The organism is Curtobacterium sp. PhB191 (assembly GCF_004346515.1).
Taxonomy (GTDB): domain Bacteria; phylum Actinomycetota; class Actinomycetes; order Actinomycetales; family Microbacteriaceae; genus Curtobacterium.
This window is the reverse complement of the sequence record NZ_SMBV01000009.1, coordinates 1-54,678: the sequence shown is the minus strand read 5'-3', so window position 1 is coordinate 54,678 and position 54,678 is coordinate 1. Positions and strand designations below refer to the sequence as shown.

The 54,678-nt window shown below is 71.2% G+C and carries 60 protein-coding genes and 3 tRNA genes (1 of these 63 only partly in view); 33 read left to right on the top strand and 30 right to left on the bottom strand.

Annotated elements, in window-relative coordinates; genetic code table 11:
* On the bottom strand, positions 1–278 hold the 5' portion of the coding sequence (locus EDF48_RS14865; RefSeq protein WP_131880909.1) for a M23 family metallopeptidase. The gene continues 1,000 nt to the left of window position 1, outside the view; only the first 278 of its 1,278 coding nucleotides appear in the window; the start codon lies at positions 276–278; its stop codon lies beyond the left edge, outside the window.
* Positions 279–536: 258 nt separating this feature from the next.
* Here EDF48_RS14865 and EDF48_RS14860 point away from each other — a divergent pair.
* The 3 genes from EDF48_RS14860 (at position 537) to EDF48_RS14850 (ending at position 813) form a co-directional block, all read left to right on the top strand.
* Positions 537–609, top strand: a tRNA-Glu gene (locus tag EDF48_RS14860).
* Positions 610–662: 53 nt separating this feature from the next.
* Positions 663–739: transfer RNA gene (locus EDF48_RS14855), tRNA-Asp, on the top strand.
* A 1-nt stretch (position 740) separates the two neighbouring features.
* Positions 741–813 (top strand) — tRNA-Phe (locus EDF48_RS14850).
* A gap of 68 nt (positions 814–881) precedes the next feature.
* Here EDF48_RS14850 and EDF48_RS14845 read toward each other — a convergent pair.
* Complete coding sequence (locus EDF48_RS14845) at positions 882–1,892, bottom strand: aldo/keto reductase family protein (RefSeq protein ID WP_123294537.1); 1,011 nt, start codon at positions 1,890–1,892, stop codon at positions 882–884.
* Between the two features lie 403 nt (positions 1,893–2,295).
* On the opposite strand from EDF48_RS14845, the gene EDF48_RS14840 reads away from it, so the two are divergent.
* Complete coding sequence (locus EDF48_RS14840; RefSeq protein ID WP_131880907.1) at positions 2,296–3,288, top strand: NAD-dependent epimerase/dehydratase family protein; 993 nt, start codon at positions 2,296–2,298, stop codon at positions 3,286–3,288.
* Between the two features lie 105 nt (positions 3,289–3,393).
* Here the strand turns inward: EDF48_RS14840 and rocD are convergent, their stop codons facing one another.
* Both rocD and ddaH read right to left on the bottom strand, forming a co-directional pair.
* Positions 3,394–4,623 (bottom strand): ornithine--oxo-acid transaminase, encoded by a 1,230-nt coding sequence (gene rocD / locus EDF48_RS14835; RefSeq protein ID WP_131880904.1) that lies wholly within the window; start codon positions 4,621–4,623, stop codon positions 3,394–3,396.
* The gene (gene ddaH / locus EDF48_RS14830) at positions 4,623–5,525 is read right to left on the bottom strand and encodes a dimethylargininase (RefSeq protein ID WP_123294534.1); all 903 of its coding nucleotides are present in this window, start codon (positions 5,523–5,525) and stop codon (positions 4,623–4,625) included. Before ddaH ends, rocD begins: the two co-directional genes overlap by 1 nt.
* A 246-nt stretch (positions 5,526–5,771) precedes the next feature.
* On the opposite strand from ddaH, the gene EDF48_RS14825 reads away from it, so the two are divergent.
* Genes EDF48_RS14825 through EDF48_RS14810 form a run of 4 tightly spaced genes read left to right on the top strand, consistent with a single transcriptional unit; the run spans position 5,772 to position 8,220 of the window.
* Positions 5,772–6,209 carry an Lrp/AsnC family transcriptional regulator gene (locus EDF48_RS14825; RefSeq protein ID WP_111083794.1) on the top strand — a complete coding sequence of 146 codons (438 nt, stop codon included), beginning with the start codon at positions 5,772–5,774 and terminating at the stop codon, positions 6,207–6,209.
* Positions 6,210–6,219: 10 nt separating this feature from the next.
* Positions 6,220–6,594 (top strand): hypothetical protein, encoded by a 375-nt coding sequence (locus EDF48_RS14820; protein WP_131880902.1) that lies wholly within the window; start codon positions 6,220–6,222, stop codon positions 6,592–6,594.
* 22 nt (positions 6,595–6,616) lie between these two features.
* On the top strand, positions 6,617–7,450 hold the full coding sequence (locus tag EDF48_RS14815) for a nitroreductase family protein (protein WP_131880900.1): 834 nt from the start codon (positions 6,617–6,619) through the stop codon (positions 7,448–7,450).
* Positions 7,447–8,220 carry a DUF2071 domain-containing protein gene (locus EDF48_RS14810; RefSeq protein WP_207895503.1) on the top strand — a complete coding sequence of 258 codons (774 nt, stop codon included), beginning with the start codon at positions 7,447–7,449 and terminating at the stop codon, positions 8,218–8,220. Before EDF48_RS14815 ends, EDF48_RS14810 begins: the two co-directional genes overlap by 4 nt.
* Here the strand turns inward: EDF48_RS14810 and EDF48_RS14805 are convergent.
* On the bottom strand, positions 8,192–8,929 hold the full coding sequence (locus EDF48_RS14805; RefSeq protein ID WP_131880898.1) for a hypothetical protein: 738 nt from the start codon (positions 8,927–8,929) through the stop codon (positions 8,192–8,194). The genes EDF48_RS14810 and EDF48_RS14805 overlap by 29 nt on opposite strands.
* Positions 8,930–9,020: 91 nt before the next feature.
* Between EDF48_RS14805 and EDF48_RS14800 the strand changes: the two genes are divergently transcribed.
* Genes EDF48_RS14800 through EDF48_RS14785 form a run of 4 tightly spaced genes read left to right on the top strand, consistent with a single transcriptional unit; the run spans position 9,021 to position 11,138 of the window.
* Positions 9,021–10,016 (top strand): SDR family oxidoreductase, encoded by a 996-nt coding sequence (locus EDF48_RS14800; RefSeq protein ID WP_123937214.1) that lies wholly within the window; start codon positions 9,021–9,023, stop codon positions 10,014–10,016.
* Positions 10,013–10,354, top strand: coding sequence for a hypothetical protein (locus tag EDF48_RS14795; protein WP_131880896.1), 342 nt, complete (start codon positions 10,013–10,015; stop codon positions 10,352–10,354). The genes EDF48_RS14800 and EDF48_RS14795 overlap by 4 nt, the downstream gene beginning before the upstream one ends.
* A gap of 33 nt (positions 10,355–10,387) precedes the next feature.
* The gene (locus EDF48_RS14790) at positions 10,388–10,930 is read left to right on the top strand and encodes a dihydrofolate reductase family protein (protein ID WP_123294528.1); all 543 of its coding nucleotides are present in this window, start codon (positions 10,388–10,390) and stop codon (positions 10,928–10,930) included.
* A 10-nt stretch (positions 10,931–10,940) separates the two neighbouring features.
* On the top strand, positions 10,941–11,138 hold the full coding sequence (locus tag EDF48_RS14785) for a hypothetical protein (protein ID WP_123339214.1): 198 nt from the start codon (positions 10,941–10,943) through the stop codon (positions 11,136–11,138).
* A gap of 15 nt (positions 11,139–11,153) precedes the next feature.
* On the opposite strand, the gene EDF48_RS14780 is transcribed toward EDF48_RS14785, so the two are convergent.
* On the bottom strand, positions 11,154–14,726 hold the full coding sequence (locus tag EDF48_RS14780; protein WP_131880894.1) for a bifunctional proline dehydrogenase/L-glutamate gamma-semialdehyde dehydrogenase: 3,573 nt from the start codon (positions 14,724–14,726) through the stop codon (positions 11,154–11,156).
* Between the two features lie 79 nt (positions 14,727–14,805).
* Complete coding sequence (locus EDF48_RS14775) at positions 14,806–15,066, bottom strand: DUF4190 domain-containing protein (protein WP_165918699.1); 261 nt, start codon at positions 15,064–15,066, stop codon at positions 14,806–14,808.
* A gap of 153 nt (positions 15,067–15,219) precedes the next feature.
* Between EDF48_RS14775 and EDF48_RS14770 the strand changes: the two genes are divergently transcribed.
* A complete protein-coding gene (locus tag EDF48_RS14770) occupies positions 15,220–15,696 on the top strand; it encodes a MarR family winged helix-turn-helix transcriptional regulator (protein ID WP_111083786.1) in 477 nt (158 codons plus the stop codon).
* 140 nt (positions 15,697–15,836) lie between these two features.
* On the opposite strand, the gene EDF48_RS14765 is transcribed toward EDF48_RS14770, so the two are convergent.
* From EDF48_RS14765 to EDF48_RS14755, 3 genes are read right to left on the bottom strand one after another with little or no spacing between them, the layout of a single operon-like run.
* The gene (locus EDF48_RS14765; protein ID WP_123937209.1) at positions 15,837–16,544 is read right to left on the bottom strand and encodes a zf-HC2 domain-containing protein; all 708 of its coding nucleotides are present in this window, start codon (positions 16,542–16,544) and stop codon (positions 15,837–15,839) included.
* The gene (locus EDF48_RS14760; RefSeq protein ID WP_123294523.1) at positions 16,541–17,056 is read right to left on the bottom strand and encodes a sigma-70 family RNA polymerase sigma factor; all 516 of its coding nucleotides are present in this window, start codon (positions 17,054–17,056) and stop codon (positions 16,541–16,543) included. Before EDF48_RS14760 ends, EDF48_RS14765 begins: the two co-directional genes overlap by 4 nt.
* Entirely contained in the window at positions 17,053–17,742 is a 690-nt protein-coding gene (locus tag EDF48_RS14755; RefSeq protein ID WP_131880889.1) for a YceI family protein, read from the bottom strand. The genes EDF48_RS14760 and EDF48_RS14755 overlap by 4 nt, the downstream gene beginning before the upstream one ends.
* A 138-nt stretch (positions 17,743–17,880) precedes the next feature.
* Between EDF48_RS14755 and EDF48_RS14750 the strand changes: the two genes are divergently transcribed.
* Together EDF48_RS14750 and EDF48_RS14745 are read left to right on the top strand one after the other, a co-directional pair.
* Positions 17,881–18,891, top strand: a complete 1,011-nt coding sequence (locus EDF48_RS14750; protein WP_123294520.1) for a TerC family protein — start codon at positions 17,881–17,883, stop codon at positions 18,889–18,891.
* Between the two features lie 71 nt (positions 18,892–18,962).
* The gene (locus EDF48_RS14745; protein WP_131880887.1) at positions 18,963–19,820 is read left to right on the top strand and encodes an NAD-dependent epimerase/dehydratase family protein; all 858 of its coding nucleotides are present in this window, start codon (positions 18,963–18,965) and stop codon (positions 19,818–19,820) included.
* A 96-nt stretch (positions 19,821–19,916) separates the two neighbouring features.
* Here the strand turns inward: EDF48_RS14745 and EDF48_RS14740 are convergent, their stop codons facing one another.
* Positions 19,917–20,930: a DNA-3-methyladenine glycosylase 2 family protein gene (locus EDF48_RS14740; protein ID WP_243698117.1), complete on the bottom strand. Its 1,014-nt coding sequence runs from the start codon at positions 20,928–20,930 to the stop codon at positions 19,917–19,919.
* A gap of 88 nt (positions 20,931–21,018) precedes the next feature.
* Here EDF48_RS14740 and EDF48_RS14735 point away from each other — a divergent pair, with 88 nt between their 5' ends.
* The 5 genes from EDF48_RS14735 (at position 21,019) to EDF48_RS14715 (ending at position 25,570) form a co-directional block, all read left to right on the top strand.
* Positions 21,019–22,047: a 6-phosphofructokinase gene (locus tag EDF48_RS14735; protein ID WP_111083779.1), complete on the top strand. Its 1,029-nt coding sequence runs from the start codon at positions 21,019–21,021 to the stop codon at positions 22,045–22,047.
* A gap of 142 nt (positions 22,048–22,189) precedes the next feature.
* Positions 22,190–23,167, top strand: coding sequence for an MDR family oxidoreductase (locus EDF48_RS14730; RefSeq protein ID WP_131880885.1), 978 nt, complete (start codon positions 22,190–22,192; stop codon positions 23,165–23,167).
* Positions 23,168–23,255: 88 nt separating this feature from the next.
* Entirely contained in the window at positions 23,256–23,963 is a 708-nt protein-coding gene (locus EDF48_RS14725) for a GntR family transcriptional regulator (protein WP_131880883.1), read from the top strand.
* 19 nt (positions 23,964–23,982) lie between these two features.
* Positions 23,983–24,834 (top strand): ATP-binding cassette domain-containing protein, encoded by an 852-nt coding sequence (locus tag EDF48_RS14720; RefSeq protein ID WP_347812852.1) that lies wholly within the window; start codon positions 23,983–23,985, stop codon positions 24,832–24,834.
* Between the two features lie 142 nt (positions 24,835–24,976).
* Positions 24,977–25,570, top strand: a complete 594-nt coding sequence (locus EDF48_RS14715; protein WP_111083775.1) for a hypothetical protein — start codon at positions 24,977–24,979, stop codon at positions 25,568–25,570.
* Between the two features lie 226 nt (positions 25,571–25,796).
* Here the strand turns inward: EDF48_RS14715 and EDF48_RS14710 are convergent, their stop codons facing one another.
* The 12 genes from EDF48_RS14710 to hemE form a co-directional block, all read right to left on the bottom strand.
* Positions 25,797–26,261, bottom strand: coding sequence for a DIP1984 family protein (locus tag EDF48_RS14710; protein WP_123339224.1), 465 nt, complete (start codon positions 26,259–26,261; stop codon positions 25,797–25,799).
* 68 nt (positions 26,262–26,329) lie between these two features.
* Complete coding sequence (hemL, locus tag EDF48_RS14705) at positions 26,330–27,661, bottom strand: glutamate-1-semialdehyde 2,1-aminomutase (protein ID WP_131880881.1); 1,332 nt, start codon at positions 27,659–27,661, stop codon at positions 26,330–26,332.
* Positions 27,658–28,713 (bottom strand): porphobilinogen synthase, encoded by a 1,056-nt coding sequence (hemB, locus tag EDF48_RS14700; protein WP_279388036.1) that lies wholly within the window; start codon positions 28,711–28,713, stop codon positions 27,658–27,660. Before hemB ends, hemL begins: the two co-directional genes overlap by 4 nt.
* Positions 28,710–29,426 carry a uroporphyrinogen-III synthase gene (locus EDF48_RS14695; protein ID WP_279388047.1) on the bottom strand — a complete coding sequence of 239 codons (717 nt, stop codon included), beginning with the start codon at positions 29,424–29,426 and terminating at the stop codon, positions 28,710–28,712. The genes hemB and EDF48_RS14695 overlap by 4 nt, the downstream gene beginning before the upstream one ends.
* Before the next feature lie 35 nt (positions 29,427–29,461).
* Entirely contained in the window at positions 29,462–30,421 is a 960-nt protein-coding gene (gene hemC, locus EDF48_RS14690) for a hydroxymethylbilane synthase (RefSeq protein WP_131880877.1), read from the bottom strand.
* Entirely contained in the window at positions 30,418–31,653 is a 1,236-nt protein-coding gene (locus EDF48_RS14685) for a ferrochelatase (RefSeq protein ID WP_123294509.1), read from the bottom strand. The genes hemC and EDF48_RS14685 overlap by 4 nt, the downstream gene beginning before the upstream one ends.
* Positions 31,650–32,393 (bottom strand): hydrogen peroxide-dependent heme synthase, encoded by a 744-nt coding sequence (gene hemQ, locus EDF48_RS14680; protein WP_207906622.1) that lies wholly within the window; start codon positions 32,391–32,393, stop codon positions 31,650–31,652. Before hemQ ends, EDF48_RS14685 begins: the two co-directional genes overlap by 4 nt.
* Positions 32,394–32,460: 67 nt before the next feature.
* Positions 32,461–32,691 (bottom strand): DUF3618 domain-containing protein, encoded by a 231-nt coding sequence (locus EDF48_RS14675; RefSeq protein ID WP_111083767.1) that lies wholly within the window; start codon positions 32,689–32,691, stop codon positions 32,461–32,463.
* A 32-nt stretch (positions 32,692–32,723) separates the two neighbouring features.
* The gene (locus EDF48_RS14670; RefSeq protein ID WP_111083766.1) at positions 32,724–33,182 is read right to left on the bottom strand and encodes a phage holin family protein; all 459 of its coding nucleotides are present in this window, start codon (positions 33,180–33,182) and stop codon (positions 32,724–32,726) included.
* The gene (locus tag EDF48_RS14665; RefSeq protein ID WP_017887727.1) at positions 33,179–33,433 is read right to left on the bottom strand and encodes a hypothetical protein; all 255 of its coding nucleotides are present in this window, start codon (positions 33,431–33,433) and stop codon (positions 33,179–33,181) included. The genes EDF48_RS14670 and EDF48_RS14665 overlap by 4 nt, the downstream gene beginning before the upstream one ends.
* Positions 33,434–33,533: 100 nt before the next feature.
* Complete coding sequence (locus tag EDF48_RS14660; protein ID WP_131880874.1) at positions 33,534–34,874, bottom strand: FAD-dependent oxidoreductase; 1,341 nt, start codon at positions 34,872–34,874, stop codon at positions 33,534–33,536.
* The gene (gene hemE, locus EDF48_RS14655; RefSeq protein ID WP_131880872.1) at positions 34,871–35,986 is read right to left on the bottom strand and encodes a uroporphyrinogen decarboxylase; all 1,116 of its coding nucleotides are present in this window, start codon (positions 35,984–35,986) and stop codon (positions 34,871–34,873) included. Before hemE ends, EDF48_RS14660 begins: the two co-directional genes overlap by 4 nt.
* 38 nt (positions 35,987–36,024) lie before the next feature.
* Between hemE and EDF48_RS14650 the strand changes: the two genes are divergently transcribed.
* Entirely contained in the window at positions 36,025–37,347 is a 1,323-nt protein-coding gene (locus EDF48_RS14650; RefSeq protein ID WP_123294506.1) for a glutamyl-tRNA reductase, read from the top strand.
* The gene (locus tag EDF48_RS14645; RefSeq protein WP_279432386.1) at positions 37,344–37,784 is read left to right on the top strand and encodes an NUDIX domain-containing protein; all 441 of its coding nucleotides are present in this window, start codon (positions 37,344–37,346) and stop codon (positions 37,782–37,784) included. Before EDF48_RS14650 ends, EDF48_RS14645 begins: the two co-directional genes overlap by 4 nt.
* Positions 37,785–37,787: 3 nt before the next feature.
* On the opposite strand, the gene EDF48_RS14640 is transcribed toward EDF48_RS14645, so the two are convergent.
* Positions 37,788–38,063: a hypothetical protein gene (locus EDF48_RS14640; protein ID WP_123294504.1), complete on the bottom strand. Its 276-nt coding sequence runs from the start codon at positions 38,061–38,063 to the stop codon at positions 37,788–37,790.
* A 99-nt stretch (positions 38,064–38,162) separates the two neighbouring features.
* On the opposite strand from EDF48_RS14640, the gene EDF48_RS14635 reads away from it, so the two are divergent.
* Positions 38,163–38,876 (top strand): DUF4232 domain-containing protein, encoded by a 714-nt coding sequence (locus EDF48_RS14635; protein ID WP_123294503.1) that lies wholly within the window; start codon positions 38,163–38,165, stop codon positions 38,874–38,876.
* Positions 38,877–38,883: 7 nt separating this feature from the next.
* Here the strand turns inward: EDF48_RS14635 and EDF48_RS14630 are convergent, their stop codons facing one another.
* Positions 38,884–39,867, bottom strand: coding sequence for a zinc-binding alcohol dehydrogenase family protein (locus tag EDF48_RS14630; RefSeq protein WP_131880869.1), 984 nt, complete (start codon positions 39,865–39,867; stop codon positions 38,884–38,886).
* Positions 39,864–40,346: a MarR family transcriptional regulator gene (locus EDF48_RS14625; protein ID WP_131880867.1), complete on the bottom strand. Its 483-nt coding sequence runs from the start codon at positions 40,344–40,346 to the stop codon at positions 39,864–39,866. Before EDF48_RS14625 ends, EDF48_RS14630 begins: the two co-directional genes overlap by 4 nt.
* A gap of 76 nt (positions 40,347–40,422) precedes the next feature.
* Between EDF48_RS14625 and EDF48_RS14620 the strand changes: the two genes are divergently transcribed.
* Positions 40,423–40,833 carry an ester cyclase gene (locus EDF48_RS14620; protein WP_131880865.1) on the top strand — a complete coding sequence of 137 codons (411 nt, stop codon included), beginning with the start codon at positions 40,423–40,425 and terminating at the stop codon, positions 40,831–40,833.
* Between the two features lie 13 nt (positions 40,834–40,846).
* Here the strand turns inward: EDF48_RS14620 and EDF48_RS14615 are convergent, their stop codons facing one another.
* The 3 genes from EDF48_RS14615 to EDF48_RS14605 are packed head-to-tail and all read right to left on the bottom strand — an operon-like array spanning position 40,847 to position 44,111.
* Complete coding sequence (locus EDF48_RS14615; RefSeq protein WP_131880863.1) at positions 40,847–41,191, bottom strand: YciI family protein; 345 nt, start codon at positions 41,189–41,191, stop codon at positions 40,847–40,849.
* A gap of 17 nt (positions 41,192–41,208) precedes the next feature.
* Entirely contained in the window at positions 41,209–42,147 is a 939-nt protein-coding gene (locus tag EDF48_RS14610) for a serine hydrolase (protein ID WP_131880861.1), read from the bottom strand.
* The gene (locus EDF48_RS14605; protein ID WP_131880858.1) at positions 42,147–44,111 is read right to left on the bottom strand and encodes a M13-type metalloendopeptidase; all 1,965 of its coding nucleotides are present in this window, start codon (positions 44,109–44,111) and stop codon (positions 42,147–42,149) included. Before EDF48_RS14605 ends, EDF48_RS14610 begins: the two co-directional genes overlap by 1 nt.
* Positions 44,112–44,192: 81 nt before the next feature.
* On the opposite strand from EDF48_RS14605, the gene EDF48_RS14600 reads away from it, so the two are divergent.
* From EDF48_RS14600 to EDF48_RS14570, 7 genes are all read left to right on the top strand, one after another.
* Complete coding sequence (locus tag EDF48_RS14600; protein WP_131880856.1) at positions 44,193–45,530, top strand: solute carrier family 23 protein; 1,338 nt, start codon at positions 44,193–44,195, stop codon at positions 45,528–45,530.
* A gap of 179 nt (positions 45,531–45,709) precedes the next feature.
* Positions 45,710–46,111, top strand: coding sequence for a hypothetical protein (locus EDF48_RS14595; RefSeq protein ID WP_131880854.1), 402 nt, complete (start codon positions 45,710–45,712; stop codon positions 46,109–46,111).
* A 22-nt stretch (positions 46,112–46,133) separates the two neighbouring features.
* Positions 46,134–46,946: an isocitrate lyase/phosphoenolpyruvate mutase family protein gene (locus tag EDF48_RS14590; protein ID WP_131880852.1), complete on the top strand. Its 813-nt coding sequence runs from the start codon at positions 46,134–46,136 to the stop codon at positions 46,944–46,946.
* 170 nt (positions 46,947–47,116) lie between these two features.
* Positions 47,117–47,926, top strand: coding sequence for a hypothetical protein (locus EDF48_RS14585; RefSeq protein WP_131880850.1), 810 nt, complete (start codon positions 47,117–47,119; stop codon positions 47,924–47,926).
* Between the two features lie 23 nt (positions 47,927–47,949).
* Positions 47,950–49,104 (top strand): sensor histidine kinase, encoded by a 1,155-nt coding sequence (locus EDF48_RS14580; RefSeq protein WP_131880848.1) that lies wholly within the window; start codon positions 47,950–47,952, stop codon positions 49,102–49,104.
* Complete coding sequence (locus EDF48_RS14575) at positions 49,101–49,757, top strand: response regulator transcription factor (protein WP_131880846.1); 657 nt, start codon at positions 49,101–49,103, stop codon at positions 49,755–49,757. The genes EDF48_RS14580 and EDF48_RS14575 overlap by 4 nt, the downstream gene beginning before the upstream one ends.
* Before the next feature lie 39 nt (positions 49,758–49,796).
* Positions 49,797–50,723, top strand: coding sequence for an arginase family protein (locus EDF48_RS14570; RefSeq protein WP_131880844.1), 927 nt, complete (start codon positions 49,797–49,799; stop codon positions 50,721–50,723).
* 13 nt (positions 50,724–50,736) lie between these two features.
* On the opposite strand, the gene EDF48_RS14565 is transcribed toward EDF48_RS14570, so the two are convergent.
* The gene (locus EDF48_RS14565; RefSeq protein WP_131880841.1) at positions 50,737–51,558 is read right to left on the bottom strand and encodes an ornithine carbamoyltransferase; all 822 of its coding nucleotides are present in this window, start codon (positions 51,556–51,558) and stop codon (positions 50,737–50,739) included.
* Positions 51,559–51,688: 130 nt separating this feature from the next.
* Here EDF48_RS14565 and EDF48_RS14560 point away from each other — a divergent pair, with 130 nt between their 5' ends.
* Both EDF48_RS14560 and EDF48_RS14555 read left to right on the top strand, forming a co-directional pair.
* A complete protein-coding gene (locus EDF48_RS14560) occupies positions 51,689–53,011 on the top strand; it encodes an MATE family efflux transporter (RefSeq protein WP_165932419.1) in 1,323 nt (440 codons plus the stop codon).
* Positions 53,008–54,225 carry a hypothetical protein gene (locus tag EDF48_RS14555; RefSeq protein WP_131880839.1) on the top strand — a complete coding sequence of 406 codons (1,218 nt, stop codon included), beginning with the start codon at positions 53,008–53,010 and terminating at the stop codon, positions 54,223–54,225. The genes EDF48_RS14560 and EDF48_RS14555 overlap by 4 nt, the downstream gene beginning before the upstream one ends.
* Positions 54,226–54,678: the final 453 nt, after the last annotated feature.

Below are 54,678 nucleotides of genomic sequence, written 5' to 3'. Positions count from 1 at the left end.
GCCTGGTAGGCCTCGCCGGCAGCCTGTGCGGCCTTCTGCTTCGCAGCGGCCTCGGACTTCAGGGTCGAGATGAGCGACTTGATCTCGGTGACCTTCGCCTGCTGGGCACTCGTCGAGGACTTGGCCTTCTGCACCTCGGACCAGCTCGGGTAACTCGCGGCACTGGCCGACGTCGCCGGGGCGAGGACCGCGAGGGTGCTGCCGGCGAGCGCGACGGCGACCGCGGCGGCGACGAGGCGGCTGCGGTTGCGGAGGGAGAGCGAAGGTGAGGTCGACATGTATCTCGATTTCGTAACAGCGCGGCAAGGCTCACGCACGTAACACTGTTAACAGACGCAACAGTAACAACAGGTGTCGCAGCCCCACAGCCCCTCGGTCGAGGGGCGTGGAGCCGGTGACGATGCTCGCACCGCAACCTCGACACCCGGTGCCGGGCGGGCGCGACACGCCGGGGATTCCGCGGGAACGCGGCCCGATTTGCGAACCCCCGGGGGCATCCGTATGCTTGTCCATCGGTAGCGCGAAGCACCACTTGCGGCCCTATCGTTTAGTGGCCTAGGACACCGCCCTTTCACGGCGGCAGCACGGGTTCGAATCCCGTTGGGGTCACTCTCCGAGTGAGCGAGCAAGTAGTACTGAGCAACACCACAGCAATTCAACATGGCCCTGTAGCGCAGCTGGTTAGCGTGCCGCCCTGTCACGGCGGAGGTCGCGGGTTCAAGTCCCGTCAGGGTCGCCACGGCTGGATAGCTCAGTTGGTAGAGCGTTCGACTGAAAATCGAAAGGTCCACGGATCGATGCCGTGTCCAGCCACCGGTGAAGGCCCCCTGCTTCGGCAGGGGGCCTTTTCCGTTGTCTGAGCCGTCTGGCCCGGGTCGGCGCTAGGCCTCGCGGGTCTTCGGGCTGCTGTCGTTCGTCTTCGCCGGGTCACGCTCGACCACGGCACCGAGGGCGTCGTCGATCCGGGTGAGCAGCTCCGCCGGGATCGTGACACCGGCAGCGCCGGCGTTGTCGTGCACCTGCTCCGGACGCGACGCCCCGATGATGGCGCTCGCGACGTTCTCGTTCTGCAGTACCCAGGCGACGGCGAGCTGTGCCATCGACAGGTCGAGCTCCTTCGCGATCGGCTCGAGCTCCTGCACCGAGGACAGCACCTCGTCGCGCATGAACCGCTTGATCATGTCCGCGCCGCCCTTGTCGTCGGTGGCGCGTGAGCCCTCGGGCAGCGGCTGACCCGGCTTGTACTTGCCGGTCAGGACGCCCTGGGCGATCGGGGACCAGACGATCTGCGAGATGCCGAGCTCCTTCGAGGTCGGCACGACCTCTTCTTCGATGACCCGCCACAGCGCCGAGTACTGCGGCTGGTTCGAGATGAGCTGGAACCCGAGGTCCTTGGCCAGCGCGGCGCCGGCACGGAGCTGCTCCGCGGTCCACTCGCTCACGCCGACGTACAGGACCTTGCCCTGGCGCACGATGTCGGCGAAGGCCTGCATCGTCTCCTCGAGCGGGGTCTCGTGGTCGAAGCGGTGTGCCTGGTAGAGGTCGACGTAGTCGGTCTGCAGGCGGCCGAGCGAGCCGTCGATCGACTCGAGGATGTGCTTGCGAGACAGCCCGGTGTCGTTGTGCCCCTTCGGCCCGGTCGGCCCGAACACCTTCGTGGCGATCTCGAGCGACTGGCGACGCTCCCCCTTGAGGGCTTCGCCGAGGACGGTCTCCGCGCCGGTGTTGGCGTAGACGTCGGCGGTGTCGAACGTCGAGATGCCCACCTCGAGGGCGGCCTTGACGCAGGCGATGGCCGCGTCGTTCTCGACCTGGGATGCGTGGGTGAGCCAGTTGCCGTAGGTGATCTCGGAGACCTTGAGGCCCGAGTTGCCGAGGTAGCGGTACTCCATGTGCGTGTCACTCCTGTCGTGGCCGCGTCGGTGCGGCTCGACCCGTGACGGTAGTCCGCGGGTCGATGCCGGGACACAGCGGCAGCCCCTGACGACAGGACGAAACCCCGGCGATGTGGCCTTGGCCAGTGATCGTTCCGGGGTCTACAGCACTACGTTCCCACAACGCCGAGCGCGGTGCATAGGCAAGGTCATGACACCGTTTCAATTGCCCGACGATCTCGACGGCACCCTCCGACTCCTCTTCCAAGCGTTTCGCGTCGGCGAGTTCGTCCTCCGCACCGTCGAACGCCTTGCCGTCACCAGGAGACGGCGGCCGTGCTCGACGCCCGACCCAGCGCCTGAGGTGCAGGATCGGAGGGGTTCGGCGCAGGGCTGCGCCGCGGAGAGCGAGGGAGCATCCATGACCGGAGCGAGCGTGTTGTTCATCGGCGGGAGCGGCGTGATCAGCGCCTCCTGTGTGCGGGAGGCGACCGAACAGGGCCACGACGTCACGGTCCTGAACCGGGGGACCACCGGGGGCAGGCCGATCCCGGAGGGTGTGACGCGCCTCCAGGCCGATGTGTCGGACCGCAGCACCCTGGCGGACGCACTCGGCGATCGCCACTTCGACGTGGTCGTGAACTGGGTCGCCTTCACGGCAGACCAGGTGCAGGCCGACATCGACTTCTTCGCGGGACGGACGCGGCAGTACGTCTTCATCAGCTCGGCGTCGGCCTACCAGACGCCGGCGACGCACCTGCCGATCACGGAGTCGACGCCGCTGAAGAACCCGTACTGGCAGTACTCGCGCGACAAGATCGCGTGCGAGGAACTGCTGATGGAGGCGTACCGGGAGCAGGACTTCCCGGTGACGATCGTGCGGCCGTCGCACACCTACGACGAGACGAAGCTGCCGCTCACCGGTGGCTGGACTGCGGTGGCGCGGATGCGCGCCGGCAAGCCGATCATCATCACCGGTGACGGCACGTCGTTGTGGACCTTGACGCACAGCCGTGACTTCGCGGTCGGGTTCACCGGGCTGCTCGACAACGCGTCGGCGATCGGTGAGGCCTTCACGATCACGAGCGACGAGGCGCCGACGTGGAACGCCATCGCGCACGAGATCGCGGCGGCGGCGGGGGTGTCCGACCTGCAGGTCGTGCACGTGCCGGCGGACGCCATCAACGCCGTGGACCCGGAGTGGGGTGCGGCGCTGCTCGGCGACAAGGCGAACAGCTCGGTGTTCGACAACAGCAAGGTCCGGTCGCTCGTGCCGTGGTACCGGCCGCGGACGCCCTACCGGCAGGGTGTGCGCGAGGTCATCGCCTGGTTCGAGGCCAACCCCGACGCGCAGGTCGTCGACGAGCGGCTCGATGCGCTCATGGACGAGTTGGCGGCGCGCTGGGCGGTGTGAGCCGCACTTGGTGAGCAGAAATGGTCGGGTGCCGTGTGGCGACCCGACCATTTCTGCTCACGAAGCGAGCGCGCGGCGCCGAGCGCGCGGCGCCGAGCGCGCGGCTCAGGCGCGCGCGGCCAGGACCGACGCGAGCGTGCCGATCGCCGTGCGCAGCTCGTCGTCGGTGACGACGAGCGGCGGGGCGAAGCGGATCGTCGAACCGTGGGTGTCCTTCACGAGCAGCCCGCGGTCGGCCAGGTCCTTCGAGATCTCCTTGCCGGTACCGAGCGCGGGGTCGATGTCGATCCCCGCCCAGAGTCCGGCGACGCGGTGCGACACGACCCCCTTGCCGAGCAGGTCGTCGAGCAGCCCGCGCAGCAACGGTTCGCCGTCGAGGGCGCGCTGCTGGAACGTGCCCTCGCCGAGCATCGCCACGACCTCGGCGCCGACGGCCGCAGCGAGCGGGTTGCCACCGAAGGTCGAACCGTGCTCACCGGGACGCAGCACACCGAGGACAGCGCGCGAGCCGACGACCGCGGACACCGGCACGATGCCACCGCCGAGCGCCTTGCCGAGCGTGATGAGGTCGGGGCGGACCCCGACGCGCTGCACCGCGAGCGTGTGCCCCGTGCGGCCGAGGCCGGACTGGATCTCGTCGGCGACGAACAGCGCACCGAACTCGTCGCAGACCGCCCGGACTTCCGGGAGGTACGACGCCGGCGGGATGACCACGCCGCCCTCGCCCTGGATGGGTTCGAGCAGCACGGCGACGACGGTCTCGTCCATCGCCGCGCGCAGGGCAGCGGCGTCGCCGTACGGCACCGTGCGGAACCCCGGGGTGTACGGACCGAAGTCATCGCGGGCCGAGGGGTCGTCCGAGAACGAGATGATCGTGGTGGTGCGGCCGTGGAAGTTCCCGGACGCCACGATGATCGTCGCGCGGTCCGCGGGGACCCCCTTGACGCGGTAGCCCCAGGCGCGGGACACCTTGATCGCGGACTCGACGGCCTCGGCACCGGTGTTCATCGGCAGGACCATCTCGGTCTCCGTCAACGCCGCCAGCGCCGTGGCGAACGGCCCGAGCTGGTCGTTCACGAACGCGCGACTCGTGAGCGTCACCCGGTCCAGCTGCGCCCGAGCAGCGTCGAGCAGCCGCGGGTTGCCGTGGCCGAAGTTCACCGCGGAGTACGCGGCGAGGCCGTCCAGGTACTGCTTGCCGTCGACGTCGGTGACGGTCGCTCCGGCACCCGACGCGATGACGACGGGCAGGGGGCTGTAGTTGTGCGCGAGGGCGCGGTCCTCGACGGCGAGCGCCGCCGCGGTGTTGACCCCGAGCGACGCTGCCGCCGACATCAGCTGACCCCGAGCGAACGGGCGACCGAGTTGCCGGTGCCGACCGGGTGCAGGTCGAGCGTGCAGCACTTCACGCCGCCACCGCCGAGCAGCAGCTCGGACAGGTCAACGCCGATCGGGTTGTAGCCCTTCTCGCGCAGCTGCTCCGCGAACCGAACAGCCCGGGCGGCGATCACGACGTTGTACCCGTCGGAGTACGAGTTCAGGCCGAGGATCGCAGCGTCCTCCTCCGTCGCGATGATCGCGTCCGGGAACCGCTCGCGCAGGATCGCCAGCGACGGTTCGTCGAAGGCGCTCTCCAGGTACGCGATGTTCGACCGGCCGGAAGCGTCGGGCTCCGGGTCGAGCACCGCGATGGCGGTGTCGAGGTGGTAGAAGCTCGGGTTGATGAGCTTCAGGGTGACGACCTCACGGCCGTAGATCGTCGCGAGCTCGTCGTGCGAGGTGCTGTCCGACCGGAAGCCGGTGCCGGCGAAGATCGTGTTGCCGATGAGCAGGAAGTCGCCCTCGCCCTCGTTGGTCTGCTCGGGCTCGGCGACGGTCAGGCCGGCCTGACGGAACCAGTCCATGTACGCCGGGCCCTCGGGCTGGCGCTCGGGGTACTGGAACTTCGCGCCGTAGGCGATGCCGTCGAGGACGAACCCGCCGTTGGCCGCGTAGACCATGTCCGGCAGGCCGTCGATGGGGTCGATGTACGAGATGTCGAAGCCGAGCTGCTCGTACACGTCGACGAGCGTCTGCCACTGGGCGACGGCCTTCGACGTGTCGGTCGGCTCCTCCGGGTGCATCCACGGGTTGATCCGGTAGCTCACCGTGTAGAAGTCCGGCTTGCACATCAGGATCGTCCGCTTGGTGGCGGTACGGGCCGGTGCATCGGTGGTCGAGGGTGCGGTGTTCGACATCAGTCCTCCTGAGAAGGGACCGGGGCCCGAGCCTGCCAGGAACCGAAACGGAACGAAGGAGAGGTGCTCCGGCGAGATGCAGGCTCACTCGCCGTAGCGGACCAGGTCGACGCCACGTCGATCCTGACACAGACCGTCCGGCAAGTGCAGTACCGGGAGCGAAGCGCCGTGGCACCCGTTCGGGTGACGCACGTTTCGTGCGTCCGAACCGCCGACCTCGCAAGAAGTCCGCGTACGATGGGTGCAATGGATTCGCTCGACCACCGCATCCTGGATCAACTCCGGGACAACGCCCGCGCCGGCTACGGCGACATCGGGTCGGTGGTCGGACTCTCGGCATCGGCCGTCAAGCGCCGCGTCGACCGACTCGTCGGCGATGGTGTCATCCAGGGCTTCACGATCAAGGTCGACCCCGCCGTCGAGGACCGCGGCACCGAGGCCTGGGTCGAGCTGTACTGCCGCGGCACCGTCTCCCCCGACGAGCTCCGTGCGCTGCTCGACACCGTGCCCGAGGTCATCGACGCCGGCACGGTCACGGGGAGCGCCGACGCCGTCGTGCACATGCGCTCGAAGGACCTGTCCGCGCTCGAGGAGGCGCTCGACAAGGTCCGCCTCGCACCGCAGGTGGACCACACGCGGTCCGCGATCGTGCTCTCCAAGCTGGTCAGTCGCGACACCGCGTAACGTCCGGCAGATGGCACGGAACACGACCGGGAGGCGCGGATCACCGCCCACGGGATCGCGTCCCGCCCGTCGGCTGGTCACCGCTGCGGGCCTCGCCTACGTCGCGAACTGCCTCTGGGGCACGGCCGTCGCCGTCCGATTGATCCGGACGAGGAAGCTCCGCGTCGTGCACCACGGCCTGTTCGTCGTGACGGCGACGCTCACCGGGGCCGCCGCGACGACGCCCTTGTGGACCCGGGACCGTTCGGCGCTGTTCCTGCTGCCCGCAGTCGTCCCGCTCGCGCTCGCGCCCCGCACGAACCCGCGCTCCGGAGCACACTGGAAGATCGCGGTGGCCGCTGCGCCGTCCTACCTGGGGGCGCTGTTGGTGCGGCGTCGACCGTGACGACGAGACACGAGGGGAAGCAGTGGAGCTCTTCGAGGCCATCCGACGCCGCCGGACCACGAACGGGGCGTTCCTGCCCGAACCGGTGTCCGAGGAGCACCAACGGCTGCTCATGGAGCTCGCCGGCCGGGCCCCGTCCCAGCTGAACAGCCAACCGTGGCGGTTCGTGCTGGTCGAGGAGCGCGACACGATCGACCGGGTCGCCGCGATCAGCGGCAGCTCGATGACCCGCACCATGGCCGAGGGGACGTTCTTCGAGCGGTACAAGCCGTACTTCCGGTTCTCGAAGGCCGAGATGGACGAGCGGCGCGACGGCATGCTGTTCGACAAGCTGCCCGGGCCGCTCCGGCCGTTCACGAAGCAGGTGTTCACGAAGCGCGGGCAGCTGCTCATGAACACCCTCCGCGTGCCGCAGAGCCTGGGTGAGGAGAACCGGAAGCTCGTCGCCGGGTCGCCGCTGCTGCTCGGCGTGATGCTCGACCGCCACGAGTACCGGGAGCAGGAGCTGTCCGGCTTCTACTCGGTGTTCAGCATGGGCGCGGCGATGGAGAACATCTGGCTCGCGACGACCGAGCTCGGGCTGGGGATCCAGTTCGTGTCCTTCCCGATGGAGACGCCAGGCGCCTGGGCGGAGATCGAGGGGCTGCTCCGGGTGCCCGAGTCGCTCGAGCTCATGGCCGTCTACCGGATCGGGTACCTACCGCCCGAACGGCGCCGCCCCGCGATCGACTGGACGTCGAGCGAGCGGAAGCGGCCATCGCAGTACGTGTTCCGCGGCACCTGCGACACCCCGCAGCAGGGGTGGGACGACGCGCCCGTCGCGGGCCACATCGAACCGGAGGCGACCACATCGTGACCGACACCCGACCCACCCAGAGTGCCCCGGGCCTCCCGGGAACCGCCCCCGGCCTGCCGGGCCGCCCCTGGATCTCGCAGGACTGGCTCGACGTCGTCTTCGTGCACTGGCGCGTCGACGTGTCGGCGGTGGCCCCGCTGCTGCCAGCCGGAACGCGACCCGACACGATGGCGCTCGACGGGACGGACGACGGGGTGACCACCTGGGTGGGCCTCATCGGGTTCCGGTTCGAGGACACCCGGTTCCCGCCCCTCGGGGCGCTGGGGCGGACCGGCTCGATCGGCGACTTCGTCGAGGTGAACGTCCGCGTCTACACGGTCGACGAGCAGGGCCAGCACGGTGTCGTGTTCCTGTCGCTCGACGCCGGCAAGCTGCTGCCGACCCTCGGCGCACGCGTGGCCACCGGACTGCCCTACTGGTGGGCGGACGCCGAGTCGCGGAGCGGCGACGGCCGCGTCGGGTACGCGATGCGGCGGCACGGGACGCACCTGCGGTCGATGCTCGACGTCCGCGTGGGCGAGGTACTGGACGAGCCAGGGCTGCTCGAGACGTTCCTGACCGCGCGGTGGGGCATGCACGTGCACCGGGCCGGGCGGACCCGGTTCTGGCCGAACGAGCACGACGCGTGGCCGTTGCACCGGGCCTCGGTGGTGTCGTTGCGGGACGACCTGGTCGGCGCTGCGGGGCTGCCGTTCGGGTTGACGGAGCTCGAGCCGGACTCGGTGCTCTACTCGGCGGGGGTCACGACGCGGTTCGGTCGGGGGCGCTGAGCGGGTCGTCGGCCGGCGGCTCCGGTCCCGGTCGCTGTTCTGGTCCCGGTTCCGGTTCGCCGGCGTCCGCCGCCGCTCCGTTCTGGTCGGGGTCGGCCGTCCCAGAGGCGGCTCGCCACTGCAGGACCGCAGTGACGACAGCGACCGGGACGATGACGATGCTCCACCCGATCCACCGCGATGAGTGCGCTTCGTCGACGCTCGGGACCGTCAACGCCACGACCGCGTACACAGCCGACACGACCGCGACGGCAGCCGACGCCGCCGAACGCCCCCACAGCTCGAACCGCGTCGGCTCGTCCCGCCGCACCGTGTACGGGCCCGTCGCGGCAGCCAGGTAGCCGATCAGGAGCGTCTGCGCGCCCACCGCGAGGGCGAACACCGCCAACGCGACTCCGGCGGCGCTCCAGACGACGACACGCGTGCGGTGCAAGCGCCAAGCCGTCGTGCAACTCGGGTACCAGTACGCCCGTCGTCCGGCGAACGCGAGCACGACCGCGCCGACCAGCCCGACGACACCGACGAGGACCGCGACGGGCAGGGCGGGACGCTGCAGCCAGATGCCGATCGCCACGACCGCCAGCGCCCCGACTGCCTGGGCCATCGGAGGACCCCACCACTGCTCGGGGAGGATCGGCGCCCGGCGGATCCAGCGCGGCTGCGGCTCCGCGTCCGGCGCGGGTTCCACCGGGTCGTCTCGCGTGTCCACGCGACCATCATGCTCGCCACCGTCCGCAGGCACGGGCCGTCGGGGGACACCGGCTGAGTGGTGCATGGTCGGCCGCAGGTACAAGTGAGCCATGACTCGAGTGGCAGTGGTGACCGGTGGATCCGCAGGACTGGGGCGTGCGACCGTCCGGGAGCTCGCCGCGCGGGGGTGGGACGTCGCCGTCCTCGCCCGTGGACGGGACGGCGTCGACGCCGCGGTCGCCGAGGTCGAGGCCGCGGGGCGTCGCGGGCTGGCCCTGGTCGCCGACGTGTCCGACCGCGAGGCCGTCGAGGCCGCGGCCGACCGCGTCGAGCAGGAACTCGGGCCGATCGACCTGTGGGTGAACGGCGTGATGGTCGGGGTGTTCGGAAAGTTCCTGGACACCGCGCCCGAGGACTTCGAGCGAGCGCTGCACGTCACCTACCTCGGCTTCGTCAACGGGACCCGTGCCGCACTCTCCCGGATGGTGCCCCGCGGCCAGGGGCACGTCGTCCAGGTCGGTTCAGCACTCGGCTTCCGGGGCATCCCGCTGCAGGCCGCGTACTGCGGCGCGAAGCACGCGATCGTCGGGTTCACCGAGTCCGTCGTCTCCGAGCTGCTCGAACAGGGCAGCAAGGTGAAGGTGTCGCGGGTCGACATGCCCGCCCTGAACACGATCCAGTTCGGGTGGGTGAAGTCGAAGCTGCCGCACCACCCGCAGCCGGTCGCCCCGATCTTCCAGCCCGAGGTCGGCGCCCGCGCGATCGCTGCCGTGGCCGAGCGGCCGCGCCGTCGCACCTGGGTCGGCGAGTCGACCGTCTACACGATCCTCGGCAACCGGATCAGCGGGCGTTTCGCCGACTGGTACGCCGCCAAGACGCTCGTCTCCGGGCAGCAGGCGCCCGACAAGGACGGGCAGGAGCTGCAGGAAAACCTGTACGAGCCGGTGCCGGGCGACCACGGCGCGCACGGTGTGTTCGACGAGTCCGCACACGCCTGGTCGCCGCAGACCTGGTGGGTGGAACACCGACGGATCGGCAACGGCATCATCGGGGCGGCACTCGGCGCGGCCGGGGCCGTCGCACTCGTGGCCGGACGACGACGATGAGCCGCCACGGATCGTCGGTGCGGGGTGCAGCCGTCGTCGAGCTGTGCCGGGCCGGACTCGGCCTGTGGCACCTGGGCCGAGCGGCTCGTGGTCGCGACCAGGCCGTGCTGCACGGCGTGCTCGGCGTCCGGCAGCTCGTGCAGGCCGCCCTCGTCGCACGCACGGGCACCGGGAACGCACACACGCTGAGCGCAGCCGTCGACGCGGTGCACGGCGTGACGATGATGCCGCTCGCCCTCGACCCACGACGCCGCGGGTTCGCCCTGCAGCAGGTGTGGATCGCCACGGTGCTCACCGTCGCCGAGGTCGCCGTCGTCGGTCGGGGCAGCCGGCGCTGACGGCTGTCGGGGGTGCTCGGTAGCGTCCGGGGCATGGGTACCACCTACTCCGTCGCGTCCTCGCTGGACGGCTTCGTCGCCGCACCGGACGACGACCTCGACTGGCTGCTGCAGTTCGGCTTCGAGCCGTTCCAGGAGCACCACGACCGGTTCTTCGCGGGCATCGGCGCGATCGTCATGGGCTCGACCACGTACGAGTGGCTGCTCGAGCACGACGACACGTGGGCGTACCCGGACCTGGCGACGTGGGTGTTCACCACGCGTGACCTGCCGGTGCCGGACGGCGCCGACGTGCACTTCGTGTCGGGCGAGGTCGCGGACCACCAGGCCGACCTCGAACGGGCCGCCGGCGAGCGCGACGTCTGGGTCGTCGGCGGCGGACTGCTCGCGGCGCAGTACCAGCAGGCAGGGCTGCTCGACGAGCTCCGCGTCACCGTGATGCCGGTGGCGCTCGGTGCCGGTGCGCCGCTGCTGCCGGTCGCGGCACCGACCCCGGTGTTCGAGCTGGTCGGGACGACGCCGTTCACCGGCGGTGCCGTCGAGCTGCACTACCGGTCCGCAGCAACCCCGGCGTAGCGTCCGAGCCATGAGCGACAACGAGCAGACCGAGCCCGTCATGGACGGCGCCAACGAGGCCACGAACCACGAGAAGCTGCACGGCCTGATCGAACAGGTCGACCACGACCACCACGGCGAGGGCGCCGGAGCGATGGCCGACCACCTACGTGACCGGATGGACGAGACCGGCGTCGAGGACGAAGAGGCGGGCGACACCGAGGACTGACCCGAGCCGGGGACGTCAGACGCGCAGGTCAGCGAAGTCCGCGTCGACGTCCCCGAACCGGTGCGCGGTGATCGAGACCGACTGTTCACGGATGAACGGGAGCATCTCGATCAACCCGGCCTCGACCACCGGCGCGTCGTGGATCGCGACGTCGATGCTCGCCCCGAGGGCTTCCTCGAGCGCCAGGGCATCGCCACCGATGAGCCGGATCCGTGCCCCGGGGCCGCCGAACGCCGTGTGCACGGGTCGGTCCTGCCCCTGCGCGAGCATGTCCCCGAGTGCGTCGACGGGTTCGTCGTCCTCACCACTCGTCCAGTTCGCCTGGAACACGGCGCCGGACGACGCGCGGGCGTGGAAGTCCTGGTCGGACTCGACCAGGTGGTCGACGACGTCCAGCGGCGACCGACTCGAGGCCAGCAGCTGGCTGAGTGGACCGGGCAACGGGCGGGCGGTGCTGAGCAGGACGTGGGCGCGTGCAGCCGTGGCGGCGACGAGCGCGCGGACCAGGTCACCCGCCGAGGCGTCCTCGGCCTGCCGCACGATGACGGACTGCGGTCGGTGGCGCAGCACGTTCCGCTGCACCACGAGCCCCGACAGGTCGTGCGACCCGCCGTACAGCTCCTCGCGTGCACGGACGTCGCTCAGCGCACCGGCCCGCACCTGGTCGAACTCCTCGAACGACAAGCCGCTGCGTGCGGCCTCGATCACCGAGGTCACGCGCGGCGGGAGACCGTGCAGCTGGATGCTCTTGTGCACCGTGCGCGGGACCGGTTCCCACCGGCCGAGCGTCGCGACGTACATCGGTCCGCCCGCCTTCGTGCCCGTGCCCACGGACGACCGCTTCCAGCCGCCGAACGGCTGCCGGCCGACGACCGCACCGGTGATGCCGCGGTTCACGTACAGGTTGCCGGCGCGCACGCTCGCCAGCCAGTCCGCCACCTCGTCGGCGTCGAGCGAGTGGATCCCCGCCGTCAGGCCGTAGTCCGTGCCGTTCTGGATCGCGATCGCCTGCTCGAGCGTCTCGGCGCGCATGATGCCGAGCACCGGACCGAAGTACTCGATCTGGTGGAAGTCGCTGCCCGGCCGGACGCCGTCACGGATGCCGGGTGACCAGAGCCGCCCGGAGTCGTCGAGGGCCGTCGGCTGCACGAGCCAGGACTCCCCCGGCCCGAGCTCGGTGAGCCCTTGCCGCAGCTTGCCCTCGGGCTCGGCGATGACCGGGCCGACCTGGGCGGTGGGGTCGTCGGGCCAGGCGACCCGGAGCGTGCGCGTGGCGTCGACGAGCTGCCGACGGAAGCGTTCGCTCTCGCCGACCGTGCCGACCAGGACGACCAGGGACGCCGCCGAGCACTTCTGGCCGGCGTGGCCGAAGGCGGACTGCACGATGTCCTGCACCGCGAGGTCGATGTCGGCGCTCGGCGTGACGACGATCGCGTTCTTGCCGCTCGTCTCGGCGCTCAGTGGCAGACCGGCGCGCCACCAGCGGAACGATCGCGCGGTGTCGGCCGAACCGGTCAGGATGATGCGGTCGACTGCGGGGTGTCCGACGAGGTCACGGCCGAGTTCGTCCTCGGCCAGGTCGACGAGCTGCAGCAACGAGTGCGGCACGCCGGCGTCCCAGAGTACGTCGGCCAGCAGCGCACCACTGCGCTTCGCCTCGGGTGCCGGCTTGAGCACGACTCCGCTGCCCGCGGCGAGCGCCGCCAGCACCCCACCGGCGGGGATCGCGACGGGGAAGTTCCACGGCGGCACGACGACCGTCAGGCGTGGCGGGACGTAGCGGGCACCCTCGATGTCGCCGAGGCGGCGGGCGCGCTCGGCGTAGTAGTGGGCGGCGTCGACGGCTTCGGTGACCTCGGTGTCGGCCTCGGAGAACGTCTTCCCGGTCTCCGCCGCCATCACCTCGATCAGGTCGGCGCGGCGGGTCTCGAGCTCGTGCCCGATCAGGTCGAGGAGCTCGGCACGGTCGGAGGGGTCCTGCCGCCCCCAGTTGACGCCGGCCTGCGCGGTGCGGGCCATGATCCGTTCGAGCTTGGAGCGGTCGGCCACCTTGGCCCCGCGGATCGTCTGCGCGCCGAGCTGCGAGCGCGGTACCCGGCGCAGGACGTCGAGCGCCCACGCACGGTTGGCGGGGACGGCGGGGTCGGTGTCCGGGGCGTTCCGGAACGCGTCGCGCAGGACGGGCTCGCCGAGCGCCCGGTGGCGGTCCTGGGTGCGGTGCGTCGCGTGCACCGGCTGGTCGAGCGCCGCGACCGACGCCAGGTACCGGCCGTGCTCGCGGTCGAACACGCTGGCGTCGTGGTCGATGTCGGACGCCGCGGCGATGAAGTTCTCGGGGCTCGAGCTCTCCTGCAGGCGGCGGGCGAGGTACGCGATCGCGGAGTCGAACTCGTCCGGCTGGACGACGGGTGTGTAGAGCAGGATCTGTCCGACGTCGGCGCGGACGGCGTCGGCGTGCGTCGATGCCACGCCGAGCAGCATCTCGACGTCGACCGCGTCGGTCACCCCGCGGCGCTGGGCGAGGACCCACGCGGTCGCCAGGTCGAACAGGTTGTGCCCGGCGACCCCGATGCGCACGGCGTCGGTGCGCTCCGGGGTCAGCGCGGCGTCGAGCATCCGCAGGTAGGCGGAGTCGGTCTCGCGCTTGCTGCCCCAGGTCGCGAGCGGCCAGTCGTGCACGATCGCGTCGACGTGCTCCATCGCCAGGTTCGCGCCCTTGACGAGCCGCACCTTGATCGGCGCTCCACCACGGGCCCGGCGCTCCTGCGCCCACGTCGTCAGGGACTCGAGCGCCCCCGCGGCATCGGGCAGGTAGGCCTGCAGCACGATGCCGGCCTGCAGCCCCGCGAACTCGTCACGGTCGAGCAAGGTCCGGAACACCGCGAGGGTGACGTCGAGGTCGCGGTACTCCTCCATGTCCAGGTTGATGAACTTCGCCGGGCCGCCGGACGCCAGCGGAGCCGCCGCCAGCCGGTACAACGGCACGAGCCGGTCGACGATCCGCTCGACCGTCTGGTCGAACGCCCACATCAACATCTGCGGCACGACCGAGCTGACCTTGATCGACACGTAGTCGACGTCGTCGCGGGCGAGCAGGTCCATCGTCCCCTGCAGCCGGCGGTCGCTCTCGGCGCTGCCGAGCACGGCTTCGCCGAGCAGGTTCACGTTGAGCCGGGTGCCCGGCCCACCGACCTTGGCGAGCGCCGGACCGAGCTTCGCCGTGCTCGCGTCGATCACCAGGTGGCCGGTCATCCGACGCAGGATCCGCCGTGCGGTGGGGATGACCGCCCACGGCGCCATCGTCGCGAACCCGCCGCCGAGCGTCACCGCGCCGCGCAGGTACCAGGCGAGGAAGTCAGGGACGTCGCGGCTGACCTGCTCGAGGTTGCGGGCCGCGACCCGGGGGTCTTCGGGGCGGATGACCTTGTCGACGAAGCTGCGCGTGAAGTCGAGGCCACGCTCGTCGCGCAGGGCCTCGGCGAGACGGGCGGCACCGGCGTCCGGCTTCGCCCCGGCGGACGCCGCCAGCCACTTGCGGACCAGCGCAACGGCGTCGTCGGTGCAGTCCTGGAGGCGGGCGCTCGGCATGCTCCGATCGTATGCCGCACCTCCGACCTCACCTTGGAGCGCGCCGCACGTCGGCTCGGAACCGTCCTGGGGGATGACGTCAGCCGAAGACCCGGATCAGTTCCGGCAGCAAGAGCAGCACCGGCAGCACCGTGAAGACGGAGATCACCGCGCCGACGACGATGCCCGTGATCGCGAGACCGCGCCCGGCCTCGCCCGTCCGCCGCAGCTGCGGCAGCGCGATGAGCCCCACGACGACCCCGCCGATCGGCACCACGAATCCCAGCACGAGCGCGATGATCGCCAGGGTGTTCGTCGGGCGGACCGGTGCGATCGGCGGCTGTGCGTACGGGTTCGTCATGCGGGTTCCTGTCTCGTCGCGCCGAGCGCTGCACGGCCCGGTCATCGTACGGGCCGGACGGATCGCTCCGCAGCGCCCCGTTCGGGTCATCCGGACGGATGAAAGACGCGGCGGCGGGGTCGGCCGGCCGCCGCGGTGGATACGCTGGTCGGCATGTCGACGCAGGGCAACGATGGCCACGACTGGGCGACGTGGGACGCCTACCACGACGTCTGGCGACGCCTCGACCGAGCGCTCGACCAGGCCGTCCAGGCGGGCGCCGGCATCTCCATCCCCGAGTTCGAGATCCTGATCGGGCTGCAGCGCGAGCCGGACCACCGGCTGCGCGTCCGCGACATCGCCGCCGGCATCGGTTGGGAGAAGTCGCGGGTCAGTCACCAGGTCACACGGATGGTCTCCCGCGGCCTGGTCGGACGCGCCGACTGCCCGACCGACGGCCGCGGCAGCTGGGTGGAGATGACCCCCGACGGCCGCCGCGCTGTGCTCGCCGGCATCCGCGCGCACACCGGTGCGCTGGAAGACCTGTTCTGGAGGCCCGTGGGGACCGACGCGGACACCCTCCGGTCCGTCAGCGCGCGCGTCCAGGACGCGATCGGCCCCGACGTGTCGGACGAGGCCGTCTCGGGCTAGCTGCCCCCGCACGTCCGCCGAGGTTCCACGACTCGCCGCACGGGGAGCGCCGAGGTTCCACGAACGACGCTGTGCTGCGCCCAGATGCCGAGATTTCGGAACCTCGGGGGCTCGGGGCGGGCGGCGCGGCGGGCGGGCGGTCAGAGGTCGACGACGGCGAGGGCTCCCTGTTCGCCGCGGAGCCGCACCTGCACGCTCGCGATGTCGTCGCGCGGGATGTCCGTCGACGCCGACAGCCCCTTCGCGTCCTCGCCCGCGGCCGTCCACGAGCCGACGATCTGGGCGGTGCCGTCGGACCGCACCACGACCAGGTCGTACATGACCGAGCCGTCCGCCGCCCACTCCTTGCCGCCGTAGGAGCAGCCCCAGTCGAAGCGGGTGCCCCACTGTTCGCCGCTGACGGCCAGGTCGACGTCGAGTCCCTGGGCGCCGGTCATGTCGTAGCGGTCCGCAGTCGCCGATGCTGAGACGTCACGTCCGGCCTGCACCGATCCACGGTCCCCCGCCGTGCCGACCGCGAGTCCGCCCAGGACGGCAGCGACCACCGCGAGCCCCGCGGTGGCGGCGACCCAGACCCGGCGACGGCGGCGACGGTGTCGAACGCGGTGCGCGACCGAGGCGAGGGTGCTCTCGGAACCGGTGTCGGGCCTCCCGTCCGGTTCGGCGATCTCGATCGCCTGGTCGGCCGGCAGCTTGGCGAGCAGACCGGGCAGGCCGACCAGCTCGGCGACGGCGGCCGTGCAGCGGTCGCAGGTCTCCAGGTGCTGCTCGTACTCGAGCCGTTCGTCCGGGCTCAGGGACCCGAGCACGTACGCCGCGTCCCACTCTGCGTACCGGTCGTCGCTCATCGGGTCACTCCTCGTTCCTGCAGTGCGAGCCGCAGGGCTCGCAGCCCGTAGTGCAGCCGCGACTTCGCGGTGCCCTCGGGGATGTCGTGTCGTCGTGCGATCTCCGGCACCGTGTGGCCGAGCCAGTAGGCGTCCACGACCACGCGGCGGTGGTCCGGGGAGAGCGATGCGAGCGCGTCGGCCACGACGATGCGGTCGAGCACGGCGTCGGTGCGGTCCGACTCGGCGCGGTCGACGGGGTGTTCGGTGCCGAACTCCCGGCGGTTCCGAGCCGATCGCGCGTCGTCGACGACCAGGTTCCGCGCGACCGTGAACAGCCAGGCGCGGGCGCTGTCCGGCGCGCGTTCCAGCACCGCTGGGCGCTGCCAGGCGCGGACCATGGTCTCCTGCACGACGTCCTCGACCGCCGAGCCGTCCCGCGTCAGGTGCCGGACGTACCGGGTGAGCGCGTCACCGTGCTCGCGGTACAGCGTCGCGAGCAGCTCGTCGGCGGAACGGCTCGACACGGTCACTTCTGCAGGTCGAGGGAGAACTCGACGGAGCCCTTCCCGTCCACGGTGACGAAGCCGAGCGAGGGAGCCTTCACGCCGTAGTCGGCGAAGGTGATCGGCACCGAGCCGGCGACCTGGACGGTGCCTCCCGTGCCGACCGCCACCTGCGCGTCGGCGGTGACGGCCTTCGTGACGCCGTGCAGGTCCATCGTGCCGGTCAGGGTGACGTCCTGCGTGCTGCCGTCGAGCGCCTTCGAGACGTCGACGGGCTTCGTCAAGGTGAACGTCGCCGTCGGGAACTTGTCCGTCTCCAGCGCGGTGTCCCGGAAGTAGGCGTCGCGCGCGGACTCGGGGGTGGAGATCTTCGCGACCTGGACCGTGACCGTCGCCGTCGCGAGGGAGCCGCCGTCGACCTCGGCGGTGCCCTCGACGTCCTTCGTGCGTCCGACCACGTTCACATCATTCCCCTGCAGGACCTCGTGCACCCGGTAGCCGGCGTACGAGGTCTTCGTGCTGGTCCAGGTGCCGTCGGCGTCCGCTGCGTCGAGGGTGGCGGACGACGTCGCTTCCAGGGAGGGAGCTGCGGCGGCCTGTCCGTTGACGGTGTTCGCGTAGATGGACGGACCGGCGATGACGGCGGCGGCCGCGATGACCACGACGCCGGTGGAGATGCCGATGATGACCTTGGTGCGTGTGCGGAGTCCCATACCCGGTCAACGAGGTGGCAGTCTGGATCGTTCACCCGGAACGATCCGGCTGCCGGATGCGTTCGGATCTGTCAGGCTGTTCATCCACCTCTGTCAGGCTGTTCATCCACCCGATCCCCCGCAGCCAGGAAGGCCGCAATGCCCGAACTCCCCGTCGTGTTCGAAGTCGGCTCGCTGATCGCGATCGTCGCGATCCTGCTCGCCGACCTGCTCATCGTCGCGCGCCGGCCACACGTGCCGACGCTGCGCGAGTCGGCGACGTGGGTGGGCGTCTACGTGGGGCTCGCGCTGGTCTTCGCGGTCCTGATGCTCGTGTTCGCGGGCGGCGACTCGGCGGGTGAGTTCCTGGCTGGTTGGCTCACCGAGTACAGCCTGAGCATCGACAACCTGTTCGTCTTCGTCATCATCATGGCGCGGTTCTCGGTGCCGAAGAAGATCCAGCAAGAGGTGCTGATGCTCGGCATCATCATCGCGCTCGTGCTGCGCGGCATCTTCATCCTCGTCGGCGCCCAGCTCATCGAGAACTTCTCATGGATCTTCTACATCTTCGGCGCCTGGCTGATCTGGACGGCGATCCAGCAGCTCCGCGGCGAGGACGATGCCGACGACCAGAAGGACAGCTTCATCGTCCGGCTGCTCCGCCGTCGGGTGCGCCTCACCGACACGTTCGACGGCATGAAGTTCCGGACCACCCACGACGGCGTGCGGCACTTCACCCCGCTGCTGATCGTGCTGATCGCCATCGGCACCACCGACCTGCTGTTCGCACTCGACTCGATCCCGGCGATCTTCGGCATCACCGAGAGCCCGTTCATCGTGTTCACCGCGAACGTCTTCGCCCTGATGGGTCTGCGGCAGCTGTACTTCCTGCTCGGCGGGCTGCTGGAGCGGCTCGTCTACCTCAAGTACGGGATCGCGGTGATCCTCGCGTTCATCGGCGTGAAGCTCGTCCTGCACGCACTGCACGACAACGAGCTGCCGTTCCTGAACGGTGGCGAGCACATCGAGTGGGCGCCGGAGATCAACACCTGGGTCTCCTTGATCGTGATCATCGCCGCGATGGCGCTGTCGACCCTGGCCAGCGTCGTGCGGATGCGCCACGACGGCGTCGAGGCGAAGGACGAAGAACCCGCTCGTACCTCGGACTGACGGAAGGTGCTCTGAGCGGCAGCAGGCCGGGCGCGGGAACGTCCACCAGCTGCCCGTGCCAAGGTCGACGGGTGCACAACAACGACACCGTCGTGATCGCCGGCTGCGGCGACCTCGGGACCGAAGCCGGTCTCCGCTTCGCGTGCCAGGGACACCACGTGATCGGCCTCCGACGCCGCGCCGAACTGGTCCCGGCCCCGATCACCGGCCGCAGCGCCGACCTGCGGCACGAGGTCCCCGAGATCCCCGCCGACACCTCCGTCGTCGTCGTGGCCTTCGCCGCGGGCAGCCGTGACGTCGACGAGTACCGCGCCACCTACGTCGACGGCCTGCGGAACGTGCTCGACGGCATCGACGCCTCGGACGCCGATCCACGCCTGCTCGTGGTGTCGTCGACCGCGGTGTACGACGTCGACGACGGCAGCGAGGTCACCGAGGACACCCCGGCGCACGGTGCGACCCCGACCGCCGAGGTCCTGGTCGAGGCCGAGGCACTACTGCGCGACCGTGCTCCCGACGCCGTGCTCGTGCGCCTGTCCGGGGTGTACGGTCCGGGTCGTGAGCGTCTGATCGACCAGGTCCGCTCCGGTTCGGCCCGGTTGGCTCCGGGTGCCTCGCCGCACACGAACCGGATCCACCGCGACGACGCCGCCGCCGCGCTCGTGCACCTGGCGACCGTGGAGGACCCGGCGCCGACGTACCTCGGCACCGACGACGAACCGAGCCGGCTCGACGACGTGCTGCGGTTCCTGGCCGACGAGCTCGGCGTTCCCGAGCCCGTCACCGGTGACGGCGGTGCCCGGCAGTCCGGTGGTGACAAGCGCTTGTCGAACGCGCTGCTCCGGTCCACCGGCTGGGCGCCGCAGTACCCGACGTTCCGCGAGGGCTACCGCGCCGTGCTGGCCGGCGAGGGCGTCCGCCACCCCTGACCCGGCGCGACACCGGTTCTCCGACACGACACCACGTGATCACCTGGTGTCGTGTCGCGAAACAGGTGCGGACCGCAGCGGGCCGCGCGCGACCGCTCAGTGCCCGCGGTGGTCCTGGATCGTGAGCCGCGGCCCGAACGACGGCTTCCGGAACCCCGAGCCGCCGATCAGCCGCACGACCCGCTCCCGGTGCCCCCGCCACGGCTCGAGCAGCTCGAGCATCCCGTCGTCGTCGACCGGTCCCCCGGTCAGCGCCCACCCGACCAGCGCGGGGACGTGGAAGTCCCCGACGCTCGGCGAATCGGGGTCGCCGTGGGAGCGCTGCGCGGTCTCGGCAGCCGTCCACTTCCCGATGCCGGGGATCGACTGGAGCCGCGCCGACACGACCGAACCGCCGCGACCGAGCGTCAGCGTCCGTTCGAGCGCCGGAGCCACACGCACCGCGCGCATCACCGTCGCCGACCGTCCGGGCTCGATGCCGGCCCTGTGCCACTCCCAGCTCGGGATCCGCGCCCACTCGTCGGCCGTCGGCGGCACGATGAGACCGTCCGGCGCGGGACCCGGCGCGGGCGTGCCGTACCGCCGGAGCAGGTACCGCCATGCGCCCCACGCCTGCCGCGAGGTCACCTTCTGCTCCATGATCGCCGGCACGAGCATCGCGACGACGGTGTTCGTCCGGAGCAGCCGGAGTCCGGGCTGCCGGTGTCGGGCGGCAGCGAGGAACGCGTGCCCGGAGACGTCGAACCCGTCCCAGTCGTCGCCGCGACCGAGCAGCTCCGGCGCGTGCTCGACCGCCCACGCAGCGCCGTCGCCCCACGCCGAGACCGCGATGGTGTCGCCGGCCGGCCGGATCGCCACGGCAGCGGGGCCGGTGGGCGTCCGCAGGGCGAGCCACACGACCGAGCCGACCACCTTGTAGGCGGGGTCGCCGGAGCCGCGCTGCAGGGGCCGCAGGGTCGACGTGACGTTCACCGGGCCTCCCGGTCGGTACACGGTGTCGACGCGAGACGCATCGCCGGACGCACCAGGAGCACCGGATGCGTCACCGGACGCACCAGCGGACGCGCCGGACGCGTCACCGGACGACGAGGCGGAGTCGAGCAGGGTCACACCGGGATGGTAATGCGCAACCACCGTCAGTCATGATGGTCGCAGTCCCCCACGACCCCCACCCGCACCACCCGACGACGGAGTTCCCATGCGCATCGGCATCCTCACCTCCGGAGGCGACTGCCCCGGTCTGAACGCGGTCATCCGCGCGATCGTCCTCAAGGGCATCGCCATCCACGGCCACGAGTTCGTCGGGTTCCGGGACGGCTGGCGCGGCGTCGTCGACGGCGACATCGTCCCGCTCGGCCGCAAGGACATCCAGGGCATCGCCAAGCAGGGCGGCACGATCCTCGGCACCAGCCGCACGAACCCCTTCGAGGGCCCGAACGGCGGCGTCGAGAACATCTCGAAGACCCTGGACCGCCACGGCATCGACGCCATCGTCGCGATCGGTGGCGAAGGCACGCTCGCCGCGGCGAAGCGCCTGACCGACGCCGGGCTGAAGATCGTCGGCGTCCCGAAGACGGTCGACAACGACCTGGGCGCCACCGACTACACGTTCGGCTTCGACACCGCCGTCGCGATCGCGACGGAAGCGATGGACCGCCTCCGCACCACCGGCGAGTCGCACTCCCGCTGCATGGTCGCCGAGGTCATGGGCCGGCACGTCGGCTGGATCGCCCTGCACTCCGGCATGGCCGCGGGCGCGCACGCGATCCTGATCCCGGAGCAGAAGACGAGCATGGAGCAGATCGCGAAGTGGGTGCGTGCCGCCTACGACCGCGGGCGCGCACCGCTCGTCGTGGTGGCCGAGGGCTTCGTCCCCGACCACGAGGACAACGCGCACACCGAGCGCGGGCTCGACGCCTTCGGGCGTCCGCGGCTCGGTGGCATCGGCGAGCGCCTCGCGCCGCTCATCGAGGAGATGACGGGCATCGAGACGCGCGCCACGACCCTCGGGCACATCCAGCGCGGTGGCACGCCGACCGCGTACGACCGGGTGCTGTCGACGCGGCTCGGCCTGGCGGCCATCGACTCGGTGGTCGAGGAACGATGGGGCCGGATGGTCGCCTTGAAGGGCACCGACATCGTGCACGTCTCGTTCGACGAGGCGCTCGGCGAGCTGAAGACCGTGCCGCAGGCGCGCTTCGACGAAGCCGCCATCATGTTTGGGTGAGCGCTCGCTGCACGCGTACCTGACCGATTCGGGCGTACCTGGTCGTTTTTTCCGGCCCGGTACGCCCGGTTCCGCCAGGGATCGCACGCGTTCTGGGAAAGAACGGACCGCTGGCCGGGAGGCCCGGGGTAGCGTCCGGCGCATGACCCGCGCCGTAGTCGTGTCCAGTTCAGCCCCGCCCACCGTCGCCGACGTCGACCTGCCCGATCCGACCGAGGGCGAAGCCCTCGTCGACGTCACGTACTCGAGCGTCAACTACAAGGACGGCCTCGCCCTCGCCAGGAACCCCGGCGTCGCGCGGGTCGACCCGCTCGTGCCCGGCATCGACGTCGTCGGGACCGTGTCGGCGCTCGGACCGGGTGTGCACGACGTGTCGATCGGCGACCGCATCGTGCTGAACGGTGCCGGGCTCGGCGAGACCCGGCACGGTGGTTGGGCGCAGCACGCCGTGGTGCCGTCCGGTTCCCTCGTGGTCCTGCCCGAGGCGATCGAGGACTCGTTCGCGGCGGCGATCGGCACGGCGGGGTTCACGGCGATGCTCAGCGTGCTCGCGCTCGAACGGTTCGTCGAACCGGGTGCCGGGCCGGTGCTCGTCACGGGTGCGTCCGGCGGGGTGGGGACGGTGGCGATCGCCCTGCTCGCCGCGCGCGGGTACGAGGTGACCGCGTCGACCGGCCGGAGCACCAACGAGGCCTCGCTCCGACGCCTCGGCGCGACCGAGGTCGTGGACCGGGGTGCCCTGTCCGAGCCCGGCAAGCCGATGCAGCGTGCCGCGTGGGCCGGCGCCGTGGACAGCGTCGGCGGGGCCACCCTGGCGAACGTGCTGGCCGGCACCCGGTGGGGTGGAGCCGTCACGGCGTGCGGGCTCGCGCAGGACTCCGCGCTGCCGACGACGGTGCTGCCGTTCATCCTGCGTGCGGTGTCGCTGCTCGGCATCAACTCGGTGGACGCCCCGTCCGAACTCCGGCACCGGGCGTGGGAGCGGTTGGCGACCGACCTCGACCCGGCGCTGCTGGCGGGTGTCACCCGGACCGTCACCCCGGAGCAGGCGATCGAGATCGGCGCCGAGGTGGTCGCCGGTCGGGTGCACGGACGCACGGTGGTCGACGTGCGTGGCTGATGTTCTGGGATGCTGTTATTCCGCAAACGATTGCATATTGACACGTTAGGGTTTGGATACCAAACGTCCGTGACACGAGGAGTCCGTCATGCCGGTACCCAAGTCGACCGTCGAGAACTCGCCGCGCAAGCTGCTCCGCGACGTGGTCCTCGAGAAGATGTTGGCCGCGATCCAGGACGGCACGCTGCAGGCCGGCGAACGGCTCAACGACGACGAACTGGTCCAGTGGCTCGGTGTCAGTCGCACGCCCATCCGTGAGGCGATCGCCAAGCTCGTCGACTACGGCTTGGTCGAGATGGAGGCGAACCGGTACACCCGGGTCGCGTCGCCCACCGCCAAGCAGTTCGACGACACCATCCAGGTGCTCGCCGGCGTCACGGAGCTCGCCGCCCGCTGGGCCGTCCCGAAGCTCGACGACGCTGCGGCCACACGCCTCGTCGACACGCTGGAAGCCCTGCGCACAGCCGCCGAGCAGGAGCGGGCCGGCGACGTCTCGACACAGGTCGGCGCGGTCGTCACCCAGTTGATCGGTGCAGCGGACAACGACCTGCTGGTCCAGCTGTCGACCTCGCTGCTGCCCCGCGCGAACTTCCTCGCCCTGACCCACCAGAGCGGCATGTTCTGGGACGTCAAGCACTTCGTCGACCCGCTCCGCGCGGCGATCTCGAAGCGCGACGGCGAGGCAGCGGCGGCGGTGATCCGTTCGCTCAGCAGCACCGTCGAGGAGCACACCGTGCAGGCCCGCGCGTTCGTCGCCGAGGGCGGCGCGCTGGCGGACGGCACCGAACGGCACTGACGTCGGCCACGATGGAGTCGTGACCGACACCGACCAGTCCCGCGCCGCGGGCGCCCAGTTCCGCGCCGACGGCGTCCTGCTCCGTGCCGAGGGCGTCCTGCTCCGTGCCGAGGGCGTCCGTGTGACGCGCTCCGGCCGCGACCTGCTGCACGACGTCGACCTGACCGTCCGCCGCGGTGAGCACTGGGCGCTCCTCGGACCGAACGGCGCCGGCAAGTCGACGCTGCTCGCGGTGCTCGGGGCGACGGGCCACCCCACGGCGGGCACGGTCGAGGTGCTCGGCCGACGCCTCGGACGCGTCGACGTCCGCGAGCTGCGTGAGCACATCGGCCACGTCGACCCGCGGCACCGGATGCTCTCCCCGCTCACCGTGCTCGAGACGGTGCTGACGGGACTGACGGGCACCACCGACCTCATGATGCGGTGGGAGCCCACGACCGCGCAGGTCGCACTGGCCGAGCAGCACATCGCCGACGTCGGGCTCGCCGCACGACGCGACGCACGCTGGCCCGTGCTGTCCCAGGGCGAACGCGGACGGACCCTCATCGCCCGGGCGCTGATGTCCGAGCCGCAGTTGCTGCTGCTCGACGAACCGGCGACCGGGCTCGACGTCGCCGCGCGCGAGCACCTGCTCGAGACCGTCGACGCGCTGCGGCACCGACACCCCGAGCTCGGCAGCGTCATGGTCACGCACCACCTCGAGGACCTGCCGGTGTCGACCTCGCACGCGATGCTGCTCCGTGACGGTGCCGTGGTGGCACAGGGCACGGCGGACGAGGTCATCACGTCGTCGGCGGTGTCGCACGCGTTCGACTTCCCGCTCGCGATCCTGCGCTCCGAGGGGCGCTGGGCAGCTCGCCGTTCGGCCTGACGCGTCGCTGGGGCCGGACAGGCGCGTTGCGGCGCTCCGGCCTGTGCTTGGATGGTTGCTCAGGTGTCCGCGGCCCGTTTCGGGGAGGGACCCGATGCCGGATGACGGTGTCAGGCCGCGCACCGCAACGAGGGGGAACACCATGACGAACACGCCGCCGCCCTACCCGGGGTCCGAGCCGCAGCCGAACGCCGGCCCGCAGCAGCCCGGTCCGCAGCAGCCGGGCCAGCAGCCCTGGGCGCAGCAGCAGCCCGGCCAGCAGCCGTACGCGCAGCCAGCTCCCGCCGGCGCTCCGTACGCCCCGCCGCCCAAGCAGTCCCGTGGCAAGCGCGTCCTGATCTCGCTGCTCGGCGTCGTCGTCGCCGTGGTCGTCGCGTTCCTGGTCCGCCAGGCGCTCACCGCCGCGTTCAGCGACTCGACGGAGGAGAAGGTCTCGAAGGCCGTCGTGCAGATCCGCGAGCAGAGCGACCTGCCGAAGCAGGTCGACTCGGTGACGTCGTGGACGGGCGTCGAGGCCGAGGGCAACGCGATCCACTACGACTACACGGTGTCGTCCAGCGTCGACCCGGCGTCGATCACCGAGAGCGCCATCCGCGACTCGGTCGGCCCGACGCTCTGCTCGAACAGCGACACGAAGGACCTCCTCGACGAGGGCGTCGACATGCGGTACACCTACGCGTTCGACGGCACCTCGAAGACGCTCGACACGACCTTCACCAAGGCCGACTGCTCCTGACCCGTCGAGGGTGGGGCGGTGCTGTCCCCTGTCCCGCCCTCGTCGGTCCGGTCGGTACGCGGTTGTGCGTGGTGCGGTGTGCACCGTACCTGGTGCGACGTGCTGGGCTGCGATGTGCACGGCTCTCGCCATGGCGCTGCCCACTGCGCCGACAGGTGACCGGGTTGCCCGCCGGTCGTCGGGTCCGTACCCGCCCCGGTCCGCCTACCGACGCACCGCCCGCTGCTCAGTCGACCAGGGTGACCTCCCAGTTGGTGCGCTGGACGACCGCGTCGAGTTCGCGGATCTCCTTCGCCAGGGCGTCGGCCCGCGACCGGAGCTCGGCGGTCGGCAGCGCGGCGAACGTGCGGAGTTCACTGCGGAGCTGTCGGTAGCCGCCGTTCGTGCCGGCCGTGGCGTCCGCCGCTCCGGTGACGAGCGCGTGCCGCAGCCGCAGGGCATCGCGTCGGGCAAGCAGTGCGGTGACGGTCTGCCCGGACGCCACGGTGGTGCTGGCGTTCGTCGCGTTGATGCGGGCGAGCAGGACCTCGAGCGCGTCGATCGACCGTTCGGCCTCGGCGAGGAGCTCGCGGGCGTCCTCGTCGGGCTCCTCGCCCTCTTGGTAGCGGGCGTTCGCGGCGATGCGGCCGCGCAGTTGCTCGATGCGCTTCTGCAGGTCGGCGCGCTCGATGAGTGCCTCGGCGAGTTGCATGTGGCCAGTCAACCAGCCGAGGCTCCGGCACGGAGCACCGACCCCTACGCCGCCGCCGCGGCTACTGCCTACGCAGTCGCGGCGGCCGCTGCCTTCGCCGCGGCGGGCAGCGCGTCGAGGATCCGTCCGACGGCCCGCTCGTCGTGGGCGGCCGTGACGAACCACGCCTCGAACACGCTCGGCGGCAGGGTCACGCCGGCGTCGAGCATCGCGTGGAAGAACGGCGCGTACCGGAAGACGTCCTGTGCCCGCACGTCGTCGTAGTTCCGCGGTGCGGTGTCCGTGAAGGCGAACGAGAACAGGTTGCCGGCGCGCTGCACGGTGTGGGCGACGCCTTCGGCCGACAGCGCGTCCGACGTGGCCGCGGAGATGACCGAGGCCGTGCGGTTCAGCGACTCGTACACCGACGGCGTCGCGGCCCGGAGCGTGGCGATGCCGGCGGCGACCGCGAGCGGGTTGCCGGACAGGGTGCCCGCTTGGTACACGGGGCCGAGCGGGGCGAGGAAGTCCATGACATCGCGTCGGCCGCCGAGCGCGGCGAGGGGCATGCCGCCACCGATGACCTTGCCGAACGTGATCAGGTCGGGCTTCCACCCGGCGCCGTCGGGGACGACCTTCGACGCCTCGAGGCCCCACCAGCCGGCCGACCCGACGCGGAACCCGGTCAGGACCTCGTCGACGATGAGCAGCGCACCGTGCGCCTGCACGATCTGCGCGAGCGCGCGGTTGAACCCGCGCTCGGGAGCGAGCACGCCCATGTTCGCCGCGGCGGCCTCGACGATGACGCCGGCGATGCGCTCGGAGTGCTCGTCGAACGCGCGGCGGACGGCGTCGAGGTCGTTGTACGGCAGCACCAGGGTCTGCGCCGCGGTCTCCTCGGTGATGCCCGCGCTGCCCGGCAGGGCCAGGGTGGCGACACCCGATCCGGCCTCGGCGAGCAGGGAGTCGGAGTGCCCGTGGTAGTGCCCGGCGAACTTCACGAGCAGGTCGCGGCCGGTGTAGCCGCGGGCCAACCGGATCGCCGTCATCGTGGCCTCGGTGCCGGTCGACACCATGCGGAGCTTCTCGATGGGGCCGTCGCCGTCGACCGACACCCGCTGCTTCACGAGCTCGGCGAGCTCGGTCTCGCCCGGGGTCGAGGCGCCGAAGGACAGTCCGCGCGCGGCGGCCTGCTGCACGGCCTCGACGGTGCCGGGGTGCGCGTGTCCGAGGATCGCGGGTCCCCACGACGCCACGAGGTCGACGTACTCGCGTCCCTCGGCGTCGGTGACGTACGCGCCCTTCGCCGACACCAGGAAGCGCGGGGTGCCGCCCACCGATCCGTAGGCACGGACGGGCGAGTTCACGCCGCCGGGGATCGCGTTCTTGGCGCGGCCGAACAGCTGGTCGTTCGTGGTCATTCGGGGGCCTTCCCGGTCGAGGCGATGCCGGCGACTGCGGCGGTGGTGCCGGAGGTGCGGAGACCGGCCTCCTGGTTGAGCTTCCGCGCGATGTCGACGGCGAAGTAGGTCAGGATCGCGTCGGCGCCGGCACGCTTGATGCCGATGAGCGACTCCATCGCGGCGGCGTCACGGTCGATCCAGCCGTTCTGCGCGGCTGCCGTGATCATCGCGTACTCGCCGGAGATCTGGTAGGCCCAGACCGGCACGGGCGACGTCGCAGCGGTCTCGGCGAGCACGTCGAGGTAGCTCATCGCCGGCTTCACCATGACGACGTCGGCACCCTCGTCGACGTCGAGCGCGACCTCGCGCAGCCCCTGTCGACCGTTGGCGGCGTCGATCTGGTAGGTCCGCCGGTCGCCGACGAGCGACGACGACACGGCCTCGCGGAAGGGGCCGTAGAAGGCGGAGGCGTACTTGGCCGCGTAGGCCAGCAGCGCGGTGCCGGTGTGCCCGGCGACGTCGAGCGCGTCACGCGCGGCGGCGATCTGGCCGTCCATCATGCCGCTCAGGCACACCAGTTCGGCGCCGGCCTCTGCCTGCGCGACCGCCATGTCGCGATACCGCAGCAGGGTCGCGTCGTTGTCGACGGAGCCGTCCGCCGCCAGGACGCCGCAGTGGCCGTGGTCGGTGAACTCGTCGAGGCACAGGTCGGACTGCACGACCAGGTCGTCACCGACCTCTTCCTTCGCCACGCGGATGGCCACGTTGAGGATGCCGTCCGGGTCGGTCGCGCCGGAACCGGTGGCGTCCTTCGTGGTCGGGACACCGAACAGGTTCACGCCGCCGATCCCGACCTCCGCAGCCGACACCAGGGCGCGACGGAACGAGTCGAGCGAGTGCTGCTGCACGCCCGGCATGCTCGAGATGTCGACGGCGTCGGTGGCGCCTTCGCGGATGAACATCGGCAGCACGAGTTCGGCTGGGTGCAGCCGGGTCTCGGCGACGAGCCGTCGCATCGCGGGGGTGGCGCGGAGTCGACGGGGGCGGACCTGGGGGAAACGGCCGGTCACGGGTGGCCTTCCTGTTCGGGGACGGTGGGGTTCAGGGCTTCGACGACGGCGTCGAGCAGGGCTTCTGCGGACCGGGTGGGTCCGACGACGTGGACCGGCAGTCCGGCCGCGCGCGCGTCGGCGGCGGTTCCGGGGCCGATGCAGGCCACGAGGGTGCGGGGGTCGAGCGGGGCCATCCGGCGGGCGATCTCGCGGGCGACGCTGCCGCTCGTCACGAGCACCGCGTCGGGCACCGCGTCGAGGGTGATCGGCTCGTCGCCGGTCCCCACGGTACGGTACGCGACCACGTCGTCCACGTCGATGCCGCGGGCCCGCAGTCCGTCGACGAGGGTCGGCGCGGCGATCTCGGAGCGCGGGAAGAGCACGGTGCCGTCGGTGTCCGGCAGCGCGTCGACGAGGGCAGCGGCCGAGGCCTGCTCCGGCACGAGGTCGACGACCCAGCCCGCAGCACGCGCGGCACGGGCGGTCGGCTCACCGACCGCCGCAACGCGGACACCGGACGGGAGGCCCGCCACGCGTTCTGCGAGCACCGTCACGGCCGTCGCACTGGTCACCACCACCCACGCGTACCCGGCCACGCGGGCGACGGCACGGTCGAGCGGGCCGCAGTCGAGCGGCGGCTCGGTCGTGATGAGGGGGACGACCCGCGGGTCGAGCCCGCGCTGCCGAGCCGCCGTCGCGACGCGCTCGCCCCACGCGCCACCCCGGGGGATGACGACGACGGGAGCGGGCGTGTCCGTGACGGGCTCTACTTCACCGAGTCGGTGAGGTCCGCCAGGTCGCCGGCACCGTTCTCGAGCAGCTCGGCGGCCACGCGGCCACCGACCTCGAGTGCTTCGGCGAGACGGTCCTGCGCGGATCCCTCGAGCACGGCCGCGTGCGACGCCGTGCGGTACTCGGCGCCGTCGGGGCTGTAGACGGTGGCGGAGACGAGCAGGAGCTCGGCGTCCACGACCGCGGTCGCACCGATCGGGGCGGAACAGCCGGCCTCGAGCTTCGCCAGGACCTCGCGCTCGGCCGACACCGTCAGGCGGGTCGGGGCGTGCTCGATCTTGCGCAGCGCGGCGAGCAGGTTCGTGTCGGTCTCAGCAGCACGGGTCTCGATCGCCAGCGCGCCCTGCCCCGGAGCACTCGGCCAGAAGCCGAGGTCGAGCAGTTCGGTGGCGGCCGACAGGCGGTCGATGCGGGTGAGCCCGGCGGCGGCGAGCACGACGGCGTCGAGGTCGTCGTCGACGCGACCGAGCCGGGTGTCGATGTTGCCGCGGATGTCGATGACGTCCAGGTCGGGGCGCTTCGCCTTGAGCTGCGCGACGCGACGCGGTGAGCCCGTGCCGACCTTCGCACCCTCGGGCAGGCTCTCGACGGTCGCGCCGTTCCGCGCCACGAGGACGTCGCGGGCGTCGGCACGCTTCGGTACGGCAGCGATCGTCAGGCCCGGGTACGGCGCGGTCGGCAGGTCCTTGAGCGAGTGCACCAGGACGTCGACCTCGCCGGCGACCAGGGCTTCACGCAGGGCGCTGGCGAACACACCCGTGCCCCCCAGCGACGCGAGCGAGGCGCGGTTCGTGTCGCCCTCGCTCGTGACGGTGACGAGCTCGACCGGGCGACCGGACGCCGCTGCCAGGCGGTCGGCGACGTCCTGCGACTGCGCGACCGCGAGCCGGCTGGCGCGGGTGCCCAGCCGGATCGGGGTCGGTGCGTCGGTCACGGAGCGACGCCAGCGGCGGCGGGCTTGAAGCCGGCGCGGACGTTCTCGCAGCAACCCGGGCGGCAGACGTCGTACCAGGGGCCGATGTCGGTCAGGTGCGGACGCTCGCTGGTGGGGGTGCCGTTGACGCGCTCGAGCACCAGGTCGACGAGACCGGAGACGTAGGCCGGGTCGACACCGGGGGTCTGCGTGCGGACCGACCAGAAGCCGAGCTCCTGCGCGGTCTCGGTGGCTTCCTCGTCGAGGTCCCACATGACCTCCATGTGGTCGCTCACGAAACCGAGCGGGACGATGAGCACGGCGCGGGTCGAGCCGCCCTTGAGCTCCTCGTTCATGTAGTCGTTGATGTCGGGCTCGAGCCACGGCTGCGTCGGGGGGCCGGAGCGCGACTGGTAGACGAGCTTCCACGCGGGCTTGGACGTGCCCTGCAGGTGCGCGTGCTCGGGCTGCTCGAGCAGCTCCGCCCAGGCCTGGTCGAGGACGACCTGCGCGACGGCGAGGTGCTGGGCCTCGTAGGCGCCGTGCTCGTCGAAGCCGCGGTAGTCCGGGCCGGACTTCGCAGCGTCGGTCGACGGGATCGAGTGGGTCGAGAACAGCACGTGCAGCTCGGTCGCGACGTCGAGGCCGTCGTTCTCGGCGATGGCCTTCGCCATGCCGTCACGGACGCCGTCGACGAACGGGCGGACGAAGCCGGGGTGGTCGAAGAACTGCCGGATCTTGTCGATCTCGATGGTGCCGAGCAGACCGGTCTCGTCGAGCACGCGCGCGTAGTCCTCGCGGTACTGGCGGCAGCTCGAGAACGACGAGTAGGCGCTCGTGGCGATCGCGATGAGCTTGTTGTAGCCCTTGTCGGCGGCCTCGGTGAAGGCGCCTTCCAGGTAGGGCTCCCAGTTGCGGTTGCCCCAGAGCACCGGCATGTCGATGCCGCGCGAGGCCAACTCGGCCTCGAGCGCCGCCTTCAACGCGCGGTTCTGCGCGTTGATCGGGCTCACGCCGCCGAAGTGCCGGTAGTGGTGCGCGACCTCCTCCAGACGCTCGTCGGGGATGCCGCGGCCGCGGGTGACGTTGCGCAGGAAGGGGATGACGTCGTCCTGGCCCTCGGGGCCACCGAAGCCGGCGAGCAGGATCGCGTCGTACGCGGTCGGGACCTCGACGTGCTCCGGGCCGGAAGCGGCCGCGGGGGTGGCGGCGAGGACGGGCTGACCGTTCGTGATCAGGCTGGTGTCGGTCATGACAGCACCTCCGGGAGTTCGGCGGTCGTCACGCGACGACCCGTGAAGAAGGGGACCTCTTCGCGCACGTGCAGACGGGCCTCGGTGGCACGCAGGTCGCGCATGAGGTCGACGAGGTCGACGAGCTCAGGGCTCTCGAGCGGCAGGATCCACTCGTAGTCGCTCAGGGCGAAGGTGGCGATGGTGTTCGTCAGGACGCGGCGGTACTTGGCGCCGGCGATCCCGTGGTCGCGCAGCATCTTCGAGCGCTCGTCTTCAGGCAGCAGGTACCACTCGAAGGAACGGACGAAGGGGTACACCGTGATCCACGCCTCGGGGTCCTTGCCACGCAGGAACGCGGGCGTGTGCCGCTTGTTGAACTCGGCTTCGCGGTGCATCGCCATCACGTGCCACACCGGTTCGGTGTCCTGGAACAGCCCGGTGCGGCGGATCTCGCGCAGCACGGCCTGGATGACCTGCGCGTCGTCGCCGTGCAGCCAGATCATGACGTCGGCGTCGGCGCGGAAGCCGGAGACGTCGTAGAAGCCACGGACGGTCACCCCGCGCTCGGCAGCGGACGCGACCACGGCGTCGAGCTCGGCCACGGCGTCGCCACCGACGCGGTGGACCGGGCCGAGTGGCCTGCGGAACACGGCCCAGAGGGCGTACGCCGTCATGAGGTTGGGATCGATCCCCGTCGCGGGGTCGGTCTCGTGCGGAGAGGTGTGCGCGGATGCAGGAGCGGGCGCGTCGGAACTCATGGGTCCTTGTCCTATCGGTTGCCAGGGTTGTGGCCGCCCCGCACCCGGTGGACCGCGCTCGGGCGGTCTACCGCCGTCGGAGCACCATCACGACGATACCCCCGACCACCGCTACTCCGGCTGCGAGGCCGGCCAGGTACGGGACCGGCTTCTCGTCGATGCCGCGCTTGACCTTCGACGCCGCGATGCCGATCTGCTTCGGCACGTTGAGCTTGTCCTCGATCGCGTCGAGGGTGTCGAACAGCTGGGCGCGGGTCGCGGCGACGCGGTCTGCGAGATCGTCGTGCGGATCGGTCACGGTTCCTCCGTCGGTGGTGCGGCTGTCGGGGCTCAGAACCGGCCGCCGACGTCCGGCTTGCGGCTGCCGTACTGGCTCGGCGGAGTGGGCTTCTTGCCCATCCCCTTCACCGCGTTGATGTCGTTCTTGACGCTGTCGATCGTGCGCTTCGGCGTGATCGGGAGGCCCTTCTTCAGGCGCTTCCAGCCGATCCACCCGAGGATGGCGGCGACGATCAGCATCACCACGGCGATCACGATCGCTGCGAGCCAGGCCGGCATCACGGTCGCCAGGCCCATCACGGCGGCGGTCAGGAGCACGCCGATCGCGTAGAGCACGATGACGAGTGCACCGACCAGCAGCCCCGCGGCGAGCCCGAAGATCTTGGCCTTCGTGAGCATCTCGGCCTTGAGCAGGTCGATCTCACCCTTGACCAGGCCCTTGACGAGCTTCGGGACGTCGCCCACCAGACCGAACAGCGAACGCGACTTGCGGTCGCGGGTGTCGGTCATGAGGTGGTGGTGTCCTTCTTCTGGCCGACCTTGCGGACGGCCTTCTTGGTCGTCTCACCGATGAACTCGGCGACGTCCGGGGTCTTGTCGGCGATGAAGTCCTCGGCGACGTGCACGCCCTTCTGGACGCCGTTGCTGTTCCAGACCTTGCCGCTGACGGTCTTGATCTGCTCGTACCGCGCCCGTCCGGCTCGCGATCCCAGGACGTACCCGAGTGCGGCGCCGGCGACGAACAGGAGCTTTCCGCGCATGTGCGATTCCTCCGTTGGTTCAGTGTGCGGTGGTCATGCGCCGAACGGAATACGTCCGACGGTCTCACCAACAGTAGCCCCCGGGCGGTCTGGGGTCCGCTCAGGAATCCAGGATCTGTCCAGCGGCGGTGCGGGCGGCCGCGGTGATCCCGGCCAGGCCACGTCCGGAGCTGGCCTCGCCGATGCCGACGACCCCCTCGGCCAGCCCGGCAGCGGTCAGGTCCGGACCGTGCCAGCGGACGCGCGCAGCGCCCGCGACCTGCGTCGCCGTCAGGGGGACGCCGAGCAGCGTGGCCGCGTCGTGCAGCGCTCGGGTGCCGACGGGTCCGTCCGGGTCGACCGGGAGGCTCGTGGCCGCGTCGTCGGGACCGCTCGCGCCCGGTGCGCTGGTCGCGTCGGCGGGCGTCGCGTAGCTCAGACGCAGCACGTGGCGGCCGGCAGCCGCCTCGGCGAGCCACGGCCACTTCACCGTCGCGTGCGTCAGGGCCTTCGCCGACACGGCCTGCGCGTCCGGGTGCACGAGCATCCCGGTCCCGCGGGGGGCTGCGTCGAGCTCGGGCTGGTCGACGACGAGCGTGACGAGCTCGATCCCGGTCCGGTCCGGCGCCGCGGTGCGCTCGGGATCGGGCACCGACGACAGGGTGTGCTGCGCGGGCAGGCGTTCGACCGTGCCGTCGGCGGAGACGACCTCGACCGCGTGCGCCTCGATCCGCGTCGCCCGGGTGTGCAGCCGGATGTCGACGCGGTAGGTCTCCATGTCGGCGACGAGTTCGTCCACGAGCCGGACGATCCCGCCGCGGATCCCCTGCACCGGGGTACCGGCGGCCGCGCGGGCCCGGAGTGCCAGGACCGCGCGGGCCAGCGAGCCCTCGCGGAGCAGTGCCGCACGGAGGCCGGGAGCCACCCGCTCCGGGTCGAGCTGGTCCGGGTGGGTGGAGTGCACCCCGCCGGCGATCGGGACGACCAGGTCGTCGAGGACCCGCTCCCCCATGCGCCGCCGGACGAGTTCACCCAGGGACTCCGCCTTGGCGCCGACCGGTCCGGGCAGCAGCGAGTCCATCTGTGCACGGAGCCCGCCCTTCTGCCCGACCACGGCGAGCACGTCGGCGGCCATCGGGGTGCTCGGGATGCCGAGGAGCCCCGTCGCGGGGATCGGCGACGTCCGGCCGTCACGGGTCATCAACCAGGCACCGCGCGGGTCCGGGGCGACGACGTCGTTGCCGAGCCCGAGTTCGATCGCCAGGCGGCCGACGGCGTCCGTGCGGGTCGCGAACGAGTCCGCTGCCATGTCGAGGTCGAGGCCGCCGACCGTGTGCCGCCGGATCATGCCGCCCAGCACGCCGGACGACTCGACGAGCACGACGTCCGCGCCGCCCTTCGCCAGGTCACGGGCCGTGACGAGTCCGGCGATCCCGCCGCCGACCACGACGACGTCGGTCACGCGGCAGCTCCATCAGTCCCGTCACCGAGCGAGTGGACCAGCTCGACGACGCGCGTCAACACCGTCGGGTCGGTCTCGGGCGGCACACCGTGGCCGAGGTTCACGACGTGGGCGCGGGCGGCGCCACCGCGGCGGACGACCTCGCGCACGTGCGCTTCGAGGACCTCCCACGGGGCCGCGAGCATCGCCGGGTCGATGTTGCCCTGCACGCTGACGCCGGTACCGACGCGGCGGACGGCCTCGTCGAGCGGGAGCCGCCAGTCGACCCCGACCGCGTCGACGCCGACCGTGTCGGTGCCGAGCGTGGTCATGTCGGCGAGGACCTCGCCGCTGCCGACACCGAAGTGGATGCGCGGCACGCCCAGGTCGGTCACGTGGGACAGCGCCTGCGCCGAGTGCGGTGCGACGTACCGGACGTAGTCGGCGCGCGACAGGGACCCGACCCACGAGTCGAAGAGCTGTGCGGCCGAGGCCCCGGCGAGCACCTGGGCCCGGAGGAACGCCCCCGACACCTCGGCCGCCCAGGCCAGCAGCCGCGACCAGGTCTCCGGCTCCGCGTGCATGAGGGTCCGTGCGCGGATGTGGTCCTTCGACGGGCCGCCCTCGACCAGGTACGCGGCGAGCGTGAAGGGTGCGCCTGCGAATCCGATCAGCGGGGTGTCGCCGAGCTGCTCGACCGTGCGGGCGACCGCCTGCCGGATCGGCTCGAGGGCCGCCGGGTCCAGCGGCTCGAGGGCGTCGACGTCCGCCGCGGTGCGGATCGGCGAGCCGAGCACGGGGCCGCGACCGGGGACGATCTCGACGTCCACGCCCGCGAGCTTGATCGGCACGACGATGTCGCTGAAGAAGATGCCGGCGTCCACCCCGTGCCGGCGGACGGGCTGCAGCGTGATCTCCGACGCCATCTCGGGGTCGAGGCACGCGTCGAGCATGGCCGTGCCCACCCGGAGCTCGCGGTACTCGGGCAACGACCGACCGGCCTGCCGCATGAACCACACCGGCAGCGTCTCCGGACGGTCACCCCGCAGGGCCCGGACGAGGCGGGACCCGCTCGTCCGCCCTGATGCCAGGGGGTGGGAGTCGGGGAGGGATGTGGTCGTCGCGTCGGTCACCGGATGATTGTCCCATCGAGCGCGTTACCATTGGCTACGTGCTCATCTGTCTCACGGCGTCGCATCGCAACGCCAGCTTCGACCTCTTGGAGCGACTGAGCATCGCTGCCCCGGCCGCAGCAGGCCACCTCGTGACGGATTCCGACGTCCTGGACGGCGCCGTCGTCCTCGCCACCTGCAACCGTTTCGAGGCCTACCTCGACATCGCCGGCGACGACCGCGACTCCGCCGTCGCCGCCACCGTGCAGGCCGTGGCCGCTGCGAGCGACCTGGACGCCACCGAACTGCGTGATTCGGTCAACGTGCTCGGCGGCAAGGACGTCGTGCAGCACCTGTTCGCCGTGTCGAGCGGGCTCGAGTCCGTCGTCGTCGGCGAGACCGAGATCTCCGGCCAGGTCCGCCGCTCGCTCGAGGACGCCCGGAGCAACGGCACCACCACCTCGGACCTCGAGCGGCTGTTCCAGGAAGCCGCCCACACCTCGCGCGGCGTCAAGACCCGCACCCGGATCGGTGCCGCCGGTCGTTCGCTCGTGCGCCTCGGCCTGCAGCTCGCGTCGTCGCGCGTCACCGACTGGGCCCACACCCGCGTGCTGCTGATCGGCACCGGCAGCTACGCGGCCACCACCATCGCGGCCCTGCGCGACCGCGGCGCCGTGCACATCCAGGTGTTCTCGCCCTCGGGCCGTGCCGCCTGGTTCGCCGCGAAGCACGACCTCGTCGCCGCCCGTGACCTGCGCCACGCGATCGGCACCAGCGACGTCGTGATCACCTGCACGTCGAGCGAGCTCCCGGTCGTCGCACCGGCCGACCTCGACGACGGCATCCGCCGCATCGTCATCGACCTCGGACTCCCCCGCAACGTCGACCCGGCTGCCGCCGGTGTCGACGGCGTCGAGCTGCTCGACCTCGAGACGATCAGCCTGCACGCCCCGATCTCCGAGCTGAACGCCGAGTCCGAGGCCCGCGCGATGGTCGACGACGCCGTGTCCCGCTTCCGGGCGCAGGCGCTCGAGCAGTCCACCACCCCGGCCCTCGTCGCCTTCCGCAAGCACGTGTTCGACATCCTCGACGACGAGATCGACCGTGCGAAGCGCCGCGGTGACGCCGACGGCGAGTCCGCCGAGCACACCGAGCGCGCCCTCCGGCACCTGGTGGGCGTCCTGCTGCACCGCCCGTCGGTCCGGGCCCGCGAGCTCGGCCGCGCCGGCCGTGGCGAGGAGTTCGTCGGGGCCATCGACGCCCTGTTCGGCGTGCGACCCGAGCCCGAGGCAGAGCTGCCGGCGCCCGTCGTCCCGCTCGCCGACCGCACCGCCCTGGACCCGACCGTCTCGAAGCGCGCCGACGAGGCGGACGCGAGCTGAGCCTCCCGGCCGACACGACCCAGCCACCCACGCTGCGGGTCAGCGCGCTCCTGCTGGTGCGGGACCGACGCGTCCTGATGGTGCGTGCGCGAGCGCGCGACGTGCTCTACCTGCCCGGCGGCAAGGCCGAGCCGCACGAGACCGACCTCGACGCCGCCATCCGCGAAGCACACGAGGAGACCGGCCTGCGGGTGACCGCCGATGACGTCGACCCGTTCGGTGTCGTCCTCGAGCCGGCCCACGGGCAGGCGCCAGGCACCATGGTCGCGATGACCCTGTTCCTGGTCCGACCAGGAGGCCCGTTGGACTCCGCCACGCCCGTCGCCTCGGCAGAGGTCGACGAGGTCGAGTGGGTCACCTCGGCGGACGCCGGTCGCTGCCCGCCAGCGGGCGTGGAGACGCTCCGCCGCCTGGTGGCGGCGGAGCGCATCGACTAGTCGTCAGGCCTGGTCCTTGTCGACGTAGTGACCGGTCTCGCCGTCCTGCGTCGGTTCGGCCTCGCCGGGGATGTCCGACTCGACGTACTCGCCGTCGGGTCCGCTCGACTCCGGGCGGGCCTCGCCCGGGATGTCGCTCGCGACGAACTCGCCGACGGGTTCCGTCGTCGTGACGCGCTCCTCGCCGGGGATGTCGCTGTCCGTGAAGGCACCTGCGCGGGTCTCGACCCCGTCCGCGCGGCCCTCGTCGCCACGTGCCTGTTCGTGCTTGCCCGTCATGTCCGACCTCCGCTGCTCGGGTTCCTTGCTCCGGAGTGTGCTCGCGGTCCCTGGATGCCGACCGAACCGCGATCTCCCGGTGGTGGTTGCCTGTGCACCATGCAACGCAGCAGTCGATCGAAGTTCCTGCTCGCCGTCACCGGGCTCGTCGCAGTCGGGGCGTTGGCGGGTTGTGCCTCCGGCGGGGAACCCTCCGCCACCGAGACGGTGACCGCACCCGCGCCGTCGCCGTCCGCGTCGTCGTCCTCGTCGGCGTCGTCGTCGTCCGCGACCCCGTCGTCCGGCTCGTCGGCGTCAGCCGGCACCGGTTCCGGGTCTTCCGGGTCCGGGTCGTCGGGGTCCGGGTCGTCGGGGTCCGGGTCGGCCGCTGGCGGTCGCTGTGCCGCGTCCTCGCTCGCCGCCAGCATCGAGCCGGGCAGCGGCGGTGCGGCCGGCAGCGTCATCGTGCACCTCGCCCTGCAGAACACCGGCTCGACCACCTGCACCCTGCAGGGCTGGCCGGGCGTCTCGTTCGTCGGCGGCGGCAACGGCACCCAGATCGGTGCTGCAGCGACCCAGGAGAAGAGCTCACCGCACCCGACCGTGACCCTGGCCGCCGGGCAGACCGCCGTGGCGCCGCTCAAGATCGTCCAGGCCGGGAACTACTCCAAGGCCGACTGCTCGCCGAAGACCCCGGACGGCTTCCGCGTGTACCCGCCCGGATCCAAGCAGTCGCTGTTCGTGAAGGACGCTGACTACCAGGCGTGCTCGTCCGCCGATGCGTCGCTGCTGTCCGTGCAGGCGCTCGTGCCGGAGGGGCAGGCGACGTCGTAGCGGATGATCAGCGGGTGGTGACCACGAGCTTCCCGGACCGTGCTCCGTCCTCCATGTCGCGGTGAGCTTGCACGATGTCCTCGAGCGGGTAGACCTTCGCGATCGGTACCGTCGCGGTCCCTGCCGCCACGGAGTCGAGGAAGCCCTGCAGCACCGGTACCGGCAGGTCGCTGGCTCCGCCGGAGTACGCGGTGAGCCGGACCCCGTTGGGGATCACGTCCATCGGGTAGAAGTCGGGGATGGTCCAGACATCGGAGAGCATCCCGGTGAACGACACGGTGCCGTGCACGGCGGTGGCCCGCAACGTGTCGGGCAGGGTGTCGGTACCGATGAGCTCCACGGCACCGTCCACGCCGGCTGGCACGATGCGGCGGACCTCGTCGGCGATGCTCCCGGTGTCGATCACGACGTGGTCGGCACCTGCGCGGCGCAGCCGCTCGGTACGGTCCGGGTTGCGACTGGTGGCGATGACGGTCATCCCCCGCTGCTTCGCCAGGACGATGCACGCGAGCCCGACCGACGAGGTGCCGCCACGGACCAGGAGCGTGTCGCCCGGCTGCGCGTCCACACCCACCGTGAGGGAGCCGTGCGCGGTCTGCAGCATCTCGGGGACGGCACCGATCGTGGCCCAGTCGAGGGTGCTCGTGAACGGCACGACGCTGCTGGCCGGCACGAGGGTGTACTCGGCGTAGCCGCCGTCGTGGTCGCGGCCCATCCCTCCCATCAGGGCGGCGACCTGCGTTCCGACCGCGTACTCGCCGCCGGGTGCTGCCACCACGGTCCCCACCGCTTCGATCCCGGGTACCCGCGGGAAACTCCCGAAGTGCCCCATGCCACGGCGGAAGTGCAGCTCGGATCGGTTCAGACCGAAGGCCTCCACCCGGATCAGCACCAGGCCCGGAGCGGGGGTGGGTACCGGGACCTCACGCAGTCGCAGGACCTCGGGACCACCGGGCGCATCGATGACCACAGCGCGCATCGTCGCCGTCATCGCGCACCCTCCAGCGCAGCCTGCAGCCGACCGAGGACGGCAGTCGCGGAGGCGATCGCCTCGATGTCAGCGGCGGCGAGCACGGTGTCCAGCGCCGCTTCGAATCGCTCCCGCGACACGGCGACGGCTTCCCGACCTTGAGCTGAGAGGGTGCTGCGCACGCTGCGGCGGTCACCCGGATCCGTCGCTCGTTCGACGAGACCGTCGGCGGCGAGCCGGTCGAGGAGACGACTGGCCGCTGCGATCGACGTGCCGACCCCGGTCGCGACGTCCTGCACGCGGGCTCCGGTCGGCGCCGCGTGGACGACCCGCAGGACCTCCAAGCGGGCCAGGCTCAACACGCCCTCCCCGCGCATGCGCTTCTCCACCGCGTTCCACAGATCGGTCTCGTGCCGCACCAGGGCGGTGAAGTACTCGCGGGCACGAGATCCTCGCTCGTTCCCGGCTGTCTCGCTGTGGGATGTCGATTGCGTGCTCATGCGGCGATCCTACGCTGGTTGCTTGCTATGTAAAGTAGTTGGCGCACGCTCTCTCCGCTCCGTCGACAGGACCACCATGACCACCGACACCCGCACCGCCATGCAGCGATTCGTCGAGTTCATCAACACCGGCGACGCGTCGATCGGCCGTCAGGTGATCTCACCTGACGCGGAGTTCCTCACGCCGTTCTCGCCGGAGCCGTTTCGTGGCCTCGAGGGGTACCTGCAGATCCTGTCGATCATGCGGAGCGCGTTCTCGGACGTCCAGTGGCGCATCGAGCGGCTCGTCGTCGAGGGCGACTCCGTCGCAGCGCGGTTCGAGCTCCGGGGCACGCACGACGGGGATTTCCTCGGGACCGCCCCCACCGGGCGGCCGGTGGCCGTTCACGCGAGCAACTTCTACGTCTTCGAGGACGGCCTGATCGTCGACGAGGTCGGGCAGCCGGACCTGATGGGTCTGCTCCGTCAGATCGGCGCACTCCGCTGAGGGTCGCCGGGGGTCAGGACTCGGGGTCGTCCATGATCTCGCGGACCTCCTGTGCGCACCGGCAGGACCCCGCGAACCGGGCCGCCCACGTCAGCGCCTCGGAACGGCTGTCGACGTCCACCACGCAGAACCCGCCGATGAAGGTGTCCTTGCCGGGCCGGGTGCCGGGATCGTGGACGGTGCCGTCGGTGTCGACGACCGCGCCGTCGGACGCCTCGAGCATGCCTCCGCCGAACACCCACGCGCCAGCCGCCTTCGCCTGACGGACGACGGCGTGCGTCGCTTCGGAGACGGCAGCCAGTTCGGCCATCGGGAACACCATCGTGCCCTCGTCGAAGGAGATCAGGTACCGGGTCATGCCCAGCATCATGCTCCTCAGCGGCGAGCGGGGGCGTGCACTGCCTCGAGCAGTTCGGTGCCCATGGTCCGCAGTGCCTCGATGACCGCGAGGCGCCGCTGCAACGAGGCGTCGTCGAACGTCACCGTCACGGCGTAGCTCACCGACGAGCCCGGACCCCGGAGGATCCCGGCCTCGGCACGGACGCCCGTACTCGACCCGGTGACCGCGACGACCTGCAACCCGTGGTCGAGCGCACGGTGCGCCAGGGGATCGAGGCCGAACGAGCCGGCGACCAGGTTCAGATCGCTCGCCAGCGACAGCCAGCCGAGCACCCGGTTCGAGACCGCTTCGTCCACGACCTCGCCGAGCGCCAGTCCGCGCATCACCCACGCGAGCTCACCCGTCGGGGCCACCGAGGCATCCGGGGCGTCGTCCGGACCACGACGGTCGCGCACCCGGTCGATCAGCGCGGTCCGCTCGATGCCGAGCGACTCCGCACGCTCGCGGACGGCGTCGATGCCGACCGTCGACAGCAGTGCGTTCATCGCCCAGGTGTCACCGGTGGCGCCGACCAGGGTCGCCAGGTCGGGCACCTGCATCGTCGGTTCCTGCAGGAACTGCCACAGCCCGGCGCCGGTCGCGGTGTCCCGTGCCATGCGCTGGAGGCGGTCGCCGTGCAGGCGTCCGTCCTCGAGCTGTGCCGCGACCTCGATCAGCAGCAGCACCCTGCCGAGGCTCGCGACGGGCTGCACGACGGTGTCGTCGATCGCGAGCAGGGCCTTGCCGGTCGAGGTGTCGATCACCGAGGCGCTGACGCCGGCGCCGTCGAGGGCGAGGGCACCGAGGGCCTCGGTCGTGGCGCCGAAGCGGTCGTCCGGCCGACCGCTGTGCCGACCGCGGGCCCGACCGCCACCATCCGAGCGGTCCTCCGGCCGCCGACGGCGTGACGACCGAGCCGCGTCCGGCTCCACCATCACCAGATCGCGACGCGCTCGGCGGGGTCGAGGTACATCGCGTCCTTCTCGGTCACGCCGAACGTGTCGTAGTAGCCGTCGATGTTGCGGACGACCTGGTTGCACCGGAACTCGTTCGGCGAGTGCGGGTCGATCGACAGCAGGCGCGCGGCTTCCTCCGGACGGATCGCCATCTGCCACGCCTGCGCCCAGCTCAGGAAGAACCGCTCGGCACCGGTCAGGCCGTCGACGACCGGGGGCTCCTGACCGTCGAGCGACAGCAGGTACGCCTTCCACGCGATCGACAGGCCACCGAGGTCGCCGATGTTCTCGCCGATCGTCAGGGCACCGTTGACGTGGCCGTCCGGCACCTCGGTCGGGACGAGCGCGTCGTACTGGGCGATGAGGGCCTTCGTGCGCTCCTCGAACGCCGTGCGGTCGGCCTCGGTCCACCAGTTCTCGAGCTTGCCGTCGCCGTCGTACTGCGAGCCCTGGTCGTCGAAGCCGTGCCCGATCTCGTGGCCGATGACGGCACCGATCGCACCGTAGTTGGCGGCGGCGTCGCGGTCGGCGTCGAAGAACGGGAACTGCAGGATCGCCGCGGGGAACACGATCTCGTTGAAACCGGGGTTGTAGTACGCGTTGATCGTCTGCGGGGTCATGAACCACTCGTCGCGGTCGATCGGCTTGCCGATCTTGCCGAGCTCGCGGTCGACCTGGAACGACGCGACGGCGCGGACGTTCGCGACGAGGTCGTCGGGCACGACCGGCAGCGCCGAGTAGTCGCGCCACTTGACCGGGTACCCGATCTTCGGCGTGAACTTGTCGAGCTTGTCGAGGGCACGCGCACGGGTCTCGTCGGTCATCCAGTCGAGCGCCGTGATGCTCTGCCGGTACGCCTCGACCAGGTTGGCGACGAGGTCGTCCATCGTGGCCTTCGAGGTCTCGTCGAAGTGCTCCTGCACGTAGATCCGGCCGACGGCCTCGCCCATCGCGCCCTCGACCAGGGAGACGCCGCGCTTCCAGCGCTCGCGCTGCTTCGGCGCCCCGGTGAGGGCGGTGCCGTAGAACGAGAAGTTCGTGGCCGAGAACGCGCTCGTCAGGTACGCGGCCGAGCCACGGATGACCTGCCAGCGCAGCCAGTCCTTCCAGACCTCGAGCGGCTGGTCGCGCAGGAGCTCGGCAAGGCCCGTGATGAACGACGGCTCGCGGACCACGACCGTCTCGAACGCGCCGGCCGGTGCGTCGATGGCCTGCCACCACGTCTGCAGGTCGATGCCCTCGGCGAGCGCCGCGACCTCGGCCCAGGGCAGCTTGTTGTAGGTCTTCTGGCTGTCGCGGGTGGTGACGTTGTCCCAGTGCTTCGACGCCAGGGCCGTCTCGAGCGCGATGACGTGCTCGGTGCGGTCGCCGCCGTCCTCGAACCCGGCGAGCGGGAACATCGCCGCGACGAACTCGCGGTACTTCGTCCGGATGTCTGCGAAGCGCTCTTCGCGGTAGTAGGACTCGTCGGGCAGACCGAGGCCGGACTGCTCGAGGAACACGACGTAGGACTCGGGGTCGCCCGGGTCGTTGTCGACGAAGAGCTGCAGGAAGCTCGGCAGCCCCAGGCGCTCGAAGCGTCCGACGGTGGCGATGAGCTCGGGCACGGACTCGATGGCCGTGATCTCGGCGAGCAGCGGCTCGATCGGCGCGGTGGCGAGCTCTTCGAGCCGTGCTTCGTCGGTGAAGGACGAGAAGAGGTCACCGACCTTGCGCTCCTCGGTGCCGGGGGCGGCCTGCTGCGAGCGCTCGATGATCGCGCGGACGGCGAGTTCGGCGGCCTCGGCCAGCACCGTGAAGGAGCCGTAGCGGGCCTTGTCGTCGGGGATCGGCGTCTCGGCGATCCAGGTGCCGTTCACGTGGCGGTACAGGTCGTCCTGGGGGCGCACCGCGGGGTCGAGTTCGTCAGTGTGGATGCCGGAGGCACGTGCGACGTCGGTCATGCGGTCCACGATAGCCACCGACGCCATGCAGCAGGTCGGTGTCCGTCGTCACCTGCGCACGGCTGCCGGTACGGTCATCGCATGGGACTTCCGTGGAAGCTGCACGGCGACGGCAGGACCGTCTCCGCGACGACGATCGTGGCACCGGACGAGCGACTGACCTGGGCCCGGACGATCGGTCTCGGCGTGCAGCACGTCGTCGCGATGTTCGGCGCCACCTTCCTGGTGCCGCTGCTGACGGGGTTCCCGCCGTCGACGACCCTGCTGTTCAGCGGCATCGGCACGATCCTGTTCCTGCTCATCACCGGCAACCGCCTGCCGAGCTACCTCGGGTCGTCGTTCGCCTTCATCGCACCGATCGGTGCTGCCACCAAGATCGGCGGCATCCCCCTCGCCCTGTCGGGCATCATCGTCGTCGGCGCCCTGCTCGCGATCGTCGGGCTCGTCGTGCACCTGGCCGGCGCCGGGTGGATCGACCGCCTGATGCCGCCGGTGGTGTCCGGCGCGATCGTCGCCCTGATCGGGTTCAACCTGGCACCTGCGGCGAAGGACAACTTCACGGCCGCCCCGGTCGTCGCGGTCATCACCCTCGCCGCGATCATCCTGGTCACCGTCCTGTTCAAGGGGCTGATCGGTCGCCTGTCCATCGTCATCGGCGTGCTCATCGGCTACGTGGCGGCGCTCATCGGCGGTCAGGTCGACTACTCGAAGGTCGGCGACGCGAAGTGGATCGGCTTGCCGACGTTCACCGCTCCCGCGTTCGACCCGTCGCAGCTCGCGATCTACCTGGCGTTCGTGCCGGTCGTGCTGGCGCTCGTCGCCGAGAACGTCGGCCACGTGAAGGGTGTCGGACAGCTCACCGGCCGCGACCTCACGCCCCTCACCGGCCGGGCGCTCTTCGCCGACGGCATCTCCACCGTGCTCGCCGGTGCCGGCGGCGGCTCCGCCACCACCACCTACGGCGAGAACATCGGCGTCATGGCCGCCACCCGTGTCTTCTCCACCGCCGCGTACTGGGTCGCCGCGATCGCCGCCGTCCTGCTCGGCCTCTCCCCGAAGATCGGTGCGGTCATCTCCTCCGTCCCCGCCGGCGTGCTCGGCGGCGCGACCACCGCCCTGTACGGTCTGATCGGTGTCATCGGCATCCGGATCTGGGTCGAGAACCGGGTCGACTTCTCGAAGCCGAAGAACCAGCTGACCGCTGGCATCGCGCTCATCATCGGCATCGCGGACTTCACGTTCGCGTTCGGCCAGGCGAGCTTCGGCGGCATCATCCTCGGCACCATCGCCGCGATCGTCGTCTACCACCTGATGGACCTGATCGGGCGGGCGCGCGGCACCGACGAGGCGACGCCCGTCACCTCCGAAGAGGCACACGCCGCCACCGGCGGTGTCCCCGCCGAACCACGCGCCGACTGACGCGAGTGGTCGGCCGGAACGCGCGTCCGGCCTGACGACGTGGGACCACCGGACGGGAGGCCCGTGGCGGCGCCGCCACGGGCCTCCCGTCCGTCATGACGCACGTCGACGACGTGGGCCGGCCTTGACACCCACGTCCAGTCATGCGGTCACGACCGCGACGGCGCTAGCGTCGGACCGTGACCGACTTCGTCCGCTACCAGAGCGCGGTGCCCAACCGACGTGGTCGTTTCCCCGGGATCTTCGCGCTGACCAACGGTCTGCGCGCGGCCGGAGCCCTCTCCGACACCGACGACCGCTGGCTGGTCGCCGCGAACCAGCGAGCAGAGGGGCTGTACGTGAACCCCTCGACCGTGGAGACGCGGCTCTTCGACGAGGCACGCAATCCAGGGGCGCGATCCTGGTTCCGGACGAGTGCCACGGCCCTGCTCACGATGAGCGCGGACTACCTCGACCTGCTCGACCGGTACGGAGTCGCGTGGGTGGAGCTGCGGACCAACAGCCCTGGACGGATCGCCTACCAAGACGACGTGCAGATCGTGGCAGTGCCGCTGACCCACCCGTCGGACTGGCCGTTCTGAGCCGGTGTGCTGAGATTGCACGATGAGCACGCACCTCGAGCGCACGCGCACCTTCACCGCGATGCACGTCCCCGGCGCACCCGTTGTCCTGCCGAACGTGTGGGACGTCGCGTCCGCACGCATCGTCCTCTCGGCCGGGGCGGATGCGATCGCGACGACGAGCGCCGGCGTCGCGTGGTCACGCGGCCACCGCGACGGCAACGATCTGACCCGGGACGGCGCGCTGGACGCCGTGCGGCCGATCGCAGCGGCAGTCGACGTCCCGTTCACCGCCGACATCGAGCGCGGGTACGGCGAGACACCGGGCGACGTCGCCTCGACCGTGTCCGCGTTCCTCGAGCTCGGCGTCTCCGGCGTGAACATCGAGGACTCCCTCCGGCCGGTGGCGGAACAGGAGGACCGCATCCGCGCAGCCCGCCAGGCTGCGGATGACGCCGGCATCCCACTCTTCGTCAACGCTCGGATCGACACCCACCTGCTGGGCGTGCCCGGGAGCGACGCCTGGGCGGAGGAGACGCTCACCCGTGCGAACGCCTACGCCAGGGCCGGCGCCAGTGGCGTCTTCGTGCTCGGAGCGCTGTCGGCCGCCACGATCTCGATGCTCGTGGACGCGATCGAGCTGCCCCTCAACGTCGCGTTCGGGCCCGGGACCCTGTCGGTCGGTGACCTCGCCCAGGCGGGGGCGAGCCGGGTCAGCGCTGGATCGGCGATCGCCGAAGCCGCGTACAGCGTCGCCGGCGACTGGGCTGCACAGATGATCGGCACGCCGGGTGCTGTCGTCTCGGCACCACCGACGCTCGGCTGGGCCGCGATCAACGAGGTCGTCCGCGACTGATCCCCGGAGCCGGCGCCGAGGGTGTAAAACTCGCAGGTTCCGTCCGCCGGGTCCTTCTCAAGGAGGAGGTTCGCCGACCCCACATCTCGTGTCCGGGGAGGACGCGGTGGTGTGGTCACGCTCCCTACCGTGGTCTCGTCGGGATGTACCCGACGTGGTGGAGGGTGATGATGACGATGACGAACACGCCGGCAACTGTGGATCGCCGTGGGGTGGTGTGCTTCACGTTGGCGGGAGCGCTCACGATCGCAGTGGTCGTGTGGCCGGCAGCGATCGCCGGTTGGGCCTCGGGGACGCACCTGTCCGTCGCGGCGCTTCCCGGAGCCGTGGCCTCGGGGTTCGCGCAGTGGGTGGGGTCCGGGCGGACGTCGAGTTCGCCGTTGGCCGCCGCGGTGTCGTACTGGACCGTGTTCCACGTCGTGAAGGCGATCGTCGCGGTCGCCCTGCTGGTCGTCTTGGTCCCGGTCGGGCAACGTGTCTGGACCGCGTTCGCACGGGCGCGATCGCGGGGGCGTCGCGTCGGGCTGTTCCTGGTCGGCGTCCTGGGTGCTCCGATCGCCCCGGTCGTGCTGCTGGTCGTGATGGCGAACGTGCAGGGTGCGGTGGCGCCGCTGTCATCGGTGCTGAACTTCCTCCCGATGGACGGCACCTCGGTGCTGCAGGTCCGCGGTGAGCTCGCGTCCGGGACGATGACCCCGCCGTTGGCCGCACTCATCGATGACTTCCGCCGCTACCACGCAGCGCTCGTCGTGACCGCGGTCGCTGCGATCATCGTGGTCGTCGCCGGGACGGTGGCGATCTGGGTGCAGCGTGCCCGCACTCGGAAGTCCGATCGGCATCTCCGCCGGGTGCTCGCCGGCGGCGGGATACTGCTCCCCGGGATGCTGCTGTTCCTCGGGATCGTGCTCCTGGCGAACCTGTCGACCGTCTCGGACACGGCACCCGCCCTGGCCGCGTTCTTCGACGGCAGCGGGATGTGAGGGTCCTGGGTCACGACAGCACGGTGCGGCAGCGGTGGCGGGCGCACCCGATCGTGGCGGATGCCGTCATCGCCGGTGCTCTCGCCGTCGCGGTGGCACCGCAGCTGGTCTTCCACGCCCGGGCCGGTGACCCGCTGCTCGTGGCGTACGTCACGCTGTCGCTGACGATGATCGCGCCGCTGACTGTGCGTCGACGATGGCCAGTGGCCATCTTCTTCGGCATCAGCGTCGTCGCTGCCGTGCAGTGGTCGATCGGGGTGCAGCTCGCTGCGGACGTGAGCGTGCTGGTGGCGCTGGCGACGGTCGCCGCCCACCGCCCGGTGCGGGACACCGCGGTCGCGGTCGGGATCGCCGAGGTGGGCGCGGTGGCCGCGTCCGTCACGTGGCCGCACGGGCTCCACGTCACCGAGATGCTGACCGTCCTCACCGTGTTCGTCCTCGCGGCGACCGCGTGCGGTGCGTCGGTCCGCAACCACCGCCGCGTGGTCGCGGTCCTGCAGGAGCAGAGCGCTCGGGCACAGCGTGAACGTGAGCAGCAGACTCTGCTCGCGGTCGCCGACGAGCGCACCCGGATCGCGCGGGACATGCACGACGTCACCGCCCACGGCCTCGCCGTGATCGTCACCCTCGCGGCAGCCAGTACCGGCAGGGCGGCTCGGCAACCGGAGCGCGTGGACGAGGCCGTCGGGTTGATCGAACGCACCGCCCGCACGGCTCTTGCCGACACCCGTCACGCGGTCGGGACGATCCGAGCGAGCGATGGACTGCTGCCCACGCCGAGCATCGACGGGGTACCCGCGCTGCTCGACCTCGTCACCGCAGCCGGCCTGCGCGCCACACTGCAGACCGACGGCGCCGTCGACCGAGTTCCGGCAGCGATCGGGGTCGCCGTGTACCGGGTGACCCAGGAGGCCATCACGAACACCCTCAAGCACGCGAGCGCGACCACGTTCACCGTGAACATCACGGCCTCGCGAGACGAGCTCGTCCTCGGCATCGAGGACGACGGCACCGGAGGCGCGCACGAGACCCGAGCCGGCGGCTCCGGGCTGGTCGGGATGGAAGAACGCGTCACCCAGCTCGGCGGCATCCTCGAGGCGGGACCCGATGGCACCCGTGGATGGCGGATCGCTGCTTCGATCCCCCTCGCCATCCGGCCCGGAGGAGCACGAGCATGACCATCCGCGTGCTCCTCGTCGACGACCAGGCCCTCATCCGGATGGGGTTCCGGCTCATCCTCGACGACACAGAGGACATCACGGTCGTCGGCGAGGCCCCGGACGGTCGGAGCGCCATCCGTCAGGCGAACGCACTTCGCCCGGACGTGATCCTCCTCGACATCCGGATGCCCGGCATGGACGGTCTCGAAGCCACCGGACGACTCCTCGCCGACGACCCCGACGCGAAGATCCTGATCCTGACCACCTTCGACCTCGACGAGTACGCCTACCGGGCGCTCCGTGCCGGTGCCAGCGGATTCCTGTTGAAGGACGCGCCGGTCGCCGAGCTCCTCGCGGGCGTCCGCGCCGTCGCTGCCGGCCATGCCGTGACCGCGCCCCGCATCACACGGCTCCTGCTCGATCGCTTCGCACCGCAACTCCCCACCGGGCCGCTGCAGGCACCGGACGGGCGCGCACTCCCGAACCTCACCCAGCGGGAGAACGAGGTGCTCCTCCTCGTCGCGAAGGGCCAGTCGAACGCCGAGATCGCCGCAGCGCTCGGCATCGGCGAGGTCACCGTCAAGACCCACGTCGCCGGAGTCCTCACCAAGCTCGGCCTCCGCAACCGCATCGCCGCAGCGATCTACGCCCACGAACACCACCTCACCTGATCGACAGCGAGGCGGGCACCGTCTGACACACTCAGTCGGGTGATCGCGCTCGTCTCTGCCCCGACGAATCTCGGCCTGCGGCCACCAGAGCCAGGCGCGGTGCCCGGCACGGCGAAAGCACCCGAGGCGCTCCGCGAAGCCGGCCTCCACCGCCGGTTCGCGGAGCAGGGAGCTGCTGATGCCGGCGTGGTCGTTCCCGGCCGTTACGTCGACGATGACGCAACCCGTGCTCCCGGTGTCGTTCGCAACGAACGCGCCGTGATCGACCACGCGCGGCGGCTCGCCGACCGCATCGACACGGTGCTCGCCTCCGGAGCCGCACCGTTGGTCATCGGCGGAGACTGCAGCGTACTGCTCGGCGCTGGCCTCGCGATGAAACGACGGGACGGCGTCGGATTGGTGCACGTCGATGGCCACACCGACTTCCGGAACCCGGGCAACAGCGACGTGTGCGCGAGCGTGGCCGGGGAGGACCTCGCCGCCGCCGTCGGGCACCACTGGCCGGCGCTGGCCGACATCGACGGTGCCGGCCCGTACTTCGATGCTGCACGAACTGCTCACGTCGGCTGTCGTGACGACGACGCCGAGCTCGCGGAGGTCCGCTCTGTGCTCGGCGCAGTCGTCCCGACCTCGGAGTGGCGCGCCCGTGGCACTGCCACAGTCGTCAAGGCCCTGCGGACGACGGCGGGTGCGGCGGGCTACTGGTTGCAGGTCGACGTCGACGTGCTCGACGCAGCGGTGATGCCCGCCGTCGACAGTCCCGACCCGGGCGGCTGCACGCCACACGAGCTGATCGAGCTGCTCCGCGCGCTCGCTCCCCGTGCCGTCGGCGCATCGATCACCGTCTACGATCCGGATCTCGACCCGGACGGCACGCATGCCCGACTCCTGACAGAGGTCCTCACAGCCAGCCTCGGCGGCCTCGGCGGTGAGCTGCAGGAGCCGCGACCTGCAGCGGATCGGTGATCAGGACGCCTGCTCAGCCGAGGCCGAGGCAGAACGCCATGACGGCTTGCTGTACCGGGAGGAGTCCGGCCTTGAAGTCGTGTCCGACGAATGCGGCGTGTTCGACAGCGTCGACACTGACCTCACGGCCGCGGAGGAACGGCGGACACGGGTTGAAGCGGACTCCCGGCGGCGCGAGGTCGAGGAGGGCCGCCGTGATCCGATAGTGCTCGAGCGCGTCAGCGTGCGCACCGGGACCGTCAGTGAGGACCACGTCCGCAGACCGAACAGCTGCCTCGAGGTCGTCGGTCCACGCAGCCCCCGGGGTTGCGAGTTCGGCCGGGCAGCACTGGATGAGGTCGAGGTGCAAGACGCGAGCGGCTTCCTGCCACGCCCTGGCGATGTTGCCGTCCGCGCCCACGAAGAGGAAGCGCATCGCGGTGATGTCGCCCCGCTGCTGCAAGGCGTGAAGGTCGGACAGCACCTCGCACGGATGGTTGTCGTCCGTCATCGCGTTCACGACCGGCAACGCGTGAGCCGCAGCCAAGGCCTGGACCACGGCGAGGTCGTGGTGGCGCACCACGACGATGTCGACCCAGTTCTCGAGGTAGCGAACGACATCTGACAGCGCCTCCGGCTTGTCGAGTGTCGTGTCCGGGAACACGATCGGTTCGAGCCCCATGAGCGAAGCGCCCCGCTCGAACGTCGCCCTGGTGCGCAGACTCGTCGGCGGGAAGAACATGACCGCCGCGCCATCCGTCACGGGCCCCCGGCCCGCACGGTATTCGTCAGCCAGGTCGAAGACTGCGTCGACGTCAGATGCAGACCAGTCATCGAGCTTGACGAGAGAACGCATCCGAGCAGCGTAGGGGCCGGGACACCGAGCCATCCAGCAGGACCGGCCAAGTCGACGATGGCGACCATCACCGGGTGTGCGAACGATGCCCGTGCCCCATCCCCGCCAGAATGGCCCGGTGCCCCGAACGATGACAGCCGCAATCACTGCCGAACGGCGTGCGGTCGATCGCGACATCGTGCGGCTGGCCGTGCCCGCGCTCGGCGCGCTCGTGGTCGAGCCGCTCTTCCTGCTCACCGACACCGCACTCGTCGGGCACCTCGGTGCGACACCCTTGGCGGCCGTCGGACTCGCGAGTGCCGTGCTGTCGACCGTGACCGGGCTGCTGGTGTTCCTGGCGTACTCGACGACGCCGGCCGTGGCCCGCGCGCTCGGCGGGGGCGACCGACGAGGCGCAGTGCACGCCGGCATCGACGGGATGTGGCTCGCGCTCGTGCTGGGAGTGGTCCTCGCGCTCGTCGGGTGGCCGCTCGCCGGGCCGCTCGTCGACCTGTTCGGTGCGTCGCCCGACGTCTCGGCGGCGGCGACCGCGTACCTGACGGTGTCGCTCATCGGGCTGCCCGGGATCCTGGTCGTCACCGCCTCGACCGGGCTGCTGCGCGGGCTGCAGGACACGAAGACCCCGCTCGTCGTCGCGACCATCGGGTTCGTCGCGAACGGGCTGTTGAACGCCGTCCTGATCTACGGCGCGGGGTGGGGCGTCGAGGGGTCCGCCGCCGGCACCGTCATCGTGCAGTGGGCGATGGCGATCGTCTACGTCCGGATCGCGGTGCGCGCCGCGCGATCGTCGGGAGCGCCGCTGCGGCCCGGCGCCTCGGGCGTCGTCCGGGCGCTGCGGTCCGGGGCCTGGCTGTTCCTGCGGACCGCGTCGTTGCGGATCGCGATGCTCGCGACCGTCGGGGCCGCTGCCGGGCTCGGGACCGCGGGACTCGCGACCACGCAGGTCGGGCTGACGGTGTTCTCGACCCTGGCGTTCGCGCTCGATGCCCTGGCCATCGCCGGGCAGGCGCTCGTCGGGCACGGGCTCGGGGCGCGGGACCCTGAGCGGGTCCGGCTGGTGACGCGGCGGCTCGTACTGCTCGGGATCATCGGTGGGGCGCTGCTCGGGGCGCTGACCCTGGCCGTGAGCGGAGTGCTCGGGCCGGTGTTCTCCGACTCGTCCGCCGTGCGGGACGCGCTGCCGCTCGTGCTGGTGCTCATCGCCGTCGGGATGCCCGTCGCCGGGTACGTGTTCGTGCTCGACGGGGTGCTGATCGGCGCCGGGGATGCGCGGTACCTGGCGATCGCGGGAGGCGTGAACCTGGTCGTGTACCTGCCGCTGCTGTGGTGGGCCGGCGGGACGCTCGCCGGGTTGTGGGCGGCGTTCGCCCTCGGGTACATCGGGGTCCGGGCGGTGACGCTCGGGGTGCGCGCGCATCGGCGTGGATGGGTGGAACAGGCGTTGGCGCGGTGAGCGATTCTTCTGTTGCGTCGTCTTCTGTGGCGTCGTCGGCCGTGCTCGCCACGGTCGGGATCGGGGTGCAGGGCGTCGCGAAGCTGCTCGTGACCGTCGTCGTCGGGCGGGTGTTCGGCACCGAGACCCTCGGGCAGACCACGGCGCTGTTGTCCCTGTCGGTGTTCGTCGCGCTGCTCTGGCCGAACGCCGCGGGCAACACCGCCTCTCGGTACCTGGCGATCGCGTTGCGGGGTCGGCGGTCGGACGCCGCGGTGAACAGGGTGCTCGGGCTGTCGATGCTGGTGTCGACCGTGGTGCTCGCCGCGGTCACCGTGCCGATCGCGGTCGCCTGGGGCAACGGCCCCGGCATGGTGCTCGGTGGTGTCGGGGTCGTCGTCGGCTACGGCCTGTACTGCTACGCCCGCGGAGCGCAGCTCGGCTACGGCCGGGCACCGCGGGTCGCGCTCTGGGACTCGGTGACGAGCGTGCTCGCGCTCGGGATGCTCGTGGTGGCGTGCGTCGCTCGGCTCGAGCCCTTCGTGCTGCTGCCGCTGGCCATCGGGTACACGGTGTTCGCGATCGCGTGCTGGCCTCGGGGGAACGACTTCGGCCCTGCGGCTCGTGAACCCGCTGCCGGGGCGCTCGGGTTCGCGGCGTGGAACGTGCTGGCGGTGGTGACCTCGAACGGGTTGCTGCAGTTGACGATGATCTCGGCGCAGGTGACCTCGTCGGCGCACGAGGCCGGGGTCTACGCGGCGGCGTTCACCCTGGCGACGCCGGCGTCGATGCTCGGGCAGGCGTTGGGGCAGGTGCTCGTACCGGCGTTCGCGCACCGGACGGATGGTGGGTCCTTGCGGTCTCGCGGAGCGCTGATGCTCGTCGTCGGGTTCGCCGCTGCTTCTGCCGTTGTGTTCGGTCTGGTGGCGCTGCTCGCCGGGTGGTTCCTGCCGATCGTCTACCCCGCCGAGGGCGCTGCCGCCGTGGCGGACCTGCGGTACTTGATGGTCGCGGTGTGGGTGTTCACCGTCGGGCTCGTGCCTGCGGCGCTGCTGCTCGCATCGGGGCGGTCACGGCAGGTGGCGTTGGCCTCGGTCGCCGGGTTCGTCGTCGGTGCTGGGCTCATGGCGGTGCTCGGGCCGGTGGCCGGCGTCGCGGGTGGGACGACGGGGTTCTTGGTGGGGAGTGCTGTCAACCTCGTGGCGGTGGTGGGGCTCGGGGTGCGGCGGCGCTGATTCCTCCGCACGTGGTGGGCGTCGGTGGAACGCCTCGTTTGACGTCCCGTCATTCGGAATCGTTTCGGACCACCTATCCGAGAACGCCCCCATCAGGAAGCACGGGGCTCGAGGGGGGAGCTGGACCGCTGCGCACGAAGTCGCGGTAGTCGACCGGCTACCGGGACGGTTTGCGCTGGCTCGATTCTCACGAGAGGGACGACGGACAGTCGCCGCGCTTGACACGCTGCCCGCCTACTGTCGCTTGCGCTGTCACGGTGGTGGTCAGGTGCCGTGCCGCGGGGGGGGCTTCTAAAGGCGAGCTTCGCCCCCGCCTTCTGCGTTGGCCGGCGACCCAAGGAGAGTGGTGATCTGCACCGCGCTCCCTGTGACCAGCGGCGCGGCCGCCGCACGGAAGACCACCTGTTTTGGGTGGCGACCTCGGCGGGCTGGGCGGATGGACTCAGCTGCATG

Bases quoted from the DNA above. Each gene is read 5' to 3' on its own strand.
- EDF48_RS14765 (WP_123937209.1), bottom strand. From the start codon at position 16,544: ATGAGCGACGACCGGTACGCAGAGTGGGACGCGGCGTACGTGCTCGGG.
- EDF48_RS14825 (WP_111083794.1), top strand. From the start codon at position 5,772: ATGGATTCGCTCGACCACCGCATCCTGGATCAACTCCGGGACAACGCC.
- EDF48_RS14585 (WP_131880850.1), top strand. From the start codon at position 47,117: ATGACGATGACGAACACGCCGGCAACTGTGGATCGCCGTGGGGTGGTG.
- EDF48_RS14640 (WP_123294504.1), bottom strand. From the start codon at position 38,063: ATGACGGGCAAGCACGAACAGGCACGTGGCGACGAGGGCCGCGCGGAC.
- EDF48_RS14575 (WP_131880846.1), top strand. From the start codon at position 49,101: ATGACCATCCGCGTGCTCCTCGTCGACGACCAGGCCCTCATCCGGATG.
- EDF48_RS14785 (WP_123339214.1), top strand. From the start codon at position 10,941: ATGAGCGACAACGAGCAGACCGAGCCCGTCATGGACGGCGCCAACGAG.
- EDF48_RS14670 (WP_111083766.1), bottom strand. From the start codon at position 33,182: ATGACCGACACCCGCGACCGCAAGTCGCGTTCGCTGTTCGGTCTGGTG.
- EDF48_RS14710 (WP_123339224.1), bottom strand. From the start codon at position 26,261: ATGCAACTCGCCGAGGCACTCATCGAGCGCGCCGACCTGCAGAAGCGC.
- EDF48_RS14775 (WP_165918699.1), bottom strand. From the start codon at position 15,066: ATGACGAACCCGTACGCACAGCCGCCGATCGCACCGGTCCGCCCGACG.
- EDF48_RS14755 (WP_131880889.1), bottom strand. From the start codon at position 17,742: ATGGGACTCCGCACACGCACCAAGGTCATCATCGGCATCTCCACCGGC.
- EDF48_RS14560 (WP_165932419.1), top strand. From the start codon at position 51,689: ATGACAGCCGCAATCACTGCCGAACGGCGTGCGGTCGATCGCGACATC.
- EDF48_RS14665 (WP_017887727.1), bottom strand. From the start codon at position 33,433: ATGCGCGGAAAGCTCCTGTTCGTCGCCGGCGCCGCACTCGGGTACGTC.
- EDF48_RS14715 (WP_111083775.1), top strand. From the start codon at position 24,977: ATGACGAACACGCCGCCGCCCTACCCGGGGTCCGAGCCGCAGCCGAAC.
- EDF48_RS14600 (WP_131880856.1), top strand. From the start codon at position 44,193: ATGGGACTTCCGTGGAAGCTGCACGGCGACGGCAGGACCGTCTCCGCG.
- EDF48_RS14750 (WP_123294520.1), top strand. From the start codon at position 17,881: ATGCCCGAACTCCCCGTCGTGTTCGAAGTCGGCTCGCTGATCGCGATC.
- EDF48_RS14635 (WP_123294503.1), top strand. From the start codon at position 38,163: ATGCAACGCAGCAGTCGATCGAAGTTCCTGCTCGCCGTCACCGGGCTC.
- ddaH (WP_123294534.1), bottom strand. From the start codon at position 5,525: ATGTCGAACACCGCACCCTCGACCACCGATGCACCGGCCCGTACCGCC.
- EDF48_RS14800 (WP_123937214.1), top strand. From the start codon at position 9,021: ATGACTCGAGTGGCAGTGGTGACCGGTGGATCCGCAGGACTGGGGCGT.
- EDF48_RS14780 (WP_131880894.1), bottom strand. From the start codon at position 14,726: ATGCCGAGCGCCCGCCTCCAGGACTGCACCGACGACGCCGTTGCGCTG.
- EDF48_RS14685 (WP_123294509.1), bottom strand. From the start codon at position 31,653: ATGACCGACACCAGCCTGATCACGAACGGTCAGCCCGTCCTCGCCGCC.
- EDF48_RS14790 (WP_123294528.1), top strand. From the start codon at position 10,388: ATGGGTACCACCTACTCCGTCGCGTCCTCGCTGGACGGCTTCGTCGCC.
- EDF48_RS14840 (WP_131880907.1), top strand. From the start codon at position 2,296: ATGACCGGAGCGAGCGTGTTGTTCATCGGCGGGAGCGGCGTGATCAGC.
- rocD (WP_131880904.1), bottom strand. From the start codon at position 4,623: ATGTCGGCGGCAGCGTCGCTCGGGGTCAACACCGCGGCGGCGCTCGCC.
- EDF48_RS14730 (WP_131880885.1), top strand. From the start codon at position 22,190: ATGACCCGCGCCGTAGTCGTGTCCAGTTCAGCCCCGCCCACCGTCGCC.
- EDF48_RS14625 (WP_131880867.1), bottom strand. From the start codon at position 40,346: ATGAGCACGCAATCGACATCCCACAGCGAGACAGCCGGGAACGAGCGA.
- EDF48_RS14620 (WP_131880865.1), top strand. From the start codon at position 40,423: ATGACCACCGACACCCGCACCGCCATGCAGCGATTCGTCGAGTTCATC.
- EDF48_RS14795 (WP_131880896.1), top strand. From the start codon at position 10,013: ATGAGCCGCCACGGATCGTCGGTGCGGGGTGCAGCCGTCGTCGAGCTG.
- EDF48_RS14725 (WP_131880883.1), top strand. From the start codon at position 23,256: ATGCCGGTACCCAAGTCGACCGTCGAGAACTCGCCGCGCAAGCTGCTC.
- EDF48_RS14615 (WP_131880863.1), bottom strand. From the start codon at position 41,191: ATGACCCGGTACCTGATCTCCTTCGACGAGGGCACGATGGTGTTCCCG.
- EDF48_RS14845 (WP_123294537.1), bottom strand. From the start codon at position 1,892: ATGGAGTACCGCTACCTCGGCAACTCGGGCCTCAAGGTCTCCGAGATC.
- EDF48_RS14565 (WP_131880841.1), bottom strand. From the start codon at position 51,558: ATGCGTTCTCTCGTCAAGCTCGATGACTGGTCTGCATCTGACGTCGAC.
- hemQ (WP_207906622.1), bottom strand. From the start codon at position 32,393: ATGAGTTCCGACGCGCCCGCTCCTGCATCCGCGCACACCTCTCCGCAC.
- EDF48_RS14590 (WP_131880852.1), top strand. From the start codon at position 46,134: ATGAGCACGCACCTCGAGCGCACGCGCACCTTCACCGCGATGCACGTC.
- EDF48_RS14735 (WP_111083779.1), top strand. From the start codon at position 21,019: ATGCGCATCGGCATCCTCACCTCCGGAGGCGACTGCCCCGGTCTGAAC.
- hemL (WP_131880881.1), bottom strand. From the start codon at position 27,661: ATGACCACGAACGACCAGCTGTTCGGCCGCGCCAAGAACGCGATCCCC.
- EDF48_RS14770 (WP_111083786.1), top strand. From the start codon at position 15,220: ATGTCGACGCAGGGCAACGATGGCCACGACTGGGCGACGTGGGACGCC.
- EDF48_RS14630 (WP_131880869.1), bottom strand. From the start codon at position 39,867: ATGACGGCGACGATGCGCGCTGTGGTCATCGATGCGCCCGGTGGTCCC.
- EDF48_RS14605 (WP_131880858.1), bottom strand. From the start codon at position 44,111: ATGACCGACGTCGCACGTGCCTCCGGCATCCACACTGACGAACTCGAC.
- EDF48_RS14610 (WP_131880861.1), bottom strand. From the start codon at position 42,147: ATGGTGGAGCCGGACGCGGCTCGGTCGTCACGCCGTCGGCGGCCGGAG.
- EDF48_RS14820 (WP_131880902.1), top strand. From the start codon at position 6,220: ATGGCACGGAACACGACCGGGAGGCGCGGATCACCGCCCACGGGATCG.